This is a genomic window from Mycobacterium sp. 852013-50091_SCH5140682 (assembly GCF_001665685.1).
In the GTDB taxonomy this organism is placed as follows: domain Bacteria; phylum Actinomycetota; class Actinomycetes; order Mycobacteriales; family Mycobacteriaceae; genus Mycobacterium.
In genome coordinates this window covers 167118-210660 of record NZ_LZTB01000010.1, presented here as the reverse complement: position 1 = coordinate 210660, position 43543 = coordinate 167118, and the positions used below count along the sequence as shown (strand labels likewise).

Annotated in this window: 47 protein-coding genes and 1 pseudogene (1 of these 48 running past the window's edge); 25 read left to right on the top strand and 23 right to left on the bottom strand. The window is 66.8% G+C overall.

Annotation, left to right across the window (positions count from 1 at the left end):
• Nucleotides 1–116: 116 nt before the first annotated feature.
• Genes A5784_RS03550 through A5784_RS03535 form a run of 4 tightly spaced genes read right to left on the bottom strand, consistent with a single transcriptional unit; the run spans nt 117 to nt 1761 of the window.
• On the bottom strand, nt 117–545 hold the full coding sequence (locus tag A5784_RS03550; protein WP_064942348.1) for a molybdenum cofactor biosynthesis protein MoaE: 429 nt from the start codon (nt 543–545) through the stop codon (nt 117–119).
• 60 nt (nt 546–605) lie between these two features.
• Nucleotides 606–1109, bottom strand: coding sequence for a MogA/MoaB family molybdenum cofactor biosynthesis protein (locus A5784_RS03545; protein WP_064942346.1), 504 nt, complete (start codon nt 1107–1109; stop codon nt 606–608).
• Complete coding sequence (gene moaC / locus A5784_RS03540) at nt 1082–1561, bottom strand: cyclic pyranopterin monophosphate synthase MoaC (RefSeq protein WP_064942344.1); 480 nt, start codon at nt 1559–1561, stop codon at nt 1082–1084. The genes A5784_RS03545 and moaC overlap by 28 nt, the downstream gene beginning before the upstream one ends.
• Before the next feature lie 2 nt (nt 1562–1563).
• Nucleotides 1564–1761 carry a hypothetical protein gene (locus A5784_RS03535; RefSeq protein ID WP_029369742.1) on the bottom strand — a complete coding sequence of 66 codons (198 nt, stop codon included), beginning with the start codon at nt 1759–1761 and terminating at the stop codon, nt 1564–1566.
• Nucleotides 1762–1830: 69 nt separating this feature from the next.
• Here A5784_RS03535 and A5784_RS03530 point away from each other — a divergent pair, with 69 nt between their 5' ends.
• From A5784_RS03530 to A5784_RS03520, 3 genes are all read left to right on the top strand, one after another.
• A complete protein-coding gene (locus tag A5784_RS03530; RefSeq protein WP_064942342.1) occupies nt 1831–4122 on the top strand; it encodes a helicase-associated domain-containing protein in 2292 nt (763 codons plus the stop codon).
• Between the two features lie 251 nt (nt 4123–4373).
• Nucleotides 4374–5822: an alpha/beta hydrolase gene (locus A5784_RS03525; protein WP_502687485.1), complete on the top strand. Its 1449-nt coding sequence runs from the start codon at nt 4374–4376 to the stop codon at nt 5820–5822.
• 124 nt (nt 5823–5946) lie between these two features.
• Nucleotides 5947–7596, top strand: coding sequence for a DNA repair helicase XPB (locus A5784_RS03520; RefSeq protein WP_064942340.1), 1650 nt, complete (start codon nt 5947–5949; stop codon nt 7594–7596).
• Here A5784_RS03520 and A5784_RS03515 read toward each other — a convergent pair.
• The 3 genes from A5784_RS03515 to A5784_RS03505 form a co-directional block, all read right to left on the bottom strand.
• Nucleotides 7559–9118: a cytochrome P450 gene (locus A5784_RS03515; RefSeq protein WP_064942338.1), complete on the bottom strand. Its 1560-nt coding sequence runs from the start codon at nt 9116–9118 to the stop codon at nt 7559–7561. The two genes, A5784_RS03520 and A5784_RS03515, sit on opposite strands and share 38 nt — an antisense overlap.
• Nucleotides 9119–9208: 90 nt before the next feature.
• Complete coding sequence (locus A5784_RS03510) at nt 9209–9553, bottom strand: cupin domain-containing protein (RefSeq protein ID WP_064942405.1); 345 nt, start codon at nt 9551–9553, stop codon at nt 9209–9211.
• 147 nt (nt 9554–9700) lie between these two features.
• Nucleotides 9701–10024 carry a hypothetical protein gene (locus tag A5784_RS03505; protein WP_156750350.1) on the bottom strand — a complete coding sequence of 108 codons (324 nt, stop codon included), beginning with the start codon at nt 10022–10024 and terminating at the stop codon, nt 9701–9703.
• 235 nt (nt 10025–10259) lie between these two features.
• On the opposite strand from A5784_RS03505, the gene A5784_RS03500 reads away from it, so the two are divergent.
• Nucleotides 10260–10544, top strand: coding sequence for a hypothetical protein (locus A5784_RS03500; protein ID WP_064942334.1), 285 nt, complete (start codon nt 10260–10262; stop codon nt 10542–10544).
• Nucleotides 10541–10909: a hypothetical protein gene (locus A5784_RS03495; RefSeq protein ID WP_064942332.1), complete on the top strand. Its 369-nt coding sequence runs from the start codon at nt 10541–10543 to the stop codon at nt 10907–10909. Before A5784_RS03500 ends, A5784_RS03495 begins: the two co-directional genes overlap by 4 nt.
• Before the next feature lie 7 nt (nt 10910–10916).
• Here the strand turns inward: A5784_RS03495 and A5784_RS03490 are convergent, their stop codons facing one another.
• Together A5784_RS03490 and A5784_RS03485 are read right to left on the bottom strand one after the other, a co-directional pair.
• On the bottom strand, nt 10917–11720 hold the full coding sequence (locus A5784_RS03490) for a helix-turn-helix domain-containing protein (protein ID WP_064942330.1): 804 nt from the start codon (nt 11718–11720) through the stop codon (nt 10917–10919).
• Between the two features lies 1 nt (nt 11721).
• Nucleotides 11722–12015, bottom strand: coding sequence for a CDGP domain-containing protein (locus A5784_RS03485; protein ID WP_064942328.1), 294 nt, complete (start codon nt 12013–12015; stop codon nt 11722–11724).
• A 167-nt stretch (nt 12016–12182) separates the two neighbouring features.
• On the opposite strand from A5784_RS03485, the gene A5784_RS03480 reads away from it, so the two are divergent.
• Genes A5784_RS03480 through A5784_RS03455 form a run of 6 tightly spaced genes read left to right on the top strand, consistent with a single transcriptional unit; the run spans nt 12183 to nt 17370 of the window.
• On the top strand, nt 12183–13088 hold the full coding sequence (locus A5784_RS03480; protein WP_064942326.1) for an alpha/beta hydrolase: 906 nt from the start codon (nt 12183–12185) through the stop codon (nt 13086–13088).
• 11 nt (nt 13089–13099) lie between these two features.
• Nucleotides 13100–13939 (top strand): MBL fold metallo-hydrolase, encoded by an 840-nt coding sequence (locus tag A5784_RS03475; protein WP_197514621.1) that lies wholly within the window; start codon nt 13100–13102, stop codon nt 13937–13939.
• 12 nt (nt 13940–13951) lie between these two features.
• Nucleotides 13952–14674 carry a flavin reductase family protein gene (locus tag A5784_RS03470; RefSeq protein ID WP_064942322.1) on the top strand — a complete coding sequence of 241 codons (723 nt, stop codon included), beginning with the start codon at nt 13952–13954 and terminating at the stop codon, nt 14672–14674.
• Entirely contained in the window at nt 14671–15789 is a 1119-nt protein-coding gene (locus A5784_RS39025) for an alpha/beta fold hydrolase (protein ID WP_232005924.1), read from the top strand. The genes A5784_RS03470 and A5784_RS39025 overlap by 4 nt, the downstream gene beginning before the upstream one ends.
• Nucleotides 15786–16643, top strand: a complete 858-nt coding sequence (locus A5784_RS03460) for an MBL fold metallo-hydrolase (protein WP_064942320.1) — start codon at nt 15786–15788, stop codon at nt 16641–16643. Before A5784_RS39025 ends, A5784_RS03460 begins: the two co-directional genes overlap by 4 nt.
• A 7-nt stretch (nt 16644–16650) precedes the next feature.
• The gene (locus A5784_RS03455; RefSeq protein WP_064942318.1) at nt 16651–17370 is read left to right on the top strand and encodes a hypothetical protein; all 720 of its coding nucleotides are present in this window, start codon (nt 16651–16653) and stop codon (nt 17368–17370) included.
• Between the two features lie 12 nt (nt 17371–17382).
• Here A5784_RS03455 and A5784_RS03450 read toward each other — a convergent pair whose 3' ends face one another.
• Nucleotides 17383–18621 (bottom strand): thiolase family protein, encoded by a 1239-nt coding sequence (locus A5784_RS03450; RefSeq protein ID WP_064942316.1) that lies wholly within the window; start codon nt 18619–18621, stop codon nt 17383–17385.
• Nucleotides 18622–18829: 208 nt separating this feature from the next.
• Here A5784_RS03450 and A5784_RS03445 point away from each other — a divergent pair, with 208 nt between their 5' ends.
• The 3 genes and pseudogenes from A5784_RS03445 to A5784_RS03435 form a co-directional block, all read left to right on the top strand.
• Entirely contained in the window at nt 18830–19852 is a 1023-nt protein-coding gene (locus A5784_RS03445) for a nitronate monooxygenase (protein WP_064942401.1), read from the top strand.
• 265 nt (nt 19853–20117) lie between these two features.
• Complete coding sequence (locus A5784_RS03440) at nt 20118–21131, top strand: alcohol dehydrogenase catalytic domain-containing protein (RefSeq protein WP_064942399.1); 1014 nt, start codon at nt 20118–20120, stop codon at nt 21129–21131.
• 80 nt (nt 21132–21211) lie between these two features.
• Nucleotides 21212–22249, top strand: a pseudogene (locus A5784_RS03435) (YbfB/YjiJ family MFS transporter); the annotation flags it as partial.
• Here the strand turns inward: A5784_RS03435 and A5784_RS39585 are convergent.
• Nucleotides 22235–23224, bottom strand: coding sequence for a LysR family transcriptional regulator (locus A5784_RS39585; RefSeq protein WP_286159408.1), 990 nt, complete (start codon nt 23222–23224; stop codon nt 22235–22237). The pseudogene A5784_RS03435 and the gene A5784_RS39585 overlap by 15 nt on opposite strands.
• Before the next feature lie 118 nt (nt 23225–23342).
• On the opposite strand from A5784_RS39585, the gene A5784_RS03430 reads away from it, so the two are divergent.
• Nucleotides 23343–24056: an SDR family NAD(P)-dependent oxidoreductase gene (locus tag A5784_RS03430; protein ID WP_197514620.1), complete on the top strand. Its 714-nt coding sequence runs from the start codon at nt 23343–23345 to the stop codon at nt 24054–24056.
• Nucleotides 24043–24408, top strand: a complete 366-nt coding sequence (locus tag A5784_RS03425) for a YybH family protein (RefSeq protein ID WP_064942312.1) — start codon at nt 24043–24045, stop codon at nt 24406–24408. Before A5784_RS03430 ends, A5784_RS03425 begins: the two co-directional genes overlap by 14 nt.
• Here the strand turns inward: A5784_RS03425 and A5784_RS03420 are convergent.
• From A5784_RS03420 to A5784_RS03400, 5 genes are all read right to left on the bottom strand, one after another.
• On the bottom strand, nt 24389–25378 hold the full coding sequence (locus A5784_RS03420; protein ID WP_064942310.1) for an LLM class F420-dependent oxidoreductase: 990 nt from the start codon (nt 25376–25378) through the stop codon (nt 24389–24391). The two genes, A5784_RS03425 and A5784_RS03420, sit on opposite strands and share 20 nt — an antisense overlap.
• Nucleotides 25379–25459: 81 nt before the next feature.
• Nucleotides 25460–25867, bottom strand: a complete 408-nt coding sequence (locus A5784_RS03415) for an SRPBCC family protein (RefSeq protein WP_064942308.1) — start codon at nt 25865–25867, stop codon at nt 25460–25462.
• The gene (locus tag A5784_RS03410) at nt 25864–26103 is read right to left on the bottom strand and encodes a non-oxidative hydroxyarylic acid decarboxylases subunit D (protein ID WP_064942306.1); all 240 of its coding nucleotides are present in this window, start codon (nt 26101–26103) and stop codon (nt 25864–25866) included. The genes A5784_RS03415 and A5784_RS03410 overlap by 4 nt, the downstream gene beginning before the upstream one ends.
• Before the next feature lie 11 nt (nt 26104–26114).
• Nucleotides 26115–27539, bottom strand: coding sequence for a non-oxidative hydroxyarylic acid decarboxylases subunit C (locus tag A5784_RS03405; protein ID WP_064942304.1), 1425 nt, complete (start codon nt 27537–27539; stop codon nt 26115–26117).
• Nucleotides 27540–27559: 20 nt separating this feature from the next.
• Nucleotides 27560–28153 carry a non-oxidative hydroxyarylic acid decarboxylases subunit B gene (locus tag A5784_RS03400; protein WP_502687487.1) on the bottom strand — a complete coding sequence of 198 codons (594 nt, stop codon included), beginning with the start codon at nt 28151–28153 and terminating at the stop codon, nt 27560–27562.
• Nucleotides 28154–28237: 84 nt separating this feature from the next.
• Here A5784_RS03400 and A5784_RS03395 point away from each other — a divergent pair, with 84 nt between their 5' ends.
• The 8 genes from A5784_RS03395 (at nt 28238) to A5784_RS39580 (ending at nt 33756) form a co-directional block, all read left to right on the top strand.
• Nucleotides 28238–29119 (top strand): helix-turn-helix transcriptional regulator, encoded by an 882-nt coding sequence (locus A5784_RS03395; protein ID WP_064942300.1) that lies wholly within the window; start codon nt 28238–28240, stop codon nt 29117–29119.
• Nucleotides 29120–29167: 48 nt separating this feature from the next.
• Nucleotides 29168–29593 carry a pyridoxamine 5'-phosphate oxidase family protein gene (locus A5784_RS03390; RefSeq protein ID WP_064942298.1) on the top strand — a complete coding sequence of 142 codons (426 nt, stop codon included), beginning with the start codon at nt 29168–29170 and terminating at the stop codon, nt 29591–29593.
• A gap of 100 nt (nt 29594–29693) precedes the next feature.
• Nucleotides 29694–30527, top strand: a complete 834-nt coding sequence (locus A5784_RS37355; RefSeq protein WP_082944639.1) for a type VII secretion target — start codon at nt 29694–29696, stop codon at nt 30525–30527.
• 308 nt (nt 30528–30835) lie between these two features.
• Nucleotides 30836–31321 carry a hypothetical protein gene (locus A5784_RS03380; RefSeq protein WP_156750348.1) on the top strand — a complete coding sequence of 162 codons (486 nt, stop codon included), beginning with the start codon at nt 30836–30838 and terminating at the stop codon, nt 31319–31321.
• A 13-nt stretch (nt 31322–31334) separates the two neighbouring features.
• Nucleotides 31335–32537, top strand: coding sequence for a WXG100 family type VII secretion target (locus A5784_RS03375; RefSeq protein WP_064942295.1), 1203 nt, complete (start codon nt 31335–31337; stop codon nt 32535–32537).
• Between the two features lie 44 nt (nt 32538–32581).
• Nucleotides 32582–33178, top strand: coding sequence for a class I SAM-dependent methyltransferase (locus A5784_RS03370; RefSeq protein ID WP_064942293.1), 597 nt, complete (start codon nt 32582–32584; stop codon nt 33176–33178).
• Nucleotides 33179–33285: 107 nt separating this feature from the next.
• The gene (locus A5784_RS03365; RefSeq protein WP_232005923.1) at nt 33286–33531 is read left to right on the top strand and encodes a three-helix bundle dimerization domain-containing protein; all 246 of its coding nucleotides are present in this window, start codon (nt 33286–33288) and stop codon (nt 33529–33531) included.
• Nucleotides 33532–33624: 93 nt separating this feature from the next.
• Nucleotides 33625–33756, top strand: a complete 132-nt coding sequence (locus A5784_RS39580) for a hypothetical protein (protein WP_286159407.1) — start codon at nt 33625–33627, stop codon at nt 33754–33756.
• A 141-nt stretch (nt 33757–33897) separates the two neighbouring features.
• Here A5784_RS39580 and A5784_RS03360 read toward each other — a convergent pair whose 3' ends face one another.
• The 4 genes from A5784_RS03360 to A5784_RS03345 all read right to left on the bottom strand — a co-directional run bounded on the left by A5784_RS03360 (nt 33898) and on the right by A5784_RS03345 (nt 40477).
• A complete protein-coding gene (locus A5784_RS03360) occupies nt 33898–35721 on the bottom strand; it encodes a S9 family peptidase (protein ID WP_064942291.1) in 1824 nt (607 codons plus the stop codon).
• Between the two features lie 119 nt (nt 35722–35840).
• Nucleotides 35841–37988: a 3-hydroxyacyl-CoA dehydrogenase NAD-binding domain-containing protein gene (locus tag A5784_RS03355; protein WP_064942289.1), complete on the bottom strand. Its 2148-nt coding sequence runs from the start codon at nt 37986–37988 to the stop codon at nt 35841–35843.
• Nucleotides 37989–38003: 15 nt separating this feature from the next.
• The gene (locus A5784_RS03350) at nt 38004–39215 is read right to left on the bottom strand and encodes an acetyl-CoA C-acetyltransferase (protein WP_029369774.1); all 1212 of its coding nucleotides are present in this window, start codon (nt 39213–39215) and stop codon (nt 38004–38006) included.
• Between the two features lie 158 nt (nt 39216–39373).
• The gene (locus A5784_RS03345; RefSeq protein ID WP_064942287.1) at nt 39374–40477 is read right to left on the bottom strand and encodes an alkene reductase; all 1104 of its coding nucleotides are present in this window, start codon (nt 40475–40477) and stop codon (nt 39374–39376) included.
• 55 nt (nt 40478–40532) lie between these two features.
• Here A5784_RS03345 and A5784_RS03340 point away from each other — a divergent pair, with 55 nt between their 5' ends.
• Nucleotides 40533–41702 carry a pyridoxal phosphate-dependent aminotransferase gene (locus A5784_RS03340; protein ID WP_064942285.1) on the top strand — a complete coding sequence of 390 codons (1170 nt, stop codon included), beginning with the start codon at nt 40533–40535 and terminating at the stop codon, nt 41700–41702.
• 7 nt (nt 41703–41709) lie between these two features.
• On the opposite strand, the gene A5784_RS03335 is transcribed toward A5784_RS03340, so the two are convergent.
• The 3 genes in view from A5784_RS03335 to A5784_RS03325 are tightly spaced (at most 38 nt apart) and all read right to left on the bottom strand, a layout consistent with a single transcriptional unit that may run on beyond the window.
• Nucleotides 41710–42624: an LLM class F420-dependent oxidoreductase gene (locus tag A5784_RS03335; RefSeq protein WP_064942283.1), complete on the bottom strand. Its 915-nt coding sequence runs from the start codon at nt 42622–42624 to the stop codon at nt 41710–41712.
• A gap of 38 nt (nt 42625–42662) precedes the next feature.
• Nucleotides 42663–43106: an SRPBCC family protein gene (locus A5784_RS03330; protein ID WP_064942281.1), complete on the bottom strand. Its 444-nt coding sequence runs from the start codon at nt 43104–43106 to the stop codon at nt 42663–42665.
• A 13-nt stretch (nt 43107–43119) separates the two neighbouring features.
• A protein-coding gene (locus tag A5784_RS03325; protein WP_064942279.1) for a universal stress protein crosses the window boundary here: on the bottom strand, nt 43120–43543 show its final stretch. Its footprint extends 479 nt past the window's final position; 424 of the gene's 903 nt are visible here — the last part of the coding sequence; the start codon falls outside the window, past its right edge; it ends in the stop codon at nt 43120–43122.

The following is a 43543-nucleotide window of genomic DNA, read 5'->3' as shown; positions in this document are numbered from 1 at the left end:
TATGCGATCGTCGGCAGCGTCAGATGTGTATAACAGGCGGCTCCTACTCGGAGCAGATCCAGCAGGCCATCGAGAAGCAAGGCCTGAACGGCAACGTGCTCATCGGCTGAGCTCGCTCAGGCTGAGTTGACCCACTCGTCGGAGCCGTCGGCGAAGTGCTGGTGCTTCCACACCGGTAGGCGTTCTTTGACGGTATCCACGAGACGGGCACAGGTTTCGAACGCCGCCCTGCGATGGTCCGCTGCCACAGCGGCCACCAGGGCGGCGTCGCCTATTTTCAGGGCTCCGATGCGGTGACTCACCGCAATGGCCCGCACACCGGGACTGTCCGCGGCGATTTCGGCCGCAACCGCCTGCAGCGTCTCCAGGGCGGTGGGATGGGCGGAGTACTCCAGCCGCGTCACCGAGCGGCCGCCGTCATGGTCGCGGACCACGCCCGAGAATCCGACGACGGCGCCCGCAGCCTCATGAGCCACCAGCTCCTCGTGTTCGGTCAGGTCGATGGGATCCTCAGTGACCGCCACCCGGGCGACGACAGCGCTCATCGTTGATGTCTCCTCTTCGCGCAAGCGCTCATCGTTGATGTCTCCTCTTCGCGCAAGCGCTCATCGTTGATGGTCCTTGCCGCTCAACTGATCCAACGCATGCTCCAACACATGATCGAGCACGCCCAGGCCGTCTTTCACGCCGCCTGTAGAGCCCGGCAGGTTCACGATCAGGGTGCGCCCGGAGACGCCGCACACGCCCCGCGAGAGCACAGAGGTAGGGACTTTGTGGCCGCCTGAGCGCCGGATGGCGTCGGCCAGACCGACCACCTGATAGTCCAGTACCGCCATGGTGGCTTCGGGAGTGCGGTCGGTCGGTGAGATGCCGGTACCGCCGGACGTGATGATCAGGTCGATGTGTTCGGCCAGAGCAGAGCGCAGCGCTGCGCCGACCGCAGCGCCGTCGGCGACGACCACCTGCTCGGTCACGTCGTAGCCGCGGTCCGCGAGCCACCCGACGATCATGGGACCGGTGCGGTCGTCATAGATCCCGGCCGCTGCCCGGGTCGACGCGATGACCACGCGGGCCGAACGGGTTACGCCGGTGGAGTGTCTGGAGTCCATAGACCCGTTTTACCGCCCTCTTTGCGCAGTACCCGGATCTGGTCGAGGCGAGCCGCCGGATCGACGGCCTTGATCATGTCGTAGAGCGTCAACCCGGCCACGCTGACGGCGGTCAGCGCCTCCATCTCGACACCCGTACGGTCGGTGCTGCGCACGGTCGCGGTGATGTCTACCCGGTCGGTGCCGATGCCGAAATCGACGTCGACACCGGTGAGTGCCAACTGATGGCACAGCGGGATCAGGTCGGACGTGCGCTTGGCCGCGAGGATGCCCGCGACGCGGGCGGTGGCGAGCGCGTCACCCTTGGGCAGCCCACCTGATGCGATCAGCGTGACCACCTCGGCGGTGCTCAGGAGCGTGCCCGCAGCCACCGCGGTGCGCTTGGTGACGTCCTTGGCGGTGACGTCGACCATATGCGCCGCCCCGGTTTCGTCGAGGTGCGACAGGCCCACCGTTACCGGTTAACGACGGTGACCGACTGAATGAACGGCAGGGTTTCTGCCGGCACGGGGAAGGTCACGTCCCCGAACGGAGACAGGGCGCCGGTGCGGTCGGTCGCCAGTTCGCTGACGGCGTGATCGTCGCCGTCGCTCAGTACCGGCCAGCCGTTGTCGACGTACTGATTCTTCTTGTTGTCAGCCACGCCCCACATTGTGGCAGGCCAGACATCCGGAGGCGAGACCGGCATGTCACCCGTGCGCTGCTTTACGCTGGTCAGGATATGACCGCGAAGACTCCTTCGGAGGACAGGAGCGCCGCAACCCGGCCGAACGCCGGGATCCCGCTGGGCGCCTGGCTGGCCGAGCTCCCCGACGAGGGACTCCTGCGGATTCTGCAGCTGCGGCCAGACCTGACCCAACCGCCTCCCGCCAGCTTGGCGGCGCTGGCCGCGAGGGCGTTGTCACGGCAGTCGGTCAAGGCAGCCACCGACGGCCTGGACTTCCTGCACCTGGCGGTGCTCGACGCGTTGCTGGTGCTGCACGCCGACTCAGGGGCGGTCGCGGTCACCGAGGTGACCGAGCTGCTCGGTGACCGGGGCGATGCCGACGCGATCGGTGCCGCGGTGGACGATCTGCGCGAGCTGGCCCTCGTCTGGGGTGCCGACGAGGTGCGGGTCGCGCCCGAGGTGACCGGGTCGCTGCCGTGGTACCCGGGGCAGGCCGCGTTGGAGGCGGCTGACCGCAGTGCCGACGAGATCGCCGAGCAGCTGGCCGATCTCGACGACCCGCAGAAGGAACTGCTGGCCCGCCTGGTGGAGGGTTCGCCCGTGGGGCGCACCCGCGACGCCGCTCCCGACACCCCGGAAGACCGGCCGGTGCCAAGGCTTCTGGCAGCCGGGCTGCTGCGCCGGATCGACGACGAGACGGTGATCTTGCCGCGGCTGGTGGCCCAGTCGCTGCGGGGCGAGCTCCCCGGCCCCACGCAGTTGGCGGTGCCCACGCTGCAGTCGGCGACCACAACCACCGCCGACGTGGATGCCGTCGCCGCCGGTGCCGCCATCGACCTGCTGCGTGAAATCGAATTACTCATCGAAACCCTCAGCGCCACACCGGTTCCCGAGCTGCGCAACGGCGGGCTCGGGGTGCGCGAGGTGAAACGGCTGGCCAAGGCCACTGGCATCGACGAGCCGAGGCTGGGACTCATCCTGGAACTGACGGCGAGCGCCGGGCTGATCGCCGTCGGCATGCCTGATCCGGACCCGGGCGACGGGACGGGGCCGTACTGGGCGCCGACGGTGACCGCCGACCGTTTCGTGGAATCGACGACGGCGGCGCGCTGGCAGCTGATCGCCTCGACCTGGCTGGACCTGCAGGCCCGCCCGGCATTGATCGGCTCGCGCGGCCCTGACGGCAAACCCTTTGCCGCACTGTCGGATTCACTGTTCTCCACCGCGGCGCCGTTGGATCGCCGGCTTCTGCTCACGGTGCTCGCCGAGCTGCCGCCCGGCACCGGTGTCGACGCGGCCGAGGCATCGCGGGCCATGATCTGGCATCGGCCCCGCTGGTCGGCGCGCCTGCAGCCGTCCACCGTCGGCAACCTGCTGGACGAGGCGCACGCGGTGGGCCTGGCCGGACGCGGCGCGATCAGCACACCGGGACGCGGGCTGCTGGCCGACGATCCGGCCGAGGACGTACTGGCGACGATGGCCAAGGTGCTGCCCAAGCCGCTCGATCACTTCCTGCTGCAGGCCGACCTCACAGTGATCGTGCCGGGGCCGCTGGAACGTGAACTGGCCGAGAAGCTGGCGATGGTGGCGACCGTCGAATCGGCAGGCGCGGCGATGGTGTACCGGATCACCGAGGCCTCGGTGCGGCACGCGCTGGATGCGGGGCGCACTGCAGGCGAGCTGCACAGCCTCTTCGAGAAGCACTCCAAAACCCCTGTGCCGCAAGGATTGACGTACCTGATCGACGACGTCGCCCGCAGGCACGGGCAGCTGCGGGTCGGGATGGCGTCGTCGTTCGTGCGGTGTGAGGACGCCGCACTGCTGGCGCAGGCGGTGGCATCGTCGGCCACCGAGCGTCTCGAGCTGCGCCTGCTTGCCCCCACCGTTGCGGTGTCCCAGGCCCCGATCTCCGATGTACTCGCGGGGCTGCGCGACGCGGGGTTCGCCCCGGCGGCCGAGGACTCGTCGGGCACCATCGTCGACATCCAAGCTCTCGGCCACCGCGTCGCCGCCCCCACCCGGCGACGCGTCCATCGGCCCTCGACACCTCCGACGACGCAGACGCTTTCGGCCATCATCGCGGTGCTCCGCAAGGTGTCCAGCGGGCCGTTCGCCAACGTCCGGCTGGATCCCGCAGTGGCCATCACCCAACTGCAGGACGCCGCGATCGCCCAAACCTCGGTGCTCATCGGCTACGTCGACCCCGCAGGCGTCGCGACCCAGCGCGTGGTGGCCCCGATCAACATTCGCGGCGGCCAGTTGACCGCGTACGACCCCGCCGCGGGACGGGTGCGGGAGTTCGCGATTCACCGAGTCACCTCCGTGGTGTCGGCCAACGACGACTGATAGGCGGTCCGCAGCTGTCGGCGTGTCGCTATTGGCGGCGTGTCGCGGATTCCGAGCACACACCGACCTCGAAATGCGCCACCGCCCGCGGTATCAGAAAAATTGGTACCACTGGCGATAGCGCGTTTCGAGGACCACGTGCCTCGGGCTTTCCGGTACCACTGTGACAGTTGTGGCCAGAGCTGCCCGGTCAGCGCGACTAACCCGGCGAACAGCTTGGACACAGCTCATCCACAGAACCGTTCACGACCATGTCTCTCGTGACAACCCTGTTGAGCGAGGCTGCCGTGGCTCCGGCAAGACGAGGCGTGTCGCTGCTGCACGGCTGGTTGCCACCGACGGTGTGGGCAGTGGCCGCGATCGTGCTGGTACTGGCGATCGGTTGGCGGAATCGCCGCTGGCGGTTGATCTGGCTGCCGGTGGCCATCGTGATCGGCCTGATTCTCGCGGGGTGGACCCACTGGTACATCGATGCGCAGGGGCTGGCGGGCGATCCTGCGCCGGATTCGCTGTGGGTGTGGGTCGGCCTGACCGGTCTGGCCGCTGCGGTCGCGGTACTCGGATGGCGGGGCAGCCACTGGTGGCGCCGCGGCGTGTCAGTGCTCGCGGTGCCGTTGTGCCTGCTGAGCGCGGGCTTGGCCCTCAACCTCTGGGTGGGCTATTTCCCGACGGTTCCGGCAGCCTGGAACGAGCTGACGGCCGGGCCGCTGCCCGACGAGACCGACCTCGCCACCGTCGAGGGCATGCGCGGCAAGGGCGCCCCCGCGCACGGAGCGCTGGTTCCGGTGGACATCCCGCAGGATGCCTCGGGGTTCAAGCACCGCACCGAGCTCGTCTACCTGCCGCCGGCCTGGTTCGCCGCCGGTGCGCCGAAGCTGCCGGTGGTGATGATGATCGCCGGCGAGTTCAACACGCCGTCCGACTGGCCCCGCACGGGCAACGCCATCGCCACGGTCGACAGCTTCGCCGCAGCGCACGGCGGCAATGCCCCGGTGTTCGTGTTCGTCGACGTCGGCGGGTCGTTCAACAACGACACCGAATGCGTCAACGGTCCGCGCGGCAACGTGGCCGATCACCTCACCAAGGACGTGCCGCCGTATGTCGCCGATACGTTCGACGTCCAGCAGGCCAACTGGGGTGTCGTCGGCTGGTCGATGGGCGGCACCTGCGCCGTCGACCTGACGGTGATGCACCCCGAACTGTTCAGCTCGTTCGTCGACATCGCCGGGGATACGGGCCCCAACGCAGGCACCAAGGATCAGACCGTTGCGAGGATCTACGGCGGCGACGCCTCGCAGTGGTCGGTGTACGACCCCACCACCGTGATCAACAAACACGGCCCCTACCAGGGCGTCTCCGGTTGGTTCGCGATCTCCTCGGATGCCCCGCAGCAGCACAAGGGCGGGTACGGCAATCCGAACGCGGTCGGCCTCGGCGGGCAGGACGCGGCAGGAAACCCGGGTGATCAGACCGACGCCGCCAACTCACTGTGCGCGCTCGGCCGGGCCCACGGCATCACCTGCGCCGTCGTCGCGAGCCCGGGCAAGCACGACTGGCCGTTCGCGATGGACGTGTTCAAAGCCTCGCTGCCCTGGCTGGCCGGTCAGATCGGCACGCCAGGCGTCGCCAAGGTGGCGTTGCCCGGGGACGGGCATGGACGCGCACCGGCGGGTGTCCCGTTGCAGGCCGCCACGCATTGAACCCAGCGCCAGTCTTGCCGAGCGTGCGTGTCTGCCGGCCGACAGGCCGCATTTCAACAGCAGTTCACGCACGCTCGCGCCCGCGGACAGCGCCGCTGTCGGCACGCTCTGGATAATGGGACAAATGACCGACGGCCCGCTGATCGTGCAGTCCGACAAGACGGTGCTGCTGGAGATCGACCATGAACAGGCCGGCGCGGCACGTGCGGCCATCGCCCCGTTCGCCGAGCTGGAGCGCGCGCCCGAACACGTACACACCTACCGCATCACGCCGCTGGCGCTGTGGAACGCCCGTGCGGCCGGCCACGACGCCGAGCAGGTCGTCGATGCGCTGGTCTCGTTCTCGCGCTATGCGGTGCCGCAGCCGCTGCTGGTCGACATCGTCGACACCATGGCCCGCTACGGCCGCCTGCAGCTGGTCAAGCATCCGGCACACGGGTTGACCCTGGTCAGCTTCGACCGGGCCGTGCTCGAGGAAGTGCTGCGCAACAAGAAGATCGCGCCGATGCTGGGGGCTCGCATCGACGACGACACCGTGATCGTGCACGCGAGTGAACGCGGCCGGGTCAAACAGATGCTGCTCAAGATCGGCTGGCCCGCCGAGGACCTGGCCGGCTACGTCGACGGCGAGGCCCATCCGATCGAATTGGCCCAGGACGGCTGGCACCTGCGCGACTACCAGGAGATGGCCGCCGACTCGTTCTGGGCCGGCGGTTCCGGTGTCGTGGTCCTGCCGTGTGGCGCCGGTAAGACGCTCGTCGGGGCCGCGGCGATGGCCAAGGCCGGTGCGACGACGCTGATCCTGGTCACCAACACCGTGGCGGGCAGGCAGTGGAAGCGTGAACTGGTCGCCCGCACCTCGCTGACCGAGGACGAGATCGGCGAATACTCCGGGGAGAAGAAGGAGATCCGCCCGGTCACCATCGCCACCTACCAGGTGATCACCCGACGCACCAAGGGTGAGTACAAGCATCTGGAGCTGTTCGACAGCCGCGACTGGGGGCTGATCATCTACGACGAGGTGCACCTGCTGCCCGCACCCGTGTTCCGGATGACCGCCGACCTGCAGTCCCGGCGCCGGCTCGGGCTGACGGCGACCCTGATCCGTGAGGACGGCCGCGAAGGTGACGTGTTCTCGCTGATCGGGCCGAAGCGCTACGACGCGCCGTGGAAGGACATCGAGGCCCAGGGCTGGATCGCCCCGGCCGAGTGCATCGAGGTCCGGGTGACCATGACCGACAACGAGCGGATGATCTACGCCACTTCCGAACCGGACGAGCGCTACAAGCTGTGCTCCACGGTGCACAGCAAGATCGCGGTGGTTCGCTCGATCCTGGAACGGCACCCGAACGAGCAGACGCTGGTCATCGGCGCCTACCTGGATCAGCTGGAAGAACTCGGGCAGGAACTCGACGCCCCGGTGATCCAGGGTTCGACGAAAAACTCCGAACGCGAGGAGCTGTTCGACGCGTTCCGCCGCGGGGACATCTCGACGCTGGTCGTCAGCAAGGTGGCGAACTTCTCCATCGATCTGCCCGAAGCGTCTGTGGCCGTTCAGGTTTCGGGCACTTTCGGATCCCGGCAGGAGGAGGCGCAACGGCTGGGCCGGCTGCTGCGGCCGAAGGCCGACGGCGGCGGCGCGGTGTTCTACTCGGTGGTCTCCCGCGATTCGCTGGATGCCGAGTACGCCGCCCACCGGCAGCGGTTCCTCGCCGAGCAGGGTTACGGCTACATCATCAAAGACGCCGACGATCTGCTGGGCCCGGCGATTTAGTTCGGCTCCGCACGGCCATCAGCATCTTGCCGTCCGGACCGCCGGTGAAGGTCAGCTCGCGCCGCAACCGCTGACCGGGCACCAGGTCGAGTTCGTAGCGCTGGGCCAGGGCGGCGACGATCAGCGTGGCCTCCTGGTTGGCGAAACCCGATGCGATGCACATTCTTTTGCCTGCGCCGAACGGGATGTGGGCGCGCCGTTGCGGCCCGTCGAGGTTCTCTTTGAGGAACCGTGACGGGTCGAAGTCGTAGGCGTTCTCCCACACCCGCCGGTTGTGGTGCACGCTGTGCATCAGCACGGCAATGCTGGTGCCCGCCTTGATCGGATAGTCCCCCAGCACGTCGTCGGCCTTGGCGGTGCGGGCCACCCCCATGATCGGCGGGAACACCCGCATGGCCTCGGCCACCACGGCCTGCGTCCATGGCAGGTCGTCGACGTCGGCGGCGGTGGGTTCGCGGCCGCCGAGCACCTCGTCGAGTTCCTCGTCGAGTCGCCGACGGGCCTGCGGGTGTTGCGACAGCAGAAACCACGTCCACGCCAGCGCCGCGGCCGTCGTCTCGAACCCGGCGCCCAGGAACGTCAGCACCTCGTCCCGGATCTCCAGATCGCTGTAGCGATAACCGGTTTCGGGATCTTCTGCGGACATCAAGAGGGCCAGCAGGTTGTCGGTGCCCTCGATTTTGCCGCTGCGATGGTCGGCGATCATCTCGTCGACGAATCGTTCGATGCGGCCCAGTCCGCGTCGTGCCCGCGGCGCGATCACCCATGCACCCCGCCGCAGCTCGTTGATGGCCATGCGGGGCGCACGCGCAGCCAGCCACCGCGGACCGCGCCTGGACAACTGATCGGCGCGCCACCGCAGCGGTCGCGCCACGCCGATCAGGAATCCGTAGCCGAAAAGGGTTAGCAGGCGCGCGAAATCGGTACGCATCTGCTCGGCGAGGCGGCCGTCGAGGTCGATGCCGAACATGGTGCGGGCGATGATGTCCAGCGTCACGTAGTTCATCTCGGCGGCGATGTCGACGGGACCGGTGTGCTTATCCCACCGGTCGGCGGCCGCTCTCGCTGCGGCCACCATCTGCGGCGCGAAGGAATCCACGTGGCGTTTGGCGAAGATCGGTTGCACCAGCCGCCGATTACGTTGCCACAGTTCGTCGTTCAGGTCGGTCACCAGGCCCCGGCCGAACGCGACGGCAAGCAGGTCGTACTCGGCGTTCTTGGTGTAGTTGTCCTGATTGGTGACCAGGACGTGGCGTGCGATGTCGGGATTGCGCACTACGACGAACTTCGCCAGCGGCGCACGGGCCACGACGATGTCGTCCTGTCCCGGAAGCTCGGTCGCGTACTCGTAGATGGTGTGCCGGTAGCCGGCCCGGATTGCCTTGAGTGCCAACCACCATGACTTGAGGTATCCGATGTCGGTGTGCTGCCAGCGAATCGGGGTCGGCGCCCACCGTGGCGGATGCAGCGTGTCATGGACAGGGCAGTCGCCGACGGCGTCCTTCGTGGCGGGCTGGGACATCTGACCACCTCCCGGTCGGAGTCATCGAGCACCCCAAGCTCGGACTCCCGGTATACAGTACCGGCGGTACCGGGTTTTGACCAGAGAGCGCTACGCGTGCGGCCCGACCACCTTGACCACCGTCAACAGCACGACGGAGTCCTCGAGCGCCCGCAGACTGTGCCGACTGCGCGGGACCGCGATGTGATCGCCGGGCGATCCTTCCCAGCTGGCTTCCGAGTTCCCCAACGACACCCTGCCCTCGATCACCTGAAGGGTGGCCTCGCCCGGGCTCTCATGCTCGTCGAGAGCGCTGCCCGCGGTGAGAGCAATGAGTGTCTGCCGCAGCGCATGTTCGTGCCCGCCGTAGACGGTATGCGCGCTGCGGCCGCTGCTGGCCGACCGGGCTGTGGTCAGCTGCTGACGGGCAAGGGCAGTGAGCGAGATCTTCTCCATACCCGGATCGTGCCACTCGGGTTCGACGGATTCCGGCGGTCGGTCGGGAACACTGGAAGAAACGTCGAAATCGTGACCGATCACGGTGGCCGCCGGGCGGCCGGCAAACCGTGCGCCGCCGACCACCAGCAGGACAGTGGATTCCGATCAGGCCGAGCGGATCTCATTCCCGGGAAACCTGCCCCGCAACGCGGCCAGCATCCGCTCGGCCTCCGCGATGCGGGCATGCACCCGAAGGACGGCTTCCGGCAGCTTCGCGGGCGCCGCGGTATGCCGCTCCGATCGATCGCGCCAGGCACGTTCGGCGAGTGCTGCGAGCGCATGAAGCTCCGCGATCTCAGCCTGCATCATCTCGTCGAACAGGCGCGATTGCGCGACATCGGCCGGATGCGGGGGCCGGGACCACGTGTCGATATGTGGCGACCGGGACGGTACCGCATTCGCATAGGACTCGCGTCGCTGTGACAGCACGGACATATAGTGACGCAAGCTGCTTCCCTCAGCGACTCCACAGGTTCATCGCGTATTCACGTCTTCGCCATCTTCCGGCGCCGGCGATGTCGACCAGCAAAGGGCTCATCCCGACCCGTCGGGATCCTCGAACGTCACGCCACATTGTTGGGATCGGTAGTCCGGCGACGCGCGTGTACTTACGTCACCGCGACGCCGACGAGAAGGCGCCGCACGACAGGCGAGGAATACAGCCATGAAGATCGTGCCCACCAACATCGAGCAACAGATCAGCCGCGTCGATCGTCAGCGCAGCCTGCTCATCGGGATCAGCTGTGGCCTGCTGGCGTTCTGGTCCATCTACCGGGTCATCTGGTCGCTCTACCTCGCGCTGGCCTATGACTTCTTGTTCGGATCGCTGATCTTTCCGGTCGTCCTCTGGGGCGTGATCGGCGCCGTTGCAGCAGTCGCGGCCACCGCGTTCCTGACCCACTACGCCAAGGGCAGCGCGACCGACACCGATCACATGGATCAGCGATGAGCTTGCGGCGCACCGTCGCCGGCGCCGTGCTGTCGGGTGCAGTGGCAGTCGTCGGCGTGGGATTGGCGACGGGCGTCGCGCACGCCAACGGCGGTCCGTACACGTGGTGCCCGGGCCAGTCGATGGAAGACCCGAGTGGACCGAACAGGTATGGCAATCAATATGTTTGGGACATGAGCCAGTGCCACACCTGGTACCGCGTGTCCTACGGGTTCGGCAACGTTCCCCGCGACATCAACGGGCAGCAAACCCTGCAGGGCTCCAGTGCGTGGGACGGGGAAGACCCTCCTGTGCCGGAACCGGTGAACTGCGGCCTGTTCTGGTGCCCGATCCCGCCGCACCCGGATCCGAATTTCCACGGCTGACGAGCGGCTAGATGGCGCGAAGAGCATCCAGCGCGGCAGCGGAATCGCTCCCCGGCTCGGCGCGGAAGATGATGAGATGCTGTCCCCCTGAGTGCGGCACGTGCAACCGGTTGCGTTGCAGGTACAGCTCGCCCACTCTGGGGTGGCGCACGTGGGTGGTGCCGGGTCGGTAGCCGACGTCGGCCCGTGCCCACAGTTCCCGGAAACGTTCGCTCGCCGAGGACAATTCGTCGATCATCCGGCGGAGCCGGGGATCGTCGGGGGTACTGCCCGCGACTTCCCGCAGCCCGCTCACGGCGATATCGGTGGCCTCGTCCCAGTCGACGAAGAACTCCTTGGCCGCCGGGTCCAGGAGCCGCCACCGCAGGAAATTCTCACCGGGGCGGAACGCCGGGGCCAGCGCCTGCGCGACGGCGTTGGCCGCCAGCACATCCTGATACCTGTTGGCCACAATGGCCGGCATCGGGAACTGATCGATCAGTTCGTCGAGGCCGTCGGCCACTTCTTCCAGATCGCCTTGTTCCCAACGGGTTCCGGACTGTCCGGCCAACTGGTGCAGGTATTCGGTGCCCTTGATGTCCAGCTGCAGCGCCCGGGCCAGGGCGTCGAGCACCTGCGCGGACGGATTCTTGTCCCGGCCCTGCTCCAGCCGCAGGTAGTAGTCGGAGCTGATACCGGCCAGCAATGCCAACTCCTCCCTGCGCAGCCCGGCGACCCGCCGCCGGGAGCCGGCGACCAGGCCGACGTCGTCAGGACGGACCTGCTCGCGCCGCGACCGCAGGTACTCGCCGAGCGCGTTTCCCTTCGCCACGTCAGTCGTCGATATGCGTCGGCGGGTCGGTGAACGTGAAGTCGAACGGATAGTCGTGGCCGGGGCCCATCAGATCGCAGCGCTTGACGGGTACCAGGTGGGAACTCAGGCCGCTGGGGACGTAGTTGTACACCGCCGTGCACCGCTGCCAGGTGCCGTCCGGCTGGATTGGTCCGTCGCACTTGCTGATGACGGGTCCGCCGTACAGGCAGCCGGCGCTGGCCGGCGGCGCCGAGACGAGCAGACCTGCAGCCGTCAGCCCGACGGCCAGTCCACCGAATATGCAGAGCTTCATGGGTTCTCCCATCACCACCGAATGACGCTACCGCAGTGAATCCAGGTGGCGAGCCACGTCGGGCGAAAGCCTTTGAACAGATGCCCTGATCGCCGGACCCTGTCCCCGGCAATACCAGGATCAGCGCGGCGTTCCCACCGCAGCGTCGCGGCGCCGACTCTAGATGCATGGTTGAACGACACGATATCGAGTTACCCGCCCAGGGCGGAGTGACACTGCGGGGCTGGTTGTTCCAGCCCGACGGTCCCGGCCCACACCCGGCGATCACCATGGCGCACGGTTTCGCCGGGGTGAAGGAGCATGGGCTGGAGCGATTCGCCCGGCTCTTCGCCGACGCCGGGTTCGTGGTCCTGGCTCACGATCACCGGGGCTTCGGCGCCAGCGACGGCTCTCCGCGCTTCGACGTCGACCCGTGGGTACAGATCGCCGACTGGCGCCGCGCGATCTCGTTCCTGGAGAGTCGCCCGGACGTCGATTCTCGGCGGATCGGACTGTGGGGTAGCAGCTACGCGGGCGGACACGCGATCGTGCTGGGCGCCACCGACCGCCGGCTGCGCGCAGTGGTCGCCCAGGTGCCGACCATCAGCGGCTATCAGCAGAGCCTGCGACGCGTCGCCCCGGACCAGGTGGCGGCGTTGGAGGCCCGGTTCGCCGAGGACGAGCGGGCTCAGTTCCGAGGCGAGCCACCGGCCACGCAGGCGGTGGTGAGCAGCGATCCGGCCGTACAGGCCGCCTACCGCTCCCCCGACGCGGTCGCGTTCTACACCCAACCCGCACCGGAAGGCGTGTGGCACAACATCATGACGGTGCGCTCATCCCGCGCGGCCCGCATGTACGAGCCGGGCATCTGGATCGACCGGGTCTCCCCCACCCCGCTGCTGATGGTGGTCGGCCTGCACGACACCGTCACGGTCACCGATCTGGCACTGAGCGCCTATGAGCGCGCCTTGGAACCCAAGCGCCTCGTGACCATCAACGGCGGGCATTTCGACCCGTACCTCGGCCAGTTCGACATCGCCGGTGGCGCCGCGCGGGACTGGTTCATCGAGCACCTCTCCAAGACCGAACTGTAAAGGGAGACATCATGACCGAACTGCACTACCAGGTGATGGTCCACGACGGCCTGCGCCGCAACCGCGAACAGCGCCTGCCCGACGGAAGCCCGATCGTGTCCTCACCCGTGTCATCCACGCTGATCCTCGGCGACCGTGACGCCGCGCTGGTCGACCCGCCGTTCACCCACGACCAGGTGCAACGCGTCGGCGACTGGATCGAAAAATCCGGCAGGGCATTGAAATACATCTACGCCACCCACGGCCACGGCGATCACTGGTTCGGCACCGACCAACTGCTGCAACGATTCCCGGGAGCGGTCGCCTACGCCACCGAAGGCACCATCGCGAAGATGCACGAACAGGCCGTCGAGGGTCGCGCCCAGATGTGGGACGTCGACTTCCCCGGCCAGATCCCCCCGAGCCCCGTTGTGTACCAACCCATTCCCGAAGCCGGCCTTGAGCTGGAAGGGGAACGGCTGGTCGCCGTCGAGGTCGGCCACACCGACACCGACGACACCACCGTGCTGCACGTGCCCTCGATCGGGTTGGTGGTCGCCGGTGACGTCGCCTACAACGGCGTGCACCAGTATCTGCTGGAAAGCGCCGACGGCGGGATCAAGTCCTGGCTGCAGGCACTCAACAAGGTCGCCGCGCTGCATCCCCGCGCAGTCGTGGCGGGGCACAAGAACAAGGATCTCCCCGACGATCCGGCGATCATCACCGAGACTCGCGACTACCTCCTCGACGCACAGCGTCTGATGGCTGGAAACCCCACCCCCCGAGAGTTTTTCGACTACATGATTCAGCTCTACCCCGACCGGCTCAATGTCGGCCCGGTCTGGTACAGCGCCGTAGCGCTGCTGTCTTGAAAGGACCCTGAAATGATCATCGATGCAGATCACCTCGACGCCACGTCGAGCTACAAACTTCTCATCGGCAGTGTGCTGCCGCGCGCCATCGCCTGGATCAGCACCGCCTCGACGACCGGAGTCGGCAATATCGCGCCGGTGTCCTTCTTCACCGTGGTGGGCCGCATTCCCCCGATCCTGTCGGTTTCCCTGCAGCCGCGCTCCGACGGTGTCACGCTCAAGGACACGTTCATCAACATCCGCGACACCGGAGAGTTCGTCGTCAACATCGCCTCGATCGCCCAGGCCGATGCGGTGCACCGGTCGGCGTTCGAATTCGATTCCGGTGTCGACGAATTCGAGGCCCTGGGCCTCACCAAGGCTGCGTCCGAGTTCATCGCTGCACCCCGCATCGGCGAGGCCCCGATCTCATTCGAATGCGTGGTGGACCGCATCATCCCGATGCCGCCGCTGCCCGACCATGTGGTCTGGGGCCGCGTGAAGCGCATTCACGTCCGCGACGACCTGTACCTGTCGCGGGGCCGCATCGACGTCGGCGCGCTGAACGCTTTCGGCCGCCTCGCCGCTGAGTACACGCTCGTCAACAACATCTTCACCACCCCACTGCCCGACGGCCTGGCCGAGGAGTTCGCGGCCCAGCGCGCCCAGCGCCTGGACGGCAAGTCGACCGACTACTCCCCCATCGACACCAAAGACTGGTCGCCCTCCGGCGCCACCAAGGAGACTGCGAAATGACCACACCCTCTGCCCCTCGCACCCGCACCGTACTGTTCATCCACGGCTTCCTCGATGACGAAACTGTCTGGGATGACGTGATTTCCGCCCTCCCAGGCGACGTCGACACCGTCCGCTACGGACTGCCGGGTTTTGGAGCCCGCACCGCCGACGGCTCGGTTGACATCACCCTGGCATCGCTGGCCACAGAGGCCGCCGAGCTCATCGCCGATGTCGACTCCGATGTCGTCGTAGTCGGACAGAGCATGGGCTCCCAGGTCGCCGAACTGATCGGCGCCGCGCATCCGGGGAAAGTCACCGGGCTGGTGCTCATCACCCCGGTTCCATTGACAGGAACGCGCCTTCCCGATGAAGCAGTGGCCCCGTTCCGTCAGCTGGGCGGCCATCCCGACGCGCAGCGCGCCGCCCGTGCGCAGCTGTCGCCCAAACTTTCCGATGATCAACTCGACCGGCTGACGCCGGCAGGCGCATCCGCACGGCCCGATGTGGTCAGCCACTACGTCGACGTCTGGAACGACGGTGTGCCCGACGCACCGCAGGTCAGCGCATTCACCGGCCCCGTGCTGCTGATCCGGGGCGGCGCAGACCCGTTCGTCACCGCCGAACTGCTTGCCACCGTGAGCCCGCGCTTCCCGCAGGCCGAGGAGCAGGTGATCGACGGAGGTGGGCACTGGGTGCACGTCGAATACGCCGACCGGGTCGCCACGGCCATCACCGCCTTCACACACCAGACCGGGGCGGCAGCCAGCTGGCGCCGCAGCTTCGCCGAGAAGTCACAGGCCCGCTTCGCCGAGACGTTCGCCGAGCACGTCGTCTTCGAAGCCACCACCCTCCCCGACTCGGTCGAGGGTCGTGATCAGGTCGCCACCATCATGGGCGCCGCCAGCACCATCTACGAATCCCTGGAGTTCACCTCCGAGGCCCACAGTGGGTCGACCAGCTATCTGCAATGGCGGGCAACGGCATTCGGCGATATGGCGATGCGGGGCATAACCGTCCTGGACCGCGACGCCGACGGCAAGGTCGTCAAGATTGCCATCCATCACCGGCCGCTGGGCGCCGTCCTGCGGTTCGCTGAGGAGATCCGCAAGCGCACGGAAACGGCCGCGTCATGACCGGCGCGCTCGGATACCGGCTGTTCGTCACCGGCCAGATCCCGCAATCCGGCCGCGGGCCGCTGCCCGACGGCAGCCCGCGGATGTGGTCACCGATCACCTCGACATTGATCACCGGACGGCGCGACGCGCTGCTGGTCGACCCGCCGCTGACCACCGCGCAGGCGGACGAGGTCGGCGACTGGGTGGCGGCATCCGGCCGACGCCTGGCCGGCATCTACATCACGCATGGGCACGGTGATCACTGGTTCGGCGCCATCCCGCTACTGCGGCGGTTTCCTGACGCCGTGGTCTATGCCACGGCCGGCACCGTCGAGCACATGGCGTCGCAGAACGCACCCGAGTTCCGGGCCGGGTTCTGGGACAAGGTCTTTCCCGGTCAACTACCGACCGGTGACGTCGAGGTCACCGTGGTCGACGAGGACGGCTTCGAACTCGACGGCGAATGGCTGCGGCCGGTCGAAGTAGGTCACACCGATACCGATGCGACGACCATGCTGCATGCCCCCGGCGCAGGTCTGCTCGTCGCGGGCGATGTCGTCTACAACGGTGTGCACCTGTACCTCACCGAATCTGGCGGGGCGGCCGGGCTCGACGAGTGGCTGACCGCGTTGGACATCGCCGAGAGCCTGCGGCCCACGGTCGTGATCGCCGGGCACAAGAATCCCGTCGCACCCGACGATCCGGCACAGCTCGACGCCACCCGCCGCTATCTCAAAGATGCCCGTAGGCTGCTCGAAACATCTTCTGACGCCGAGGAGTTCTACCGCGACATGCTGGCCCTGCACCCTGACCGGATCAACCCCGGTGCGCTGTGGGGTGCGGCGATCACCTTGTTTCCGACGAACTCATGAGGTTGAGATGACCGACTTGGTAGCGGAAATTCTGCAGGCCCACGGCGGCGTGACACGGTGGAACGAATATTCTCGGGTCGAGGCGACAATCGTCTCCGGAGGCAAACTCTGGGGCATCAAAGGTCAACCGCAGGATGCCACCCCTCGCCGGATGTCCGTGACGCTGCACCGGCAGTGGGCTTCGGTACAACCGTTCGGCGCACCGGATCAGAAGACCGATTTCACCGCCGATCGCGTCGCCATCGAGAAGCTCGACGGTCACGTGGTCGCCGAGTTACGCAGTCCGCGTGACTCGTTCGCGGGTCATGTGCTGGAGACTCCGTGGAATCCGTTGCAGCGGGCCTACTTCAACGGCTACGCCCTGTGGAACTATCTGACCGCGCCGTTTCTGATGTCGTTACCGGGTGTCTCCGTCGAAGAGATCGAGCCGGTCACCGACCGCGGCGAGACGTGGCGAGGCGTGCGCGTGCACTATCCGCCACACTTCGCCAGTCACAGTCCGGTGGAGGAGTTCTATTTCGACTCCGATCATCTGATCCGGCGCCACGACTACCGGGTGGACGTGGCGGGCGGATTTGCCGCCATGCACTACACCGATGACATCGTCGAATTCGACGGCATCAAGATTCCGACGAAACGTCGCGCGTACCGGTGCGATTCGGCCGGACGGCTCCTGCCCGACGAGCTCATGGTCGCCATCGATCTGAGCGCAGTCCGGTTCAGCTGAGGTCCACCAGCGTCAGCGCGCGGCGGGGTTCTCCAAGACCACAGCGACACCCTGACCGGAACCGACGCACACTCCGATCGCGCCGTACCGAGCGCCGCGCTCACGCAGTTCGTTCGCCAGCGTCAGGACGTACCGGGCCCCGGTGGCGCCGAACGGATGGCCGATGGCCACGGCACCGCCGTTGGGCGTGAGCTTCTCGTCTGGAATGACGAAGCCGTCCAACTGGTTCGGGAGCTCACGCAGCACGCCGAGAGCCTGGGCGCTGAACGCCTCGTGCACCTCCCAGACGTCGATCTGCTCGGGGTTCAACCCGGCCCGCCGGATGGCCATCGGCAGAGCCCACGCCGGGGCCAGCCCCATGACCAACGGATCGATGCCGTACACCGCCGAGGACACCACGCGGGCCAAGGGCTCGAGTCCCAGTTCGGCTGCCCGCTCCCCCGATGCCAGTACCAACGCGGCGGCGCCGTCGGTCAGCGGCGTCGAGTTCGCCGCGGTCATCTGCGTGGTCCCAGGTTGCGGTTTCAGTTTCGCCAGCTGCTCGGCGGTGGTGTCGTCGCGGATGAACTCGTCGTGCTCGAAGGTGCGGGCCGGCGTCGTCTTCGTCGCCGCGATCTCGACGGGCATGATCTCCTTGGCCAGCCGGCCGGAATCGCGGGCGGCCTTGGCATTTCGCTGCGTACGCAGCGCGAAAGCGTCGATCTCTTCACGGGTCAGCCCGTACCGGTCGGCCACGTTCTGCGCGGTCTCGATCATCCCGATGTAGGCGTTGCGCGCCAACAGCGCGGGGTTTGGCGGGCCCCCGGCACCCGCCCACATGGTGTCGAGCAGGATGACGGGCCCGCGCGGGGAGAACGCAGCATCACCCTTCATGTAGGCCCAACCCGACCGCGACATGGATTCGACGCCGCAGGCCACCCCGACACCGAGGTCCCCCGCCCGGATAGCATGCGCGACACCAATGGTCGCGCTGAGCGACGACGCACAAAACCTGTTGATCGTCATCCCAGGCACGCTGTCGGGGAAACCTGCGGCCAACGCAGCCCACCGGGCCAGATCGCCCATGCCCTCATGGGCGGGGTTGACGCACCCGGCGACGATGTCCTCGATCTGATCGAGCTCGACGCCGACCCGCGCGCACGCACCTTTCATGGTCATCCCAAGAAGGTCGTCGACGCGGATGTGCGACAACGAACTGCCGTACCGGGCGAACGGAGTGCGGACACCGCCAAGCACAAATGCTTCTGTCATTACCGGCTCCCTCGGTCGAGGCGAGGGTACCGCGCACACCGGTGGGCCGACAGGGACTTCAGTGTGCGGTGGGAGGCGTCGCCTCACAACACTGAGGAATCTGGTCCTAGCCGACGGGCAGATGCACGCCCGACGATCGTTGTACCGGTCGTTCTGGTCGAGCGCAGCCGACCGCACTACTGTCCACAGTGGATTCGAGGAGGCAATCATGAGCTCACCGATAGCGGATCTCGGTCTGAGGATCCCGGTGATCGCCGCACCCATGGCGGGCGGTCCCACCACAGCGGCCATGGTGATCGCCGCGCACAGCGCAGGCAGTTTCGGTTTCCTTGCCGCGGGCTACAAGACTCCAGACGCCGTCGAGGCCGAGATGCGCGCCGTGCGTGATGCCGGGATACCGTTCGGCGTCAACCTTTTCGCCCCCAACCCGGTGCCGATCTCCCCCGAGCGCTACGCGGAGTACGCCCAGGCCATGCAGCGTGAGGCAGACCGGTTCGGGCTCACCCTGCCCGACACGCCGAACGACAGCGACGACCACTTCGCCGCCAAAGTGGACCTGCTACGGGCCAACCCCGTCCCCGTCGTCAGCTTCACCTTCGGCATACCGGGACACGACGTGATCCACAGTCTCCAGCAGGCGGGCAGCGCCGTGGTGCAGACGGTGACCTCGCGCGCCGAAGCGGAGGCTGCCGCGGCGGCAGGCGCCGACGCGCTGGCCGTACAGGCCAGCGGCGCCGGCGGGCACTCGGGCACGCTGACCCCGGACAATCCGCCCCAGGCCCTGCCCATCGGCGAACTCGTCGCGGGGATCACCTCGACGGTCGGGCTGCCCGTCATCGCCGCAGGCGGAATCGGCACAGCAGCCGACGTCGCCGGGGCGCTGCAGGCCGGCGCCGAGGCCGTGGCCGTCGGGACGGTGCTGCTGCTGGCCGACGAGAGCGGCGCGTCGGCGACCCACCAAGCCGCCCTGGAAGATCCCGAGCGCACCGAAACCGTTGTCACCAAAGCGTTCACCGGTCGCCCGGCCCGGGGCCTGCGTAACCGGTTCATCGACACCTACGAGGCCTCGGCCCCATTGGGCTATCCCGCGATCCACTTCCTCACCAGCCCGCTGCGCAAGGCCGCCGCGGCGGCAGGCGAACCCGACCTCGTGCACCTGTGGGCGGGCACCGGGTACCGGCATGCGCGCCGCCAGCCGACCGCACAGATTCTCGCCGGCCTCGCGCCGTGACCGAGGCTTAGACGAGCCACCGGGTCAACCCGGGCGTCACCCATGCTGTGCAATTGACTAGCAACCGGCTGCGGCCGTCGCGAGTGTGAATCCTCTGCGAAAAAACGCGCGGCAGATCGCAGACGTTTCACATTCGCGACGGCACAGGATCTCACCCTGATCTCGCAGAGCTGGTTCGCCCGGCATGCCCGATGCCATGGCGAAGAGCCGCATCGCCTGCCAGAGTGGACACGTTCCTCAGGTCCGCCGACGACAGGAGATCACCATGGCCACGCACCGGGCAGTCCACGTCGACACCGCAGGCGCCCCGCTGCGGCTGACCGACGTCGAGACCACCGCACCGCCGCCGGGCCATGTCCGCATCGACGTACGGGCCTGCGGTGTCTGCGGCACTGACCGCGAGTTCGTCAGCGGCCACTTCCCTGCGATGACCTGGCCGCTGACGCCGGGGCACGAGATTGCCGGCATCATCGCCGAACTAGGAAGCGGCGTCGAGGAATTCGGCGTCGGTGACTCGGTCGCCGTCGGCTGGTTCGGCGGCAACTGCAATCACTGCGCGCAGTGCCGCAAGGGTCAGTTCATGCACTGTCTGAATGGCCAGATTCCCAGTTGGCAGTACCCGGGCGGCTACGCCCAGTCGGTGACCGTACCCGCCACCGCGCTGGCGCGAATCCCCGCTGGATTGTCCTTCAGTGAAGCCGCGCCGATGGGTTGCGCCGGCGTGACGACGTTCCAGGCGTTGCGGACCAGTGTGGCCGTGGCCGGTGATCGGGTCGCCGTGCTGGGCGTGGGCGGGCTCGGTCATCTCGGGATCCAGTTCTCCCGGGCCATGGGATTCGAGACCGTCGCCATCGCGCGCGGCGCGGACAAGGCCGCCGACGCCGAGCGGTTCGGCGCACACCATTACATCGACTCCACGGCCGGGGACGTCAGCGAGTCGCTACAGAAGCTGGGCGGCGTGTCCGTCGTGCTGGCGACCGCCGCGAACTCCGACGCGATCGGCCAGACGATCGGCGGCCTGGCACCGCGCGGCGAGCTCATCGTGATCGGGGTGTCCGCTGATCCCCTGCCGATCAGTCCGCTGCACCTGATCACCCCGGCACTCAGTGTCACGGGCCATCCGTCGGGCACGGCGTCGCAGATCGAAGACACTATGAATTTCGCTCTGCTCAACAACGTCCGGGCGCAGATCCAGGAGTTCCCGCTGGAAAATGCGGCGGACGCATACGCCGCCATGGCGGAGGGACGAGCCCGCTACCGCGGCGTTCTCACCATGTGAGCACCGTATGAGGCTTTGCCTTTCAGCTGCAAGATAATCGGACGTGGTGTGCTGGGCCGCTTGGGACACACCATGGGGCAATGCCGAAACACCCATGGGCGCAGATCGTCGGAACTGCCGCCGTGCTGGGCGCAGCGATGGGCATCGGGCGCTTCGCCTACACGCCGATCCTGCCGCTGATGACCGCACATGCTCAGCTGTCCCCGGAAGCGGCCGGGCAGTTGGCCACCGCCAACTACGTGGGCTATCTGCTCGGGGCGCTCGCCGGGATGTTCTCGCCACGGCTGGCCCGGTCGGTGTCCGTCTGCCGCGGGTCACTGCTGGTGCTGGTGGCAAGTCTGGTGGCAATGGCGTTGACCACCAACGTCATTGCGTGGGCAGCGCTGCGCACGGTGGCCGGTTTCACCAGTGCCTTGGTGTTCGTCATTGCCGTCAACACGCTGCTGGACCGGTTGCACGATCATCCGGCTCACCTGGCGGGCTGGGCCTTCGGTGGCGTCGGGGTTGGTATCGCCGCCTCGGCGGTGCTGGTGTTTGCACTGCCGGCATCCGCGGACTGGCGGGCCGCCTGGTGGGCGGCAGCGGCGTTGGCGGCGCTGTTGAGTGTCTCGGCGTGGTTCATGCCCGCGAAGCTCGCCACGCCTGCGGTGACGAACGCTGCTGAACAGCAGCACCACAAGCGGCACAAGCCTTTTGCGCTGCTGCTCGTCAGCTACACCCTCGAAGGCGTGGGTTACATCATCGCCGGTACGTTCCTGGTCGCGGCCGTCGCGCAGCATTCACCGGGACGGCTTGGCAACGGTGCCTGGTTGCTGGTCGGTCTCGCGGTGATTCCGTCGGCGGTGGTGTGGGCGCGGTTGAGCTCACGCTATTCGCATCCCGTGCTGCTCACCGCGGCGCTCATGCTGCAGGCTGCCGGAATAGCGTTGGCCTGCACCGGGTCCGGCAGCGGTGCGCTCATCGGGGCAATCCTGTTCGGCGGCACGTTCATCGGTGTCAGTGTCCTGGCACTGGCGGCCGGGCGGCTGCTGCAGTTCCCGGGCGCCGTCGCGTTGCTGACGGTGGGCTATTCGATCGGCCAGATCGTCGGACCCGTCGCAGTGTCACCGTTGCTGCACAGTGGGTTTCAGCTCGCGTTGGTCGCCGGGTCGGTCATCGTCGTGCTGGCCGCTCTGACCGCGACCGCGATGGGGATCGTCGGGCGGCAGCCACACGCCGTCGCCGTGAACGCCTAGATCGCCCACATCGCTGGTGAATACGTCGATCAGCGCGCGTACCGCGGCGTTGTCCTCAGCACGGCGCCACACCAGCGACCAGGTCCACAGCGGCGCCGGGTCGACGATCGGGCGTCGCACCAGATCACGGGGCAGCTGGGCATCCTGCCCCTTGGGGTTGTTGAGTACCGGACGGCCCAGCCGACGGACGTGCTCGAAGAACGTCGGCCCGGTGACACCCCCGTCGTCGGTGCGCATCAACCTTGCCCCGGTGGCCGTGGCGAACTCCTCGGCGTAGCGATTCCAGGACGACCAACTTGCCACGTCGGCATCGACCAGCACCACCACATCCTTGGCCGCGACCGGGCTGTCGTCGGTGCCTGCGCACAGCGCGTACAGCCGGTCCACTCCGATGAGGTGGGCCTCAAGTGACAGCTCGGCCAGGTCATCGGTGGGCACCCAGCAGATCGCGAGGTCCAGGCTGCCGTCGGCGACTCTCGCCGCCTGGGTGTGCGACGGCATCACCCAGGTGTCCACCCGTAGTTGCGCGACGCCGGCCGCCCGGTCGGCCAGATCCGCGGGCCGCCAGTTGACGTAGCCGATACGGACGGGATCGGAGACCGCCAATCCCGTGGCCCGCCTGCGGAATTCATCGGCGTGTCGGACCAGGGCACGGGCGTCGGGCAGCAGCGCGGCGCCGGCCGGAGTGAGGGCCACCGACCGCCGGTCCCGGTCGAAGAGGCTGACCTTGAGGTCGCGCTCGAGCGCCTTGATCTGCTGGGACAGCGACGGGCCCGCGATGTGCAGACGCTCCGCGGCGCGGCCGAAGTTCAGCTCCTCGGCGACCACGACGAAGTACCGCAACTGACGCAGTTCCACCGTTGCAGACTAGTAGGCGCTGTCTCCCAGCAGGGAGCAAACCAGTCGTGACCTGCGGGAGTCGCCGCCGCCGATGCTCTGTTGTACCCGGCGACGGACCACCGAAAGGACCATGATCGTGAACAACACACCGAAGGTAGCCATCATCACCGGGGCATCGCAGGGCATCGGCGAGGCGCTGGTCGCGGGCTACCGCAAGCTGGGCTACGCCGTCGTCGCGAACTCCCGCAGCATCGCGGCGAGCGACGACCCGATGGTGCTGGCGGTCGCCGGCGACATCGGGCAACCGGGCGTCGGGCAGCGCATCGTCGACGCCGCGGTCGGACGGTTCGGCCGGGTCGACACCATCGTCAACAACGCAGGCATCTTCATCTCCAAACCGTTCACCGACTACACCGATGAGGACTACGCCGCCATCACCGGGGTGAACCTGCGCGGCTTCTTCGAGCTGACCCGAGCCGGGATCGCCGCGGTCGAGGCGCACGGCGAGGGTGGCCATATCGTCACGATCTCGACGAGCCTGGTCGATCAGGCCAACTCCCAGGTGCCGTCGGCCCTGGCGTCGCTGACCAAAGGCGGCCTGAACGCCGCCACCAAGGCCCTGGCCATCGAGTACGCGACTCGCGGAATCCGTTCCAACGCAGTGGCTCTGGGCATCATACGGACGCCGATGCACGATCCGTCCACCCACGAGTTCCTGAACAAGCTGCACCCGGTCGGCCACATGGGTGACATCGACGACGTGGTCGAGGCCGTGCTGTTCCTGGAGAACGCCACGTTCGTCACCGGCGGGATCCTGCACGTCGACGGAGGCCAAAGTGCCGGACACTGAGGTGCTCCTTCGCCAACTCCTCGACGAGTGGAAGGCCGGGATCGACGGTCATGATCCCGACCGGGTGGCCGCGGTGTTCACCGAGGACGCGATCTTCCAGGGGCTGCGCCCGTTCAGCGTGGGCAGGCAGGGCGTCTACGCCTACTACGAGTCGCAACCGGTCGGGTTGACGGTGGACTACCGGTTCCACGAAACGCGCAGGCCCGCCGATGGCGTCGCGCTGGGTTACCTACGGGCGGATTTCACCGGGCCCGATGGCACGGCGATCCCGCTGAACCTCAGCGTGTTGGCGACCCTGGGCGCCGACGGCTGGAAGATCACCTTCTACCAGGTCAGCCCAGCGCAGGGATGACTTCGCGCTCGAACAGTTCGATACCGGAACGGTCGTACGCGGCCTCGGGGAAGTACATGATCGCGTACTCACACCCGAGGTCGCGAAGCCGTTTGAGCCGTTCGACGACCTGTTCGGGGGTGCCGGTCGCGGAGTCCGGCGAGGACATGGTCGCCAGCATGGCGTCGACGGCGGGCTCGCCGGCCACCGGCACCTGCCGGGCCCGGATGCGCTCGATCCGCTCGGCGACATCGGACTCCGACGTGCCGATGACGGCGTTGAAGTTGGCCGACCGGACGATCGCGTCGTAGTCGGTGCCGACCTCTTTGCAGTGCTCGGCGAGGATCTGCGACTTGTGGGCGAAGCCGTCCGGCTCGGACGTGAAGTTCGTGTACTGCGCATACTTGGCCGCGATCCGCAAGGTCACCTTCTCGCCACCTCCGGCGATCCAGAGCGGAATACCATTCGCGTGTAAGGGTTTCGGCGCCACGATCGCGCCGTCCACCTGATAGTGCTTGCCGTCGAAGCTGACCCGGCCGTCGCGCCACGCGTCACGCATGATCTGCACGCCCTCATCGAGCCGGCCGAGCCGAACGCCGGCGGACGGGAAGCCGTACCCGTAGGCGCGCCACTCATGCTCGTACCAACCGCCGCCGATACCCATCTGCACGCGGCCACCCGAGATCACGTCGACGGTCGCCGCGACCTTCGCCAGATACACCGGATTGCGGTAGCTCATCGCCGTGCACATCTGGCCCAGCTTGATGCGGGAGGTGGTCGCGGCATAGGCCGCCATCAGCGTCCATGCCTCATGGGTGGCCTCGTCGGTGGGCACCGGCACGGTGTGGAAGTGGTCGTACACCCACAGCGAATCCCATTCGCCCGCGTCGGCGTATACCGCCAGATCCCGCATGACGGGCCAATGTTGTTCAGTGGGAATGCCTACCAGGTCCAGTCGCCAGCCCTGCGGAATGAAGAGTCCAAAGCGCATGGCTCCCATTCTGTCGCCGAGTGGCCGGTTATTGCACGCATTTTCGTGAGAGGCGTCCTCTAACTGGCCATTCGGCGTGGATCAGGCGCCGGTTTCGACGTACTGCTTGAGCCGCAGCAACACCTCGGCCCAGCGGGTGTTGCAGAACGGCAGGCCGGGATCGTCAGGCGGCCACTGTCCGTCGCTGAGGTCGACGCGCGTGCCGCCCTCGTCGGTGTCCGACAGCGTGAATGTCAGCGTCTTACCAGCTGAATTGCCCGGCCCGGCCACGCATTCTTGGCTTATTGCCTCGTCCGATGTGATGTCCACGGTGCGCCACGCGAAACTCAGCCCGGGTTTGGGATTGAGGCGGAAGGTCTCACCGATGGCCACCGTGCCGTCAATGCCGCCGACGTGCCAGGCCGCCATCTCGGCGGTATCCGCCAGCGCGCTGAACACCTTGTGCCGAGGCGCGGCGATCTTGATGGCATGACGCAGGGTCACAGTCATGGCTTCACGCTACCGCTGATCAACGGTGGAACGGCCGGAACCTCGGGGGCATTGACGATGTCGTCGACCGTCATCTTGAAGCTGTCCGGGTAGGCGTCGCGCCTGGTGCGCCGCGCCGGCTCACTGGTTCGCCAGCAGTAGAGGCACTGCTGGCACTGCAGCACGTCCCATGCCCCCGGAACCGGTGAGGTGTAGAGCTTTTCGATGCTCTCGAACGCACATCGCGGACACATCATGGGTGCTCTCCTTAACGGTTGGCTTGCAGCTGTTGAAGTTTGGTGAGCCACTGCCCCATCTCGGGCAGGTCACGCACCTGGTTGCCATAGTTGCCCCGCCGATCCGCGGCCACCGGTGTGGTGGCGTCGATGATGAGCTTGTCCACCACGCCAGGGGTATTGGCCTGCGGCGCGAGTTCAAGGATCGGCAGGTTGGGCACCTGCACGAGGTCACCGGCCGGGTTCATCTTCGTCGACAACGCCCACATGACCTGCGGCAGGTTGAACGGGTCGACGTCCTCGTCGACCATGATGACCGTCGCCGCGTAGCCGAGTCCGTGCGGTGTGGTGAGCACCCGCATCCCGACCGCTTTGGCGAAGCCCCCGTAACGCTTCTTGGTGGACACGATCACCACCAGGCCGTGGGTGTACATGGCATTGACGGCCTGCACCTCGGGAAAGTCCTTCTTGAGCTGTTCGTACAACGGCACGCAGGTGTTGGCAGCCATGAGGTAGTCGATCTCGGTCCACGGCATGCCCAGGTACAGGTGCTCGAACACGGGGTTGTCCCGGTAGGAGATGCGGTCGATGCGGATGACGGTCATGTTGCGGCCACCCGAGTAGTGCCCGGTGAATTCGCCGAAGGGTCCTTCGATTTCACGCTTACGCCCTTCGATGACGCCCTCGATGACCACCTCGGAGCCCCACGGGACCGGGAGCCCGTGCAGCGGCGAGCGGGCGATGGGCGCCGGAGCGCCGCGCAGTGCCCCGGCCAGTTCGTACTCGTTCTGGTCGTATTCCATCGGCGTGGCCGCGACGATGGAGATCACCGGGTCGTTGCCCAGTGTGATGGCGATGGGCAGATCCTCGCCGACCTGCTCGGCCTTGTGCAGGTGCTGGGCGATGTCGTGCATCGGCACCGGCTGCAGCGCCAGCTTGCGGCGTCCCTTGACCTCGATTCGGTAGATCCCGACGTTCTGCTTACCCGAATTCTCCGGGTCCTCGGGATCTTTCGACACCACCGCGGCCTTGTCGAGATAGAAGCCGCCGTCACCGTCGTTGAGCCGGATCAGGGGCAGTACCTCGAAAATATTGATGTCGTCGCCGGTCTGGGTGTTCTGCGCCCACGGCGGGTCCTCGCGCCATTCGGGAGCGACGGGAAACTCGGCCCACCGCGCGATGAACTCCTCCACCTGCGCCTTGACTCCGGTATCTTTCGGCAAACCCAATGCCAGTGCGTGATTCGCCCACGATCCGTGCACGTTCATCGCGATGCGGGCGTTGGTGAAGCCGGTGACGTTGTCGAAGTACAGTGCCGGCGCGTTGTCGCCGAGCCGGGGCGCGGCGTTGGCCGCCGCGGCGATGTCCGGTTCGGGCATCACCTCGTCGGTGATGCGCAGCAGTTGCCCCTGCTCGTCAAGGGTCTGCAAAAAGCTACGCAGGTCGTCGTAGGCCATATCGATGTCCTCTCGGGTTGTCAGGCGACGGAATGCATTTCGCGGGCGGCGCGGATACCGTCCCAGCGTTTGGCGGCCGGGGCAGGCAGGTCGAACTGGTCGAGGATGCGAGCGACGACGTGGTCGACCATGTCATCCAGCGTCTGCGGGTGGTTGTAGAACGCAGGCATGGGTGGCACCATCTGCACGCCTTTGCGAGCCAGGTCGAGCATGTTCTCCAGGTGAATCTCGCTGAGCGGCGTCTCGCGCGGCACCAACACCAACTTGAGGCGTTCCTTGAGGACGACGTCGGCGGCGCGGCCCACCAGCCCGTCGGCATACCCGGCGCGGATGCCTGCCAGCGTCTTCATCGAACACGGCACGATCACCATGCCGTCGGTGCGGAACGAGCCCGATGAGATCGTCGCGCCCTGGTCCTCGGGGTGATGCACGACGTCAGCGAGCTGCCCCACCTGCGCGGTGGACATTCCTGTTTCGAGCTCGATGGTGGTGCGAGCCCAGCGGCTGAGCACCAGGTGGGTTTCCACCTCCGGCAGCTGCGCGAGGTTCTCCAGCAGCCGGATCCCGAAGACCGCTCCGGTTGCCCCGGTCATCCCGACAATCAAACGCATGATGGACTCTTTCGGTCGACTCTGTGTGCTGAAAACCGACGTTACGGCGCATACACTGAAGTGCACTACGTCTCCGGCGGACACCATATGGTGAAAATCGGACAACCCGAGGTGATGGAAATGCTGCCGACCGAAGTGCCGTTCCACGGCTCGGCCGCCACCCCGGGCGTCGAAGTGCTCAGTTTCGCCGATCTGGAGCGGCGAGCACGCGGTCACGGTCTCGATCCGTTCACCCCGATGCGCCCGGCGTTCCACCATCTCGTCACGGTCACGGGCCCACCCATGCACTGTGCCGTTGACTTCACCGAATACGAACTGGTCCACCATGATTGGCTGTGGGTGCGGCCGCGCCAGGTGCTGCAGTGGCGGCCCGACCTCGCCGATTCCGACGGCACCATCCTGCTGTTCCCGTCGGGATTCCTCGACGACACCACGGTTGCGGCAGCAGACGTCGACAGCCCGCCTGCGACACCGACGCCGATCCGATCCCCCGCAGCCGATCGGACCGCCCGACTCCTCGTCGACGCGCACCGGGACCAGGCGGGCGCGCCTCAGGCGATCCGTATCGAGATCGTGCGCCACCTGCTGTCGGCGCTGCTGCTGCACCTGGCAACCAGCGCCGAGAGTGCCTCGACGGATTCCGCGAACACCGTGTTCCGCGACTTCCAGCTGGCCGTCGAGCGGGACTACGCGCACCGGCACCGCGTCGAGGACTACGCCTCCGAGCTCGGGTACAGCGTGCGCACGCTGACGCGGGCGTGCCGGCTGGCGACGGGCCACGGCGCCAAGGGCGTCATCGACAACCGGGTACTGCTGGAGGCCAAGCGACTGCTGGTACACACCGACCTGACGGGCACCGCGATCGGCGCCCGCGTCGGCATTCCCGATCCGACGATGTTCACCAAGTTCTTCCGCACCCGTACCGGTGAAACCCCCGCTACGTTTCGTTCTCGCGTCCGCGGAATCTGAATACAGCTGCTTCACAGCGTTTTTCAAAAGTCGTTCTAGGCTGTCAGGATGGCCCTATCCAAGGACGAACGCGAACAGTTTCTATCCGAACCGCACATCGCCGCCCTGTCGGTCTTTGCAGGCGACAAGCGCGGACCACTGACCGTACCGATCTGGTACCAGTACACGCCGGGCGGCGAACCCTGGCTGCTGACCGGCAACGGGTCGCGCAAGCACCGGCTCATCGAATCGGCCGGGCACTTGTCGCTGATGGTCGAGCGGCTCGAGCCGAGCGTGCGCTACGTGGCCGTCGACGGGGCGGTGAGCCGCATCGAGCCGGGCACTGACGAGCAGCTTGTCGAGATGACCAAGCGCTACCTCGCCCCGGAGAAGGTCGAACCGTATCTGGAGTTCGCCCGCCGCGAACACGGTGAGAGCGTCGCGGTCTACCTGAAGCCCGAGCACTGGCTTTCCGCGGACCTCGGCAGCGTCTGACACCGACACGTTCACAGCATCCTGTCAGCGGGTTCACAGACCCACTGGCACAACGGAATTGGCGCGCAGACGGAGTCTCCGCCACGGTTAGGCTCCGTGGGTGGCTCCGAAACTGCGCGTCGATCCCGGTGTCTTGCGGTCAGCAGCGGACGGGTTCAACCAGATCGGAGCCGCGCTGTCCGGCGCGAACATCGGCCAGGGACTCTCGGGTCTGACCGCGAGCCTGCCAGGCCTCGTCACCGGTGGCGCAGCCGAGCAGGCCGCCACGCTCGTCGACGACGCTGTCCGGCACGTGGGCAACGAACTGTCGCAGCTGTCCACCAACCTCGGCCAGGCAGCTGACAAGTACGAAAAGACCGATGCCGAGCTGGGCAAAAAGCTCGACAAGACCGTCGATGATCCCAACAAGAAAGACGACGACGGTACAAAGAAGGGCGAACCCGGCCCCGCGCCGGCCACGGGGGCGGGTCCGCAAGCCATCCCCGTCGACCAGGTGACCTACGACAACGGGAACTGGCCCTCAGGGGCCGACGCCACCCGGACCGCCATCAATCAGGCCTTGGACCAACGCGGCGTCACCGACCCGGCTGCACGGCAACGCTGGATCGACGCGTACATGACTCTCACTCAGCACGAATCGTCGTACAACCCCATGGCGGTCAACAACTGGGACATCAACGCCAAGCCGCCCAACTCGACGTACAAAGTGTCCGATGGCTCGGGCAACGGCTGTTCGCGTGGTCTGGCCCAGTGCGTGCCAGGGACTTTCGCGCGGTACCACCAACCCGGCACGTCGAATGACATATACGACCCGGTCGCCAACATCGCCGCATCGATGAACTACCTTGTCGGCAACTACGGCGTCGCGCCCGACGGTTCCGACATTCTCGCCAAGATCCCGCAAGCCAACCCTGGCGTCCACCAGGGTTATTGAGACTTAACAGGAGTTCGATGACAGCCCTGCGCGCGTTGGTACTCGTTGTCACGACAGTCATTGCGGCCGCTGCCATGTCGGCTTGCGGCACTACGACGGCGGGCGCACCCCAGGCTGAACCGACCACCCACACAAGCTCTGCACCGCCGAAGCCGGCCGCGACTGCTGAGACAGCGAGCGCTTCCCCATCGCCGGGCGCGAAACCGCAAGCGGCGGTGCCTGTACCGGCTGCGGCCTGGATCAGCGCCGATCGGATTCCGCAAAACTCCGACCAACCGTGGCCTAATCTCGCTGACCGCGCAGAACCCTTGGGAACCAGCACGTTCCGCCTCTACGGACTGTGCGGGGCAACGCCATCACCGATTGCCGATGGGGACAACGCCCGAGCCGTCGTGGACAACGGTGACGGCCACTGGTCGGCTGAACAAGTCATCGTGCACTATCCCGGTGACCCGTGGACCATGGGCCAGACAGTGAGCCTCGACGCCTCCAACTTGCAGAATGTTCTGAACCAGTGCACCTCCACCGCACCGGGCACAACACTGCAGTTCACCACCCCCGTTGACGCTAGATGCCCCAGCGTCTCTCGCGGCGGATGCCACCAGGTTGCCGCCGAAATACGTTCTTCCGACGGGAAATCCACGGCACACGTGTACCTCGCCAACGTCGGCAGCACCATCACCGAGCTGACAGTCTGGACCACTGGCAGCCCCAGCACACCATGGGCAGGCGCCGCTGATGAAGATGTGTTCGCAGCCATGAACCCTCAGCTGTGCACCGTTTGGGAATGCTGACAGGGCCCCGCCGATGACAGTCACGATTTCTTCGGTCACGGGTTCGCAACCCGAGCAGGTCATGGCAGCCGCTGTCCATGCCGGGAATTCCGCCACCACCGCCAGTCAGCAGCTCGACGCCGGTAAACAGAACCTCGACCGGCTGAGGAGCGGTTGGGAGGGAACAGCTTCCGAGGCAGCAATCGCGACGGCGCAACGCACGCTCGTCGAGCAGCAAAAGATCGCCGATACCCTCGGTCTGCTGTACTCAGCGCTGTCCGACGGCGGATCCCAGTTGTCCGCGATCCGCACCGGCGTTGTCGATGCAGTGGAAACCTTCACCCAGCAGGGCTGGCAAGTCGCCGATGACGGCACGGTGTCTGTGCGGCCGGGAAGTCCGCTCGACCAACTGGCCACGTTGAGCCCCGTCACGGAGATGGAAGTCCGGCAGATCGCTGCCATCAGTTCGGTCAAGCTCAAGACCCTGCTCGCCCAGTTCGACAGCGCGGACCGAGCGCTGGCCGACGCAGTGCGCAAGGCAACCGCCGGCCTGCGCAGTCCCGCTGATCACGCCGGCCCGCCGAATCGGTCGGACAGTCCGTCGCCCGGCGAACCGAAACCCAAGGACGGCAACACCACTGCGCCGGCCCCTGGACCCGGCGCCAAGCCGAGCGGCCCCGATTCTCCCGCAAAGCCGGGTTCGAAGGTCGACAGTCCAGGCCAGACCGTGCCCACTGGCCCGTCGACCCCGGGCAGTGCACCAAGCGCCCCGCGCACGCCTGTCCAACCTCCGTCCGCACCGACACCGCGGCCCACCACAGGCACGACACCGACTCCGTCAAGCCCGGTGAATCCCGGTCGCAATGCCGGTGCGGCGCCGACGCGACCGGCTTCGACAAACGCGGGATCTGCGCCCGTCCATGCCAACCAGGAACCGACCGCGCGCTCAGGCCCAACATCACCCCCGACAGGTGCGGGCGCCCCACCCGTCAGCAAGGTCGGACCGGCCAGTGCCACCGCGCCGATGCCCGCGACATCTGCGCCAACCAGATTGGACGCAGGCAACACCGCTGGTAGCCCTGCATCCGCCGCCAACAGTGGTGGCGAGCGCGTCCTCAGCGCATTCGACGGTGGCAATTTGCCGGATAAGCACACGTATCAATACGGCGATGACGGATGGCCCATCCACGTCTGGGTCGATGACGGCGAGGACATCGAACACGACGACTGGGCTTGACACCCCGCCTTGGCAGGCATCGTCTGACGGGGCAGGGTGGGGGTATGGCTTCCCGACAGCGGCTGTTCCGAGTGTTCTACCGGCTCGGGTTCACGCCGTGGGACGGGCACCCGCTCGCGCAGGGCCTTTTGCAGCTCATCGAAGGCGAGGATCCGCTACCGCCGGGCAAGGCGCTGGACGTCGGATGCGGCACGGGCGACAACTCGATCTATCTGGCTGAGCAGGGCTGGCAGGTGACCGGCGTGGACTTCGTCGCGACCGCCATCGACAAGGCGCGGGCGAAGGCCGCGAAACGGGGTGTCGACGTGCGGTTTCTCCAGGCCGACGCGACGCGGCTGAGCACCGCGGCGGTCGACCACGACTACACGCTGATCGTCGACAGCGGGTGTCTGCACGGGATGAGCGCCGATGACCGCGATGCGTACGTTCGGGAGATCACGGCGGTCGCGGCGCCCGATGCGGTGTTGTCCATCGTGGCGTTCGTTCCCGGCACGTCGTTCGGTGTGCCCGGCCTCGCCGAGGCAGAGGTCAAGCACCGGTTCTCGGAACACTGGTCCCTGGTGTCCAGCGGCAGCGAGCCCGCGATGGACCACAACGGCAAGGATCCGGCCCGGCATTACGTGTTCGCGCGGCGGAGCTGACTCGATACCGCGGAGGAGTTCGGATGCACGTCAGGTATGCGAGCGCCCTCGTCCTCGCAGGTTCTCGCTCGCAGCCGACCACCATCGGATTACCTGGCAATTGACAGTTGACTGAGCCGGAATGCTGGCAGATGCTCTTGAAGATGATCGACGTCAGCGAGCAGACGGCATTGGCCGATATCGAGCGTCGCCTCACCGTGGAGTTCCCCGAGGCCACAGCCGATGCCATCGATGCGGCGGTCAAAGAGGCTCATTCACGGTTCGCGGCGAGCACGATCCGTGATTTCGTCCCGCTGTTCGTCGAAAAGAACGCCCGTTACCAGCTGTCGCATCGAGCGGTGGCAGCGACCTGAGTCCTGAGCGACGCAGCGTCACTCTGCCGAAAGAGCCTGGTACCGCAGCTCGAGTCCGTCGAGGACGGCCTGCAGGCCGGTATCGAATGCCCGTTGATCGACCTCGATCCCGAGGATCCGCGCATGGTGGCACTCATCGACGAAATGTCCTCGGCGACCTATACCTCTACCGCAACCAGCTCAATGTTCCGCATGGCCGCAATGTCACCGGCCAGCATGTTCTGATCTACCGCGCTGAACCACACAGTGATTCGGCAAGAGCACTGGAGAAGCTCCGCACGTTGTCCGCAACGTGATATTGCGCTCAGGGTCGTGAATCCTCGAATTCCACAGCCCTGAGCGCAATTTCAACGCCGCGGAGCCATCTCACTCGGCGCGGCCACCGAGATGCTTGGCCAGGAAACGGTCGACGCGGTGAAAGAAGTCCAGCCGATTCTCGGGTTTGGCAAAGCCGTGCCCTTCGTTCTCGTACATCACGTATTCGTGGTCGATGCCGTGCTCGGCCATCGCCGCGACGATCTGCTCGGATTCGGCGCGCTTGACCCTGGGGTCGTTCTCGCCCTGACCGATCAGGATCGGAATCTTGATCGCGTCCACCCGCGACAGCGGTGAACGCGACCACAGGAAGTCGGGGTCCTCTCCAACTCGCTTGTGCCACAACTGGATCATCGGCTTCCAGTACTCCGGGAACGACTCGATCAGGGTGTTCAAGTTGGAGGGGCCGACAATCGAGACCGCGCAGGTGAACACGTCCGGCGTGAACGTCGCCCCGATCAGCGCCGCGTAGCCCCCGTAGGAACCGCCGTAGATGGCGACCCGCTTGGCGTCGATGTAGCCCTTGCCCACCAGATAGTCGACGGCGTCGAGCAGGTCGTCGTGCATCTTGGCGCCCCATTCGCGGTTGCCCGCGTTGAGGAACTCCTTGCCATATCCGCTGGAGCCGCGGAAGTTCACGTCGACACAGACGTAGCCGCGGTTGGCCAGCCACTGCTGTTCCAGACCCAGGCCCCAACCGACCCGCGCCCACGGCCCGCCGTGCACGTTGAGCACGGCCGGCAGCCCGGAGCGCTCCACCCCGGGTGGGAACGACAGATAGCCGTGGACGGTCAGGCCGTCGCGCGCGGTGAAACTGAACGGCTCCATCGGCACCAGCGGGTAGTCGTTGAGCTCCGGGCGATGGTCGAACAGGAACGTCGCGGTCTGCGAGGCGCGATCCCAGAGGTAGTACTTCACCGGGCCGGCGTCGTTGTCGAACGCCACCAGCCAGGTGCCGTCATCGGCGCTGCGGTCGTTGATCATCAGCTCACCCGGGCTCAACTGTTCCAGCGCGTCGATGTCGCCGCGAATCCGGTCGTCGAAAATGCGGTACTGCACCCGATCCGCATACACCGTGACGCCCTGGATCTCCCGTGTGTCCGGGTCAATGATGGTCCCGCTGACGTCATAGACCGGGTCCTCGGCGATCACTTCGACTGCGCCGCCGGCGATGTCCATCTTCACCAGCCGGGTGGTGTTCGAGTCCACCGAGGACAGCAGATACATCGCGCTGCCGTCCAGGCTGAAGCTGACGGGGCCCGTCGTCTCGGCATCCTCCGGCCCGACTTCGAGCAGCACCCGCCAGTCCGCGTCCTCGTCGTCGCGCACCATGATCGTCATGCCGCCCTCGGGTGTGGGAGCGAACGCGCCACGCACCCGCAGCTCAGTGTCGACCACCCAGCCCAGGTAACCCGGGTTGTCCAGGATCTTGCGCAGCTCACCGGTTTTCAGATCCAGGTGGTAGACGTCGTGCAGCTGCGGATTGTCCTTGTTGATACCGAGCAGCACCTCATTCGGAAATCTCTTGCGGTGCGCGATCACTCGGCACTGGACGCCATCCATCGGGGTGAGGTCGCGCTCGACGCCGGTGCTGGGATCCACGTCATAAAGTCGGAAGTTCTCGCTGCCGTCCTTGTCCATGACGTACATCAGGTGCCGGTTGTCCCAGGTCCAAAAGTAGTTCTGGATCCCCCGGTCGGTGTCGTGGGTGACCGGTTGAGCGGTACCGGCCCCGATCTCCCCGACGAACACGTTGAGCACGCCGTCGAGAGGCGCCAGGTAGGACAGCCGCGTCCCGTCGGGCGATATTTGCGCGCCCACGCGCTCCGGATTGCCGAACAGTACTTCGAGTGGGATCAACGTCGCGTCCGCCATCGGGGCCCCCTTGTTGTCGGTATGACGACGTCAGTATGCCGAGACCCACTGGCGAGCAGACGCGAAAGTCCCTGACACGCCGCGTGTCAGGGACTTTCACGTCTGCTCGCGCTGAGGAGTTAGCTCTCCAGCGAGGCCGGCGGCAGGAAGCGGTCGCCGTACTTGGCGGCCAGTTCCTTGGCCCGGGCGACGAACGCCGCCTTGCCGACGCCACCGGGGCCCTCGTAGCCGACGATGAACTGCGCCGAACCACCGGTGTAGGGCGGGTAGCCGATGCCGAAGATCGAGCCGATGTTCGCGTCGGCGGTCGAGGTGAGCACACCCTCGTCGATGCACTTCTGGGTCTCCAGCGCCTCGGCGAACAGCATCCGGTCGATCATGTCCTGCAGCGGCGGCTGCGAGGACCCGGAGTTGAACGTCTCGCGCAGGCCCGGCCACAGCTGCGTGCGCTTGCCGTCGGCGTACTCGTAGAAACCGGCGCCCTTCAGGCGCGACGGGCGACCGAGCTCGATCATCTTCTCCACGACCGCCTCGGCCGGGTGCGGCACGTAGGTGCCACCCTCGTCCTCGACGCCCTTGCGGGACGCGACGGCGATCTTGTGCATCAGCTCCAGGTTGAGCTCATCGGAGAGCTGCAGCGGCGCAGCCGGGTAACCGGCCTGCGAACCGGCCTGCTCGATGGACGCCGGCTCGACGCCCTCGCCCAGCATGGCCAGCGCCTCGTTGACGAAGGTGCCGATCACGCGGCTGGTGAAGAAGCCACGGCTGTCGTTGACCACGATCGGGGTCTTCTTGATGGCCAGCGTGTAGTCGAACACCCGGGCCAGCGCCTCGTCAGAGGTCTTCTCGCCCTTGATGATCTCCACCAGCGGCATCTTGTCGACGGGGCTGAAGAAGTGGATGCCGATGAAGTCCTCCTGGCGCTTCACCCCGGTCGCCAGACCGGTGATGGGCAGCGTGGAGGTGTTCGACCCGAGCAGCGCGTTGGGCTCGACGATGTCCTCGATCTCCTGGAACACCTTGTGCTTGAGTTCCTGGTTCTCGAACACGGCCTCGATCACGAAGTCGACACCCTTGAAATCGTTGGGGTCGGCGGTCGGGGTGATCTTCGCGAGCAGTGCGGCACTCTTCTCTTCGGTGGTCTTGCCACGCTTGAGCGCCTTGGCCTCCAAGGCCTCCGAGTACGCCTTGCCCTTCTCGGCGGCCTCGATGGTGACGTCCTTGAGGACGACGTCGTAACCGGCCTTGGCCGACACGTAGGCGATACCGGCGCCCATCATGCCTGCACCCAGCACGCCGATCTTCTTGATCTCCTGCTTGGCGATGCCCTCGGGACGCGACGCGCCGCCGTTGATGGCCTGCAGGTCCAGGAAGAACGCCTGAATCATGTTCTTGGCGGTCTGGCCGGTGACCAGCTGGGTGAAGTAGCGGCTCTCGATGCGGCTGGCGGTGTCGAAGTCGACCTGCGCGCCCTCGACAGCAGCGTCGAGGATGGCGCGCGGTGCGGGCATCGGCGCACCCTTGAGCTGCTTGCGCAGCAGCGCCGGGAACGACGGCAGGATCGCGGCAAGCGCCGGCGACGACGGGGTACCGCCGGGCATCTTGTAGCCCTTGACATCCCACGGCTGGGTGTGGGCCTCGGGGTTGGCCTTGATCCAAGCCTTGGCGGCGGGTACCAGCTCATCGACGGAGCCGACCAACTCATCGACGAGGCCAGTCTCCTTGGCCTTGGTCGGGTTGAAGCGGGTGCCCTGGCTCAGCACCTCCATGAACGCCTTCTGGATGCCGAACATCCGCACGGTGCGGGTGACGCCGCCACCGCCGGGCAGCAGGCCGAGGGTGACCTCGGGCAGGCCGATCTGGCTGCCCTTCACGTCGGCGGCGATGCGGTGGTTACACGCCAGCGCGATCTCCAGGCCGCCGCCGAGCGCGGCGCCGTTGATGGCGGCGACGACGGGCTTCTGCAGGGTCTCCAGCTTGCGCAGGTCGGCCTTGATGTCCTCGACCATCTTGAACGCCTCGGCGGCGGCGTCAGGCCCGATGCTCATCATGCCCTTGAGGTCGCCACCGGCGAAGAAGGTCTTCTTCGCGCTGGTGATCACCACGCCGGTGATCGAATCAGCTTCGGCCACAAGGCGTTCCACTGCGGCATGCATGGATTCCTTGTAGTGCTCGTTCATCACGTTGGCCGAACCGGTCGGGTCGTCCAGCGTCAGGGTGACGATGCCGTCGGCATCCTTGTCCCACTGAATGGTGTTCTCAGCCATTGTTGTTCAGCCCTCTCAGACGCGCTCGATGATGGTGGCCACGCCCATGCCGCCGCCGATGCACAGCGTGATCAGGGCACGCCGAGCACCACGACGCTCGAGCTCGTCGACCATGGTTCCGGTGATCATGGCGCCGGTGGCGCCCAACGGGTGACCCATCGCGATGGCGCCACCGTTGACGTTGAGCTTCTCGTCCGGGATCTTCAGGTCCTTCTGGAACTTCAGCACCACCGAGGCGAACGCTTCGTTGAGCTCGAACAGGTCGATGTCGTCGACGGTCAGGCCGGCGCGGTCCAGCACCTTCTTGGTGGCGGGGGTCGGGCCGGTGAGCATGATGACCGGGTCGGCGCCGCTGGTGGCGGTGGCCACGATGCGGGCGCGCGGGGTCAAGCCCTGGCTCTGGCCGGCCTTCTCAGACCCGATCAGCAGCAGACCTGCGCCGTCGACGATGCCCGAGCTGTTGCCGCCGGTGTGAACGTGATTGATCTTCTCGACGTAGTGGTACTTCTGCAGCGCCACATCGTCGAAGCCGCCCATGGCACCCAGGCCCTCGAAGGCGGACTTGAGCTTGCCCAGGCTCTCCACGGTGGTGCCGGGACGCATGTGCTCGTCGTGGTCGAGGACGACGAGGCCGTTCTGGTCCTTGACCGGCACGACGGACTTGGCGAAGTAGCCACCGGACCATGCGGCGGCGGCGCGCTCCTGCGAACGCGCGGCGTAGGCGTCGACGTCCTCGCGGGAGAAGCCCTCGATGGTGGCGATCAGGTCAGCGCCGATGCCCTGCGGCACGAAGCCGATGCGGTAGTTGGTCTCGGGGTCACCGGCCCAGGCGCCGCCGTCGGAACCCATCGGGACGCGGCTCATGGACTCGACACCACCGGCCAGCACCAGGTCATCCCAACCGGAACGGACCTTCTGGGCGGCCAGGTTGACGGCTTCCAGACCCGAGGCGCAGAAGCGGTTGAGCTGGAAACCACCGGTGGTCTCCGGCAGCTTGGCGACCAGGCCTGCGGTGCGCGCGATGTCGCCGCCCTGATCGCCGACCGGGGACACCACACCGAGGATGACGTCGCTGATCAGCGTCTCGTCGAGGTCGGGGTAGCGGCTGCGGATCTCCTCGATCAGACCGACAACCAGGTTGACGGGCTTGATCTCGTTGAGAGCGCCATTGCGCTGTTTGCCACGCGGCGTACGGATCGCCTCGTAGATGAACGCTTCTTCTGACATGTGTCTGCTCCCTGCCTCTTTGCAGTCCAGGTTCAGGTATTGGGTTTGCGGAACCGCTGACAGCAGTCCTCTACCGGAGAGTAACAGGATCGCAAACCAACCTGTTGGTTGGGAGACTTACGCCACACCAAATCGACGCGTGGAGGGCCGGTGGCAGACTAGGCCGATCGGGGCTCGGCGACCTCGGCGAGCGTCGGGTAGTCGATGTAGCCGACCGGACCCGGCGCGTAGAACGTCGCGACGTCGGGCTCGTTGAGCTCAGCCCCCAGCACCAGCCGGTCGATCAGATCGGGGTTGGCCAGGTAGGCCCGTCCGACCGCGGCCGCGCTGATCGCTCCCCACTCGGCGTACGCCTCGAGCTGGGAAAAGTCGGTGTCGGTGTTGCGGCCGGTGTTGAGGACGAATGTTCCGGACCACAGCGCACGCAGCACGCCGAAGGTATGAGCGCTGGGGTCGATCAGCACATGCAGATACGCGATGCCCAGCGGTGCGATGCGGTCGAGCAGCGCCTCGTAGACGCTCATGTCGTTCTCCCGCATATCGCCCGCGTGGTTTCCGGGAGAGATCCGCAGGCCGACGCGCCCCGCGCCGATCTCGGCGACGACAGCCTCCACGACCTCGGCCGTCAGCCGGGCCCGGTTCTCCGGCGAACCGCCGTAGGCGTCGGTGCGCTGGTTGACGACGTCGGAGGCGAATTCGTGCAGCAGGTAACCGTTGGCGCCGTGGATCTCCACCCCGTCCATCCCGGCGTCCACGGCACGGCGCGCGGCAGCCCGGAAGTCGGCGACGATGCCGGGGATCTCCTCGATGTCGAGCGCCCGCGGGATCTCCAGCGGCTTCTTGCCGGTGGGGGTGTGGGTGAGCATGTCCGCGGCGATGGCCGACGGCGCGACCGGCTGGACACCACTGATCTCCGAGTGCCCCATGCGGCCGACGTGCCACAGCTGCACGAACATCTTGCCGCCTGCGTCATGCACGGCCTGCGCGATCCCGGCCCACTTCGCCTGGTGTGCATCGGTGTAGATGCCGGGGGTGTTCATGTAGGCGCCGTTGGCCGTCCGCGACACGGCGGTGGCCTCGGAGATGATGAGCCCCGCGGCGGCGCGCTGCGAGTAGTACTCCGCGGCCAGGTCTGACGGTGTGCCGTCGGCGTCGGCCCTCGACCGCGTGAGCGGAGCCATGAACAGACGGTTGGTGGCGAGCGTGTCACCCACCTGGATGGGCTGGAGCAGTGCGGAATCGGCGGCGAGTGCGTGGGTCACGCCTGCAGTAAGCGCCCCGCGTGGCCGTTGAATTCCCGCACTAGCCTCTTGAAACATGACTGTCACACGGCTGCGGCCCTACGCCGTCACCATCTTCGCCGAGATGTCGGCGCTGGCCACTGAGCTCGGCGCGGTGAACCTGGGCCAGGGCTTTCCCGACGAGGACGGCCCGGCCGCGATGCTCAAGATCGCACAGGACGCCATCGCCGAAGGCATCAACCAGTACCCGCCCGGCCTGGGTGTCCCTGCGCTGCGGCAAGCGATCGCCGCACAGCGGCACCGCCATTACGGCACGGTCTACGACCCCGACACCGAGGTGTTGGTGACGGTCGGCGCCACCGAGGCCATCTCCGCCTCGCTCATCGGCCTGGTCGAACCCGGCTCCGAGGTGCTGGTCATCGAGCCGTTCTACGACTCGTACTCCCCCGTGATCGCCATGGCCGGATGCGTACGCCGCACTGTCCCGCTGGTCGCCGACGGGAACGGGTTCGCGATCGACCTCGCCGGGCTACGGGCCGCCGTCACGCCGAACACCCGGGCGCTGATCCTCAACTCCCCGCACAACCCGACGGGCGCCGTGGCCTCCGACGCCGAGTTGCATGCCATCGCCGCGCTGGCCGTCGAACACGACCTGCTGGTGATCAGCGACGAGGTGTATGAGCAGCTGGTCTTTGACGGGCATCAGCACCGCCCGATCGCGAACTATCCCGGGATGGCCGGGCGGACCATCACCATTTCCAGCGCGGCCAAGATGTTCAACGTCACGGGATGGAAGATCGGATGGGCCTGCGGCGCACAGGATCTCATCGCCGGTGTGCGCGCAGCCAAGCAGTACCTGACGTATGTGGGCGGGGCACCGTTCCAACCCGCTGTCGCCCACGGTTTGAACCATGAGGACGCCTGGGTGGCCGATCTGCGAGAGTCGTTTCAGGGCAAGCGCAATCGCTTGAGTTCAGCCCTGACCGAGATCGGCTTCGAGGTGCACGAGAGCGCGGGCACGTACTTCCTGTGTGCCGATCCACGGCCGTTGGGCTACGACGACAGCACGGCGTTCTGTGCCGAGCTACCGCACCGCTCCGGTGTGGCAGCCATCCCGATGGCGGCGTTCTGCGACGCTGAGGCGCCGCATGCCGACCTGTGGAATCACTTGGTGCGCTTTGCATTCTGCAAGCGCGACGACACGCTCGACGAGGCGATCCGGCGACTGCAGGTGCTCAAACTGTGAGTTTCGCTCACAGCTCGGCGGTGACCGCCCACAGCGCTTCGAGGTCGGCCTGCTCGGCTCGCAGCGGGCTGATCACGACGTCGGTCGCGCCGGCATCAAGGTAGGTCTGCAACTGCGCCCGCACTTGGGCGGCCGATCCGACTGCGGCCAGGTCGGCCACGTTGGCCAGCCCCTCGCGGGCGATGACCTTCTGATACGACGGGATGCTCTGGTAGAACTCCAAGCGCTCGGCGGCCAGCTCGCGCGCGCTCGTCACGTCGTCGGATACCAGCGCGGGCACCATCGCGATGATCCGTGGCTGCGCGCGCCCGGCCGCCTCGGCCGCGGCCTCGATGGTCGGGACGATGAACTCCCCTACGGTCCGGGGACCGGCGAGATACGGCATGGTGCCATCGGCGAGTTCACCGGTCACCTGAAGGGCCGCGGGTCCCATCGCCGCGACGTACACCGGAATCGGTGTACCGCCACCGACGTGGACCGGCCACTGCGGGGCGGCGCTGAACTGTCCGCCCTGGAAGTCGACGGCACCGTCGTCGAAGATGGCCCGCAGCACGGTGAGGTGTTCGCGCAGCCGTTGCACCGGCTTGGGCCAGTCGGTGCCGAATGCCTGGCGCTCGGGATGGTGGGCACCCAGTCCGAGCCCGAGGCTGAAGCGCCCGTGCGACGCGGCCTGCGCGGTCTGCGCCGCGGACGCCACCAGCAGTGGGTGGCGGGGGTTGATCGGCACCACCGACGTCCCCACGCCGAGACCGGGCACCGCAGCCCCGATCAGCGCGGACAGTGTGATGGCGTCGATGTCGAACTGCTGGGCCAGCCACACCTGGCGGACGCCCGCCTCATGGGCGCGGCGGGCCTGGGCGACCGCGTCGTCGACGACGTTGTCAGCATCGGGATTAACCCGGAGAACGATTCCTGTCGGCATGTCCCAGCAACCGGCCGCGCCGCACCGGCTATTCCGTTCTACGCAGGCTGAGCCAATCCCATGACGCGCTGACGCAACCGGTCTAACGCCACGTACAGCACCAGCTTCTTGGCCCGGCGCACGATGAACTCGGGCAGCGGCACGGATACGTCGACGGTGATGTCGAACCGCACCCGCGTCTTGTCGATCTCCGGGGTCAGGTTGTACTCGACGTGCTGACCGCGCTGCTGCAGGTTTTCCTCGGCGTCCCACACCATCCAGGTGTCGCCCCAGTGGTATTCGAGCATTTCCTTGTCGGTGATGCCCAGCAATCGCATGGTCGCGCGGACGTGATGGGGCTTGCCGTCGGGATAGCGGTCGACGATCTCGACGTGCCGGTGGACCGATGACCAGGTCGGCAGCGCATCCACATCGGCGAGGACGTCCATGATCGCCTCCACCGGGGCGTCGAAGACGACCTCTCGCGATGCGCGAACGGCCATATCTGGAATGTAGTTACTGCCGTCGTGGCAAACTGTCTGTTTCCGTCGATCCGCGCGCGACGACCACCGGGACCTGCACCGACTCGACCACCGCCGCGCCAACCGAGCCCAGCATCATGCCGACGAATCCACCCCGTCCGCGGGAACCCACGACCACCAACTGGGCACCCTCGGACTGCTCCACCAACTGGCGCGCGGGCCGGTCCCGCATCAGTTCCCGGCGCACCACCACATCGGGGTAACGCTCACACCAGCCGGCCAGCTGTTCGGAGACCACGCGACTCTCGCGGGGCGTCAGATCGGTCCACTTCACGTCGGGAAACTCGTAGTCGACGTCGTTCCAGGTGTGCACCACGACGAGTTCAACGCCGCGCCGCGACGCCTCGTCGAAGGCGATCTCAGTTGCCAGTTCCGATGCGGGTGACCCGTCGATGCCG

Bases quoted from the DNA above. Each gene is read 5' to 3' on its own strand.
- A5784_RS03550 (WP_064942348.1), bottom strand. From the start codon at position 545: ATGAGCGCTGTCGTCGCCCGGGTGGCGGTCACTGAGGATCCCATCGAC.
- A5784_RS03545 (WP_064942346.1), bottom strand. From the start codon at position 1,109: ATGGACTCCAGACACTCCACCGGCGTAACCCGTTCGGCCCGCGTGGTC.
- A5784_RS03535 (WP_029369742.1), bottom strand. From the start codon at position 1,761: ATGTGGGGCGTGGCTGACAACAAGAAGAATCAGTACGTCGACAACGGC.
- A5784_RS03530 (WP_064942342.1), top strand. From the start codon at position 1,831: ATGACCGCGAAGACTCCTTCGGAGGACAGGAGCGCCGCAACCCGGCCG.
- A5784_RS03525 (WP_502687485.1), top strand. From the start codon at position 4,374: ATGTCTCTCGTGACAACCCTGTTGAGCGAGGCTGCCGTGGCTCCGGCA.
- A5784_RS03520 (WP_064942340.1), top strand. From the start codon at position 5,947: ATGACCGACGGCCCGCTGATCGTGCAGTCCGACAAGACGGTGCTGCTG.
- A5784_RS03515 (WP_064942338.1), bottom strand. From the start codon at position 9,118: ATGTCCCAGCCCGCCACGAAGGACGCCGTCGGCGACTGCCCTGTCCAT.
- A5784_RS03510 (WP_064942405.1), bottom strand. From the start codon at position 9,553: ATGGAGAAGATCTCGCTCACTGCCCTTGCCCGTCAGCAGCTGACCACA.
- A5784_RS03500 (WP_064942334.1), top strand. From the start codon at position 10,260: ATGAAGATCGTGCCCACCAACATCGAGCAACAGATCAGCCGCGTCGAT.
- A5784_RS03495 (WP_064942332.1), top strand. From the start codon at position 10,541: ATGAGCTTGCGGCGCACCGTCGCCGGCGCCGTGCTGTCGGGTGCAGTG.
- A5784_RS03485 (WP_064942328.1), bottom strand. From the start codon at position 12,015: ATGAAGCTCTGCATATTCGGTGGACTGGCCGTCGGGCTGACGGCTGCA.
- A5784_RS03480 (WP_064942326.1), top strand. From the start codon at position 12,183: ATGGTTGAACGACACGATATCGAGTTACCCGCCCAGGGCGGAGTGACA.
- A5784_RS03475 (WP_197514621.1), top strand. From the start codon at position 13,100: ATGACCGAACTGCACTACCAGGTGATGGTCCACGACGGCCTGCGCCGC.
- A5784_RS03470 (WP_064942322.1), top strand. From the start codon at position 13,952: ATGATCATCGATGCAGATCACCTCGACGCCACGTCGAGCTACAAACTT.
- A5784_RS39025 (WP_232005924.1), top strand. From the start codon at position 14,671: ATGACCACACCCTCTGCCCCTCGCACCCGCACCGTACTGTTCATCCAC.
- A5784_RS03460 (WP_064942320.1), top strand. From the start codon at position 15,786: ATGACCGGCGCGCTCGGATACCGGCTGTTCGTCACCGGCCAGATCCCG.
- A5784_RS03455 (WP_064942318.1), top strand. From the start codon at position 16,651: ATGACCGACTTGGTAGCGGAAATTCTGCAGGCCCACGGCGGCGTGACA.
- A5784_RS03450 (WP_064942316.1), bottom strand. From the start codon at position 18,621: ATGACAGAAGCATTTGTGCTTGGCGGTGTCCGCACTCCGTTCGCCCGG.
- A5784_RS03445 (WP_064942401.1), top strand. From the start codon at position 18,830: ATGAGCTCACCGATAGCGGATCTCGGTCTGAGGATCCCGGTGATCGCC.
- A5784_RS03440 (WP_064942399.1), top strand. From the start codon at position 20,118: ATGGCCACGCACCGGGCAGTCCACGTCGACACCGCAGGCGCCCCGCTG.
- A5784_RS03420 (WP_064942310.1), bottom strand. From the start codon at position 25,378: ATGCGCTTTGGACTCTTCATTCCGCAGGGCTGGCGACTGGACCTGGTA.
- A5784_RS03415 (WP_064942308.1), bottom strand. From the start codon at position 25,867: ATGACTGTGACCCTGCGTCATGCCATCAAGATCGCCGCGCCTCGGCAC.
- A5784_RS03410 (WP_064942306.1), bottom strand. From the start codon at position 26,103: ATGATGTGTCCGCGATGTGCGTTCGAGAGCATCGAAAAGCTCTACACC.
- A5784_RS03405 (WP_064942304.1), bottom strand. From the start codon at position 27,539: ATGGCCTACGACGACCTGCGTAGCTTTTTGCAGACCCTTGACGAGCAG.
- A5784_RS03395 (WP_064942300.1), top strand. From the start codon at position 28,238: ATGGTGAAAATCGGACAACCCGAGGTGATGGAAATGCTGCCGACCGAA.
- A5784_RS03390 (WP_064942298.1), top strand. From the start codon at position 29,168: ATGGCCCTATCCAAGGACGAACGCGAACAGTTTCTATCCGAACCGCAC.
- A5784_RS03375 (WP_064942295.1), top strand. From the start codon at position 31,335: ATGACAGTCACGATTTCTTCGGTCACGGGTTCGCAACCCGAGCAGGTC.
- A5784_RS03370 (WP_064942293.1), top strand. From the start codon at position 32,582: ATGGCTTCCCGACAGCGGCTGTTCCGAGTGTTCTACCGGCTCGGGTTC.
- A5784_RS03360 (WP_064942291.1), bottom strand. From the start codon at position 35,721: ATGGCGGACGCGACGTTGATCCCACTCGAAGTACTGTTCGGCAATCCG.
- A5784_RS03355 (WP_064942289.1), bottom strand. From the start codon at position 37,988: ATGGCTGAGAACACCATTCAGTGGGACAAGGATGCCGACGGCATCGTC.
- A5784_RS03350 (WP_029369774.1), bottom strand. From the start codon at position 39,215: ATGTCAGAAGAAGCGTTCATCTACGAGGCGATCCGTACGCCGCGTGGC.
- A5784_RS03340 (WP_064942285.1), top strand. From the start codon at position 40,533: ATGACTGTCACACGGCTGCGGCCCTACGCCGTCACCATCTTCGCCGAG.
- A5784_RS03335 (WP_064942283.1), bottom strand. From the start codon at position 42,624: ATGCCGACAGGAATCGTTCTCCGGGTTAATCCCGATGCTGACAACGTC.
- A5784_RS03330 (WP_064942281.1), bottom strand. From the start codon at position 43,106: ATGGCCGTTCGCGCATCGCGAGAGGTCGTCTTCGACGCCCCGGTGGAG.